We start from the raw sequence: 57,671 nt of genomic DNA on the forward strand, positions 1-57,671 counted from the left end.
AAAGCTGTGGGACGCCATCGACATACAGGGTAACGGCGGGGTTATAAAAGTCCTGGGCCGAAGAGATGCCGCGTAGCGAGATCGTTGAAAAAAGCATGTTGCCGCTATTTTCAATATTCAGCCCTGGCAACACTCTGGGGAGTTTGTCACTGGCGGTAACGCCCGCGTCGCTTAACTCCGTCGCGCTGATAACGGTAGAAGAGACATTATTGGCTGATGCCGAGCGGGAAGACTGTTTACTGGCGGTGACCACCAACGTGCTTTCGTCTTGCTGTGAGGTTTGGCTATGAGCAGCGGCCGGGAGTAAAAATCCCCCCAGAACCAGAGGATAAAACCGTGTCATTTTCATTGTTATGAATCCCTGAAAAACGGCGAGACGCCAAAATACCGATAATGGTGAATTGAAAATGATAACTATTTCTAATTGCGCTGCTACCCGAAACGGGTTTATTTCCACCTGTTTCGGGTAGCGGGGCGCTTATTGGGCTGAATGGCGATAACGCTCAATGGCGAGCGCCGTCAGGCGCTTTTTATCTACCTTGCCGACGGCGGTGAGCGGCCAGTGGGTCAGAAACTCAATTTGATCGGGAATCTTCCACGCGCTGATCCCCATTTGGACCAGCTTTTGACGCAGCTGTTGATAGTCAGAGGGAGTGCGTTGCGCGATGATAAACGCGCATATCCGCTCGCCAAGCAGCGTATCCGGCGCGGCGACCACGGCGCAATCCTTTACGTCTTCCAGACGCATCAGTACCGATTCCACTTCCGCAGCGGCTATTTTCTCTCCGGCGCGGTTGATCTGCTCTTTTATGCGCCCCTCAACGTGCAGATTTCCCGCCTCATCGAGCCTGACATTGTCGCCAGTACGGTAAAATCCTTGAGCAGTAAAGGCCCGCGCATTGTGCTCGGGAGCGCGATAATAGCCCGTAATAGTATAAGGACCGCGCGTTAATAACTGTCCCGTTTCGCCAGGCGCAACGTCGTTTTCCTCTTCGTCAACGACGCGAATTTCATCCAGGGGAGACATAGGGCGCCCCTGGCTGTGAAGAACGGTGGCCAGAGGATCGTCCAACCGGGTAAAGCAGAGCAGGCCTTCCGCCATACCGAATACCTGTTGCAGGGGACAATCAAACGTCGAGATAACCTGCTCAGCAAGCGTTGGGTCAAGCCGGGCGCCGCCCACCTGAATGACGCGTAGCGAAGAGAGATCGCTGTCTTCCCACTCTCTGGCCTGCACCCAGAGCTGCGCCAGCGCCGGTACCAGGGCGACATGTGTCACGCCTTGTTCAGCGATTAAAGGCATCACCTCATCGCAGCTGCCGCTGTCGGTTAATACCACCTTTCCGCCGCAGGCAAGGGTTCCCAGAATACCGGGACAGGCCAGCGGAAAGTTATGCGCCACGGGGAGGACGGCGAGATACACGCTCTGTGGATTAAGGCCGCACAGTTCGGCAGAGGCGCTGAAGTTATAGCTATAGTCAGCGTGCCGTCGCGGGATAAGCTTTGGCGTCCCGGTGGTGCCGCCTGAGAGCAGCAGCAGCGCGGTGGCGCCAGCATCGGGCTGCGGCCACGTCTGCCGTTCGCCGCGCAGCGAGAAGAGCGGCGTAAAATCGTCGCCTTCGGTCTCACTTGCGACCAGAACTTGCCGCAGGCAGGCGTGTTTGCGCGCCATCTGGCGGGCCAGGTCCGCGTGGCTTTCTCCGTGAATCACATAAGCGGCCGGTTGCGCCAGCGCCATCAGCGCGTCGATATCCAGCGCCCGCTGCGAGGGCATCGCCAGAACAGGGATAACGCCCAGTCTTAACAGCGCGAACAGCAGGATCACAAATGCGTTGCCGTTGGGGAGCTGGATAAGCACATGTTCTCCTGGATGTAAACCCAGCGATGATAACCCCGCAGCAAGCTCATCGACCTGAAGATCGAGCGCGCTGTAGGTCAGCGAGTCTTTGGCATCAACGACAGCAATTCGCGAGGGATAGCGAGCCGCCCAGTGGCGCAGCTGTTCAGCAATGGGGAAGGGATACTGTTTTATCAGAGAATCAAAGGAAGAGTGCATGCGTCACCTTTCTGAAGTGCAGGACCGATTTTGCAAAGCGGCCGTCGCAGAAAATACGTGGGGAAAATGGTGAATAATCTGCGTAAAAAAGACCCTGGATTGTTGCAGCAGATAAAAATGGTCGCCGTCAATCACCACCTCGCCTGCGATGTGGTTCAGCCACGGACGCCAGGCCTCCATCTCCGGCCAGGAGGCTTCACGATCGCGGCTGCCGCATACCAGCAGCGCAGGCGTGCGCAGCGGCGGGAAATCGTCGAGCGAGTCGTAGTGATAGTGCTCAGTAGCGTAAAAATCAGCGCGCAGAAGAGGAAGAAATAGCGACAGTAGCTCCTTGTTTTCCTGTAGTTCAGGCGAACATCCGCCGATATCGATCAGTTCAGCGATAAAGTCGGCATCCTCGCGGTCGCTGAGCCTGCGCCGGGAATGCAGATGAGGGGCATGGCAGCCGGAAATAATCAGCCCTTGTGGGGGAAGACCCCGTTGTTCCAGAAGCCGGCAGGTTTCAAACGCCACCTGCGCGCCCATGCTGTGCCCGGCAAGTAAAAGCGGGGCGTCAGGCAATACGCTTTCTTCCAGTTCGTCCGCCAGCAGCGACGCCAGTTGCGTAATGCTGCTGAGCGGCGCCAGATGGCGCAGGCGATCGCGTCCCGGCCAGGTCACCAGGGAAAGCGCGATCTCCGCCATGGGGTGGTCTCGCCAGCGGCGAAACGCGCTACTGCTGCCGCCCGCGAAGGGGCACATCACCAGATGCGCCGTACTGGCGTTGCGGGCGGGCCATAACGGAATACACATCGCAGATTGCATCACAGGGACTCCTCATCGTGGCGGTAGAAAGCCGGTAACCGGTCGTGACGCGGCGGCGTCAGATGTCGGATCTCCGCATGGCCGGTCTTACGTAAAATCTGCTGCCATAAATGTGATAACGCGAGCTGATGAGCGGAGTGGCAGGCCGCCGGCAGATTTCCGCCCGCCAGATAGCTGCGCAGCTGTTGTAGCAACCTGCCGACCCCCTCCGGTCCGGCGGTTTCACAGCAATCACGCCAGCTCAGGGGAGCCGCGCTGCGCGTCTGACCCGGCGGGTCGCGCAGGATCTCCGGCCTGCGGTAGAGACTACGAACATTCGCCTGATGTTCTGCGACAAACAGGCTGGATGACCAGACCACGGGGCCGTAGCTTGCCTCCAGCGAAAGATGACCTTCCGGCCAGCCCAGCAGCAAACGGTGCATAATCAGGCTGTGCATATCAGGATCGTCAGGATCGAGATAGCGCTGAAGCAGCAGACAGGCTTCTCCCGCCGGCCAGAAAAGTCTCAGACAATGAAAGTCGCTAAAGCTACCGACCACTTCACAAGCCACGCTGGCGGCATCAACCTCTAGCGCCAGCAACAACAAATCCAGCGTGGAGTAGAGCAACTGTCGGCTGGTGGTGGCGTGGACAACCGACGGCGCCTGACCCAGGCTGCGACGTAAGCGCTGCGCATCCCCGAGCCAGACGCGACCCGCACGCGCGTGCGGATAAAACGTGTTGACCCAATAGCAGCGGCCCCGTTCCTGCGCCAGCGCTTGTAAAGAACGGACGTCATCCGGATGGAGGGGATGCTCCTGAATCACGTGCACGCCGCGGGTCAAAAAGTGCCGGGCAAGCTGGGTTCCGCTCCCGCCGGCGACGGTTGAGCGCACGACGATACAGGCAATATCCGGCATCTCGGCGATCTGTTCCGGCGAGGTATACAGCGGGATTCCAAACGCATAGGCCAGTTCTCTCGATCGCGCGCTTCCCTGTGACAGAAGACCAACCAGTTCCAGCCCCTCCTGGGACTGCATAAAGGCGTTGAGGTACATTTCGCCAAATTTAGCGCCCACAATCAGTACGCGTAGCTTAGGGGCGGCGGACGACATCATAACGTGTTCTCCGGTTGCGTTGAGGTTGCGCCGAGCCAGCGCTTGATATGCTGCGCACAGGTCTGAACGTGGGGGGGCTCCAGCATGATTTGCCAATGGCTGGCTTTAATCGCATGGCTGTCGGCGCGGTCTATCCAGGTTTGCCACTCGGTTTCCGCTGGCGTCCAGCGCGCGGGTCTCATCGCGGCATGCACGATGAGACAGGGGAGCGGAACGGTTTCGTCCAGCGTATGCTCGGTCAGTAAGCGCAGCAGATGCGCGATGTTGTCGATCCACGCTTCCGCCGCCTGTAGCGTCAGGTTTTGCGCCATCATTCCGGCCGTTCTGGCAAGGTCGATAAAATCGGCAAGCTGGCGGTCGGGCGTCAGCCGATCGAAATGTTCCGGCAGCGCCAGCGGCGTATCGCCTTCGGCTAACAGCCGCAGCAATGCCGTCCGGTTTGCGCAACGAAAATCCTGTCGACACACGGGATCGATTAACGCGAGCCGTACCTGCTCGCCTTTAGCATCCAGGCGCTGCGCGGCGCCCGCCGCAAGAAAAGCGCCATACGACCAACCCGCCAGCGCATAAGGGCCGTGCGGCTGCTGGCGGCGGATACTCGCAACATACTCATCGATCATTCGATCAAGCGTGGCAAAACGCTGCGGCGATTTTGCCTGCAGGCCGAAAACGGGCATATTCAGCGCGCTGGCGAGCGGCAGCCAGGCGCTGATATCGCCGTCTGAAGCATGGAAAACAAACAACGTTTCGTCGCCACCGCCCTGGCAAATGGGCACAGGATTCTCCTCTCCCGACGAACAGGCCTGCAGATGGGCGCAGAAGTCGCTGAGCGTTGAATGGGTGAACAGATCCTGAAGGCTGGCGCTGGCAATCCCTCTGCGGTTCAACTGCGCGACCATCCTTGTCGCCATCAGGCTGTCGCCGCCCAGCGCGAAAAAGTCGTGATGTCTGGCCACGGGGCGAGACAGCAGCGTTTGCCAGAGTTCAGCGACCTGTTTTTCCAGCGCCGGATCGCCTCCGGCGATCGGTGTCGATTCAGCTGGCGCAATCTGCGCGTCAGGCGGGGCCGATAGCGGAGTAAATAACGCTTCTCTCTGCCGGATCTGCAACGCGGGCAGGGTGGCGCCAAAACGCTGCTGCAGATAGCGGCTCACGGCTGCTTTAGCCGGGCGATTCACCCCAGGCGAACGTGCGACCAACAGATGCTGGCGCAGCGGCGATGATTCCTGCTCCGGCCAGGCCAGCTCGTTGGCAAAACCGGCCTGCACAAGCACTTCCTGCCACGCCGAACGGGTGAGCATAGGTTTTTCATCCCGGCGGCGGAAATCGCGGTATCCGCTTAACCCTTCGATAAAACCGACGCTCGCCAGCTGGAATACGCTGTTTCGTTCCGTCGCTTCAACGATCAGCAAGCGTCCGCCGGCTTTCAGCAACCGCTTTAATCGGCGCAACGATTGTACGACATGGCTGGCGTCGTGAAGCACGTTGACGGCAATAATCAGGTCGTAACCCGCCTCCGGGTGGGCGGTAAAATCCAGCGGCTGGTTGATATCGAATAAGGCGTAAGACACCCGCGATTCATCATGGAAACGGGTTTGGGCGTCGTTGAGGAACTGCGCGGAGACATCCGTGAAGTGGTATGACAGCCGCGTGTTTCGCGTGGCCTTCAGCACCGGTTCCGCGGTGGCCGCGGTTCCGGCGCCCACCTCGAGGATCCGTTCTGCGCCGCAAAGAGCGGCAATCTGCGCGGTATAGCGATTCAGACAAGCGCTGGCGGGGTTTTCGCGATACAGCGCCTCGGTTACGCGCAACGACTCGTTGAACAGCAGTTCCAGCGGCGAACACTGCCCGGAGAAGAGGTCGTCGTGCCGGGCGATGCAGGCGTCCAGATACTGCGCCAGCGCCTGGCTCCAGTGGGTCTGCGGGCACGCTTCGTGAGGCTCGGGAATGTCGCTGAGCGGAATGCGGCAGCGCCAGCTATCCCCCTCGCGCACTAACCATTCCCTTTCCGCCAGACACTGCAGCCACTGGCGTAGCAGGCGCCGGTGTGACGCTTGCGCGCCCAGCGCCTCTACTATTTCGCCAAATGGGTGGGCAACCTCCGGCGTGGTGAACAGACGGTGGCGATGTAGCGTGGCGGCGATCCCCTGCAGCGCACGCGCCTCCAGCCAGCGCCAGGTCGCTTCCAGCTCGTCAAGTTGCGTCTGTTCAGGCAACGGCAGCGCCAGTGAGGCGAGATCGTGCTCATCATGTAACGGCGCTGAGGGCGGTGGATCCTCGGTCACAACAATATCCAGGGTTAACGCGCCATTTTCGCTAAGTTCCGCTCTGGCCTGTTGGATGCCGGGGTATTCCTGCGCCGCTTGCTCAATATCCCGCAGATCGTAGTCCGTCTGCGCGTTCAGCGGCCAGCGGCGGCGGGGAATGTGTTCGGCAATGCCGCTGTCAATGGTCTTCAGGCCTTCAGGGTTGGCAATGGCGGCCTGCAGGATGGCGCAGTAGTCATTAAACATCGCTTCAGCCGCGCCCGGTTCCAGCACGTTGTCCATGCAATACCAGCTAAACGTCAACGCGCCATCGCTCTCCATCACCTGATGATCCAGCCAGACCTGCGGCGTTTGCGTAAAGACATAGCAGGGTTCACCGAACAGATGACTCATTGCCCGGTCGATAGCCATTCCTTCCAGCGTCATCCCCAGCATGCTGGTAAACACCACCGGCATCAGCGGTTGACGCTGGGATCCGCGCTGGCGCCCCAGCTCGCGGATCGCCTCAACGCCGTTCACTTCGCTGTGCGCCATGTTTTGCCAGAGACGCTGCTGGGTCCGTTGCATCTGCTCCTGCAGCGTTAGCGGCGTTGAGAAGTTAAAATCAACCAGCGTGACGGAGGTAAAATCCCCGATCAACTGGTTGATTTGCGGGTGGATCGGTTGGCGATTAAAGAACGTCAGGTTCAGCGTAAATGCCGTGGTACGACTCCAACGCTCAAGGGTGGCGGCAAACAGCGTGAGCAGCGCGGCGGAGGGGGTGAGGCCCTGCTGCTGCCAGCGTTGTTTCACCGCCTGCCACTCTTGCTTATCAAGCGTCGAAGTAAACGTGGTGAAGTGCGGGGTTTCCGGCGGAGTCTCCACCACCGGCAGTTCCGGCGCTGAAGGCAGTTGCGGTAGTTTTTCCTGCCAGTAATCCCAGGCATCGTGCCATGCTGTTGTTTGTCGGCGCGCCTGTTCAGCCATCACGTAATCGCGGAAGGTGATATCGAGCGGTGGCAGCGTTTCTCCGCGCCAGACCTGGGCTAAATCGTCCATCATGACTTTGAAGCTCTGCACATCGAACTGCAGAAGATCGAGGTTCATGTGCAGGCGGTAGCGGCAATCATCGATTTCGCTGACCACCAGCTCAAAGAGCGGCCACTGGTCGGCAGGTAAAACGCGATAGCTCAGTTCATGGCGCCGTTTTTCCAGCGCCTGGCGCTGCTCTTGCGGGGAAAGCGCGCGCAGATCGTCGCGCGGGATACGATACGTCGGGGTTGTCGCCAGAACGCGCTGTTGTCCATCGGCATCCACCACCATCCGCAGCATATCGTGGCGGGCAATGAGCTGGTTCCATGCTTTCTCCAGTACGGCGAGATCGAACTCATCGTGGCGTTTATCCCATTCAAACAGCACGTGACAGGCAACGCCGCCATAGCCAATAAGATGGGTTCTGCCCAACCAGTAGGCATGCTGAATCGGCGTCAACGGGAAGGGCGCGTAACGCTCAGCGGCATCGTGCTGCAACGCTTCCGGCGGCGATACGGCAGGCGCCGTCTCTGCCTGAGAGCAGATAAGCTGCGTGAGCCCGTGCGGCGAGAGATCCTGCCACGCCCGTTCCGCGTTGATGCGTACACCCAGGTCATGTTGAATATCGCTGCTGAGTTCAAGAAAGAGCAGCGAGTCCATTCCCAGCTGTAACAGATCCTGATCTGCGTTCAGCGAAGCAGGATCGTTCAGTCTTAGCTGAACCGCAATGCGGTTTTTCAGCCATGTCATCACCGCCGCTTTATCGCTGATGCTACCGTGAAAAGCATACTTATCAGCGGGAGGCGCTGCCGTAGTCGCGGCGTGTTCTGTTACTGCGGCGTTAAACAGAGCCTGCTGCAGCGGGGGCATTTTGTCGGTGAAAACGCGCATGGCCAGTCGCCAGGCGGCGCCGCGCATCACCGCTTGTTCAAGGTGCCAGCGCCCCTCGGCATCGCTTAACGCGCCCATGCCGCGATCGGCAAGGGTCGTCAGCATCTCCGTCGTAGCCGCCCGGCCGCTTTCTCCCCATGCGCCCCAGGCGATGGAGAGCACTTTCGGCGTATCAAGTGAGGAGAACTGCTGGGCGAGTCCGTCAAGATAACCGCAGGCCAGCGCATGGGCGCTCTGGCCAGGCGCGCCGAGGGCGGCGGCAGCGGACGAGTAGAGAATCAGATAACGGGCGTCGTGGTTGCCCAGCGTCTGTAACAGCTGGCTTGCCGCCTGCGCTTTGACCGCGAAAACGGCGGCCAGCTGGTGGTCATCGAGTTCCTGCAAGGGCCCATCAGCCAATACGCCAGCGGTATGAATCGCTCCGGCAATGCCGCCGCTGGTCGCCAGCTCATCAAGAACACGGGCCAGCTCTCCGGCATCACCCACATCACAACGGCAGACGCGAATCTCCACGTCCGCTGTGTCGCCTGGCCATGACGCATCCACGCGCGGCGCCAGTAGCGCGATGCGGCGCGCCCCTTTTTCTCTGAGCCAGTTTACGGCAAGGCGGCCCAGTCCGCCAAACGCCCCGGTCACCAGATGCCAGCGGTTATCGCCGGCAAACACCTTCGCCGGTAATTCGGCGGCGTATCCCGCATTGGGCGCCAGCGAAGGGAGCCAGAAGCCGTTATTCCGGGCGGCAAGCCAGCGTTGTGACAATGAAACAACGCTCAATCCCTGACGCAGCGTTTCCCATGGCGTGTTTTCGGCCAGATCGATGGCGGCAATCAACCGTTCCGGCTGTTCATTGGCCGCGACGCGAAGCATAGCCCACAACGCGTGATGGGCCGCTGATAGCGCCTCATTTTCCTTGATTCGCCACGCGCGGCGGGTGACGACAATCAAGCCGCCTGGGCTGGCGGTGAGCGCCTCCTTCATCTGCGTCGCTAACGCCAGCGTCTCCTCGCTCTCATCGACAATCATCAGGACAGAAGGAGCTTGCGGATCGTGAAGAATGCCGTATTGCGCCAGCGCCTCTTCGCGCGCAAGGGTACCGGCGCTGAAGCGGAATGCCAGCGGGCGGCTATTGCAGTCAATACTGAGGGACCTCCAGCGCCAATGATAATGCGTCTGCGGCGCAGGAACAGGCGCGTCGGGCGCCAGCGGCAGCCACTTGCCGTCTGGATGACGGGCTTCCACGCGCATCTCGCCGCGGGAAAAGGCTGCGTTTCGCCAGCTTAAGCGCACCTCCCTCAGCCATTGCGGGGCGGTAACGAGGGGCGGTTTCATGGGGGAATCGTCGCCGTGCCGCGCGGAGAGCCGCCGCCAGGCCTCCTGCCAGCGGGCGGTAAACCGTTCCGGCTGACCTGCGCAATCGGACCAGTCGGCGAGATAATCAGGGTTATCCGGCAACGGCTGTTCCAGCGCGGGTTCTGATGACGCGGACGCCCCCTGGCCGGGCAGGGTGGCGAGAATGATATGTTCGCTCATAGCGGCGGTCGGGCTGCCGTCCTGCGGTAGCCACGCCACTTTGCTGAATCCGGCGCGGCGGCACTGCTGCTGCCACTGATGGGGGGTGAGGAAGAGCTCGCCTTCTCGGGCGTCGATATCCTGTAGCGGGAGGACCAGCGGGCCGAAAACGAAATCAAACAGACGCATTGGCTGGGTGATTTCTCGCATCAGCAGGCGCCCGCCTGGCTTGAGCAAGGGACGCAGATTATCAAGGGTTCGACCGATATGGCGCGTGGCATGGATCACGTTAGCCGCGACGATAAGATCGAAAGACTGCGCCGCAAAGCCCTGAGACTGCGCCTCTTGTTCGAGATCCAGCTCGTCGTAATGGACAAAGTCATAGTCGGCGAATTTCTGCTGCGCGCGGCGGGTGAACAGCGCGGAGATATCGGTGAAGTGGTACTCCAGCGCCGGTACGTTTTTGAGTTCCGGAAGCAGCCATGCGGTGGTGCCGCCGGTTCCGCCGCCGACTTCAAGAATGCGCAGCGGCTGATGGGGCTGACGCGCCTGGACGATACCCCGTAGTACCCCGGCGGCAATCTGGTTGAAATAGCGGCCAAAGCTGAATTCCTGATACAGCACCTCTACACCGTCGGAAGCGCCTTGTGGGAAGATAATTGCCACCGGCTCTTCCGCGCCGCTCATCATGTCGTATAACCGATCGCCGGCACGGGCGATGGTATCGGGGATAGCCTGATAACCTTCACAATAATCGGCGAGTTCCGTCAGCAGGATTTCCCGCTGCTGATGTTCAATGGGGCGGGCGCGGTAGTAGCGTCCCTCAGCGCAGCGGTAATCGCCGTCGACCACGCAGTTATTTAGCAGGCGCTGAAGCAGCTGCTGGTAGCGGGGCATCAGTCGTCCATGGCGCATAATGGTGATGGCGTCCACGCCGTTATCTATCGCATCGCCCGTACAGCGTTGTACCAGCCGATCGACATAGATGGCGTGCAGTCGCGTGGCGCACTGTTTAAGCGCCTCCAGACGGGGGAGTTCGAGCGCTGTCGCGGCGCTGCTGGCTACCTCGAGTCCAGCGGCAAACACAGCATCGGCTGGCTCGCAGGCGGAGGTGGCGGGTTCTTTCCAGTAACGCTCGGTCGCAAACGGATAGCATGGCGCGGAGATACGTTGCCCATCGCCTGCGAGAAGAGCGGCCCACGGTAAGGTGACGCCGGCCGCGTAAAGCTGGAGAAGCGCCTGATTCAGGACCGCGCTCGCCTCCTGGTTACGCCGGGCGCTGGCTATCCAGTAAGCGTCATCGCGGTATTCGCGCTGTCCGGAGGCAATCAGCTGGGCGTCGGGCCCCATTTCAACAAAAACGCGGGCGCCGAGCTTGCGCGCCGCCTGAATACTCTGAATAAAACGTACCGGCTGGCGCATATGGCGGCGCCAGTAATCCGCCTGGTTGAGCGTCGCCTCGTCAATGACTTCGGCGGTAAGCGTGGAAATCAGCGGTATTTGCCCCGGCTCGGCGAGCAGACCCGCGCAGGCCTCCTGGAAGCGATCGAGTATTGGTTCAAGTAAAGCGGAGTGCGCCGCGCCGGTTACGCGCAGGCGACGATAGTCGATCTCATGTTGCGAAAGCGCGGCGCAAAACTCCGCGATACGGGCTTCCGGCCCGGAAAAGACCGTATGCCGGGTGCCGTTGTTGGCGGCGAGATCCAGCTCGAACTGACGGGCCAACGGCATCAACGCCTCTTCTTGCGCAAATACCGCCACCATCGCGCCGCTTGCGCACAGCTGCATCAGCGCGCCGCGCCGACATACCAGCGGCATGACCTGCTCAATGGTATAGTGTCCGCAGACAACGGCAGCGGCAAATTCGCCGACGGAGTGACCCATGGCGAAGTCGGCCTTCAGTCCTTCAGCGCGCCAGTGGGCCGCCATCGCGATTTCGAACGCGACAATCGCCGGCTGGGCCCAGGCCATATTGTCAAGCTGCGCTGAATCGGGATTAAACATCGCTTCCCGTAGCGAAGGCGTGAGCATGTCGCGACAGGCGCTAAAACAGCGCTCCAGCGTATCGGCAAACGCCGTTGAGTGCAGGTACAGAGACTGACCCATAGTGCGCCAGTGCGAACCCTGCCCGGTAAACAGCCACACCTGTTTGCCGCTGGCGCCGTGGCCGCTATAGACCGGCGAATCCGATTTCGCGCCAGCCCAGGCGCTGAGCGCGGCTGCGGTGTCATGATTTAATGGCGCCGCCAGGCGGAAGGGAAGATCGAGACGGCGCGCGCGTAATGCCGTGAAGGCCAGATTGTTGGCATCCGCGTTCTCCCTCAGCGCCGCGGCATAGTCCGCTGCCAGCTGCCGCAACGCGGTGTCGCTGGCAGCGCTGAGCAACAGCGCGGAACTCTTGCTGCCGTCATCCGCGGCGGGGTAGCTTATGTTGAGTTCGTCGGGCAGCGAAGCGACGATCATATGGCAGTTGGTGCCGCCAATACCGAAGGAGGAGACGCCCGCGTAGCGCACTTCGTCCTGCCACTCCTGCGCCGTCACCGGCACGGTAAAGGGGCTTTCCTCGAGCTTAAGCGCCGGGTTTGGCGTGTGAAAATTCAGCATTGGCGGAATTTTTCCGCGACTGACCGCCAGAACGGTTTTCAGCAGTCCGGCAATGCCCGCCGCGGTATCCAGGTGACCAACGTTGCTCTTCACGGAACCCAGCGCGCAGCGCTGTTGCGGCGGGCGGGGAGCGTAGACGTTGCGCAGGGCTTCTATTTCAATCGCGTCTCCCAGCGGCGTGCCGGTTCCGTGGGTTTCAATGTAGCCGATCTGCCTGTCGTCGATGGCCGCCAGCATTAACGCCTCTTCGATGACCGCTTGCTGTCCTGCCACCGACGGCGCGGTATAACCCACTTTTCTGTTTCCGTCGTTGTTGACCGCGCTGGAGAGGATCACCGCGATAATCGGATCGCCTGACAGCAGCGCGTCCTTCAGGCGACGCAGCACCACGCAGCCGAGACCGTTGCCGGCCCAGGTGCCCTCTGCCGAGGCGTCAAAAGGGCGACAGTGGCCATCGGGAGAGAAAATCATCCCGGGCTGGTAGCGGTAACCCGCCTGCTGGGGGAAGGAGAGCGCCACGCCGCCGGCTACCGCCATATCGGATTCGCCTGCGCGCAGGCTTTCGCAGGCCAGATGGACCGCAACCAGCGAACTGGAGCAGGCGGTCTGTACCGATAACGCCGGGCCGTGCAGATTGAGTTTGTAGGCAGCTCGGGTGGCTATATAGTCCTTGTCATTGCCCATCAGAGACTGCAGGCCCTTGACCTGAGCGACCTCTGTCACGTTCAGGGCTTCGCGGCCGGGATAGGTGCTCATCCGCGAAGAGGCGAAAACCCCGGTCTTATGGGGGACGGCGCCCGGGGCGTAACCTGCATGCTCCAGCGCATGCCAGACCGCCTGTAAAAACAGGCGCTGCTGGGGATCTATCGACTCCGCTTCCTGCCGCGAATAGCCAAACAGGGTGGCATCGAAGCAGTCAGCGTTGTCTAAAACCGTTCCAATATTGACGTAACAAGGATCGTCAATAATGGCGCTATCCAGCCCGGCGGCCAGAAGCGCTTCGCGCGTAAAGCGTCGGCTGCATTCGCGGCCTTCCAGCAGGTTTCGCCAGAAGGTTTCGCCATCCGGCGCTTCAGGAAAATGGCAGGCGTAGCCGATGACTGCGACTGGTTCGCAGTCCGGGTAGCGTTGAGCGATCGATGCATCAATGGAATCTTCTGTTGGCGCAGAAGAGAAGCGCAAGTTATCCATAATCGGTCCCGTTTCCTAAAATTGACAAAGTCAGTGGCGCGCCATGCGTTGGCGATGGCGTCCGGGAAAAGTCAGTTTATTTCGCGTCAAATGCGCCGCTGACGACGGCGAACCGGCCGCACGCGTTTGGTTTTCTCCTCCAGGGCTACGCCGGCCAGATAATTGGCCAGCGCGACAGGAGAAGGGTGAGTGAACAGGTCAAGCAGCGTCAGGGCGGCAGATTCGTGACGTTGTAACAAAACGTGCAGCTGCACCAGATTCAGCGACGTGGCGCCCGCCTCAAAAAAGTTCTCAGTGGGTGCGACAGGTTCGCCAACCACCTCGCGAAAGGCGTCGCAAATCAGGCTGACGCTGCTCTCGTCCGCCGCGATCCGCGGCTGAGCGCGCTCAGGGCGCAGCCGGTGGGCGCATTGCTCCGTGACCTTAAGCGGGGGAACCAGCTCGGCGAGCGGCAGCTGCCAGCTGCTGTCATCCTCCGCCATTCGGTTAAGCAACGCGCAATACTGTGCAAACTGGCGCTCCACCTGCCCGTCAGGAAACAGGGCGGCGACAAAATCCCAGTTAAAGCGCAGTTCGCCTTCGGATTCATAAACCTGGTGATCGAGCCAGACCTGCGGCGTCTGGGATATCCCCCACACCGGTTTGAGCAGATTGCGCCGGGCAAGGAAGTTATCCTGCTCAAAGCCCAGCGCGCTGGTAAAGACGACGGGCATTGGGACAGCCGGTACGTTTTGCCGCCGCGCCAGTTGCCGCATCACGCGTATTGCCGACACATCGCGGTGGTTGAGGCTCTCGCTTAGTCGCTGCTGTAATAACCGCGCGCTTTGCAGCCAGCTCTCGCCGGGATGCCAGCTCAGCAGCATCAGCGAAGTAAAGTCGCCCAGGATCTGGTTGATTTGCGGGTGCAGCGGGCGTCTGTCGAAAAGCGTAAGGTTAAGCGTGAAATCGGGCTGTGCGCTCCATGCAGCAAGAACCGTTGACCACACGGATAACAGTACGGCCGACGGGGTGAGATGAGCGTCAGCCGCCCGCTGTTTCAGGCGACGCCAGCGCGCGCTGTCCATTGCCCCACTGAGCCGGGCGAAGCGCGGCGTCTCAACGTCCTGAGGCAAGCAGCGTAGCGGTAACGCAGGCGCCGGAGGAATATCATCAAGCTGCGTTTGCCACCATGTCAGAGAGTCGGGATTGGGCGTCCGCAGCGCGGGTTGCTGCAGGTAATCCCTGAAGGTAACGGGAAGCGGCGGCGGCAGCTGCTGCGGATAGCGATAGCCGTGTTCCAGCTCCGACAACAAGATCTGCATGCTCAACCCGTCAAGCAACAGGTTATCCAGACACAGCCACAGTCGGGCGGGCATCCCGTCGATGAACCCGACCTGGAGATCGAATACCGGCCAGACTCCAGGGTTGAGAACCTGATGCGCCAGTCTGTCGCGTACCTGTAGCGCCTCTTCGGGGTTGTGCAGAATGTGCGCGGGTATCACCCATGGGGGAGTCTGTTCGAGAACCCGCTGTTGTCCATCCCGCACCACGGCGCGCAGCATATCGTGGCGGGCGATTAACCGGTTCCAGACCTTCTCCAGCCGGTGAATATCCAGATCGGCAATTTCAAATTCAACAAAGAAGTGTGAGCCTACGCCGCCAAGGGCAAAGCCCGGCTGACGCCCGACCAGGTAAGCCTGCTGCACGTCAGTCAGCGCGAAAGGCCGGTAGCGTTCTTCAGGGGAGTGGACAAAGGGTTGTTCAACAGGGAGGTCGGTTTTACGCAGCGTGGCGGCAAAATCAGCCAGCCGGGGGTGATTAAACAGGTCGCTTAATCGTGCTGCATAACCCGCCTGGTGGAGCTGTCCGATCAGCCTGGTGGCTAGCAGGCTATCACCGCCATGCTGGAAGAAGTCGGTTTCTCTGCTGACGGCGCCCATCGACAAGAGCGGCTGCCAGATGACGGCAACCTGCATCTCTATATCGCCCAGGGGTAAATCCGCTTCAGTCCGGTTTTCAGCTTCCGGGGTATGACAGCGCTTTAGCGTCTGATAGTCAATTTTGCCGTTCGCCGTCAGCGGTAAGGCGTCAAGTAAGACGATCCGTTTCGGTACCATCCACCCCGGCAGACGTTCGGCGAGAGCGGACTGTAGCTGACGAGGATCGCGGCGTACCTGGCTAACCGGGCATTGTACGAGGAAGCGCTGCAATCCCTCGACTTCATCGCCGTGCTGGCAGTTGAAAGCGGCGGCGGTAAATATCGCCCCCCAGTCAGCGCTATTGTGAAGTAAGGCTTCGGGCTGACCATCGGTTAACAGAAGCGTGCTGAGCAGGGCGGAGGGCGTTAACTGACGAAACTCCAACACATAGAGCAGCGCGCCTGGAACAGCCAGCTGCTGTAATGCCGCGAGGAGCCCGGGCTCTTCCGGCAGCAGACGATGCAGGGCGTTATTCAGCCAGATAATGTCCGCCGAATGAGCATGCGCCGCCAGCGTGTCTGCACTCCAGAGGGCCAGACGGGCGTCAGACCACGGTGTAAGCCGCTGTCGGGCGCTCAGCAGCAGCTCCTGGCTGTGCTCGAGCCCGACATACTCAATCTCGTCAGCGCTAAGCCGGGTTAGCAGGCACTCTGCGGCGCGGGCGGTGCGGACACCCACCTCTAGCAGGCGTACCGGGCGCTGTAAACGCCGGGAAAGCTGTTGACAGATTTTCGCCAGTTCCTCGATATACAGGGCGCTGGCCGGATGGTCGAATGCCAGACTTTCCGGCGACCACCGCGCATCGTTCAGTAATGACAGTTCGTGGCGAGCGCCGCGAAGGATCTGCGTTAAGGTGAGGTCATGCCCGCTGAAAGAAGGAGGGTTATTCTCCGGCGCTTCCCCTGCGCAAACCTGATAATCCTCAGCGGCGGGCCGCAGCCGCTGTTGGGTCACGAGAAAGGCTAACCAGCGTTCCACCACGGCCCGCCAGCGAGGCTGGATAGCGAGAGCATTCATCAGGGGAAGAGGATCGGCGCCAGGCGTGTGACCCGGTTTCAGTTTTAACAGGCGATGCTGAAGAAAATCAGCGACCTGGCCGGCGGAGATTTCTGGGGGACAGACACAGCAGGGCAGCGTTCCGGCAAGCCCGCGCCACTCCTGGGGCAGCGCCGGATCCCGATGATGGGTAACGCAGAAAGCCGAACCCTGAGGCACAACCCAGGCCGCCAGGGTCTTTTCTTTTTCGCCGATCGCCACAACGGTTGACTGTTTCACTCCCGCCAGCTGGCTGAGCGCGCTTTCGATTTCACCCAGCTCGATGCGATATCCCCCGACTTTGACCTGCTTATCGCGACGACCGAGGAACTCTAACGTACCGTCTGGCCAGTAGCACCCGAGATCGCCGGTGCGATACCAGCGCGCGTTCGATTGCGTCACAAACTGCTGCTCGCTGCGTACAGGATCGTTAAAGTAGCCTTCCGCGACCCCGATACCGCCAATCCACAATTCGCCCGGTACCCAGTCCGGGCAGTCCCGGCCCAGTTCATCCACCACCCGGTAACGTTGGTTGGCCAGCGGAAAGCCATAAGGGATGGCGCGCCAGTGGTCAGGGACCCGGTTAATTTCACAGGCGTTAGACCAGATAGACGCCTCGGTGGCGCCGCCCATGGCGATAAACTGTCCCTGGGGGCGGAAGGCGTGATAGCGGGCAGGGAGATCGAGGCCGATCCAGTCGCCGGAAAGCATGACCGCCCGCAGTTTCTCCGGCGCGGCGTCGGCGAAACCTTCACACCAGGTCAACAGCATATCGAACAGCGCCGGGACGCTGTTCCAGAGCGTAACCTGATGACGCTGGATCAATTCGCACCATGCGTGAGGATCGCGCCGTTGATTTTCCATAACGATAACCAGCGCACCGCCGGCGCTCAGAACGCCAAAAATGTCGTAAACCGATAAATCAAAATGCAGGGCGGAGAGGGCCAGCACTCTGTCTCCGGGACCCACCTGGTAACGGGTATTGATATCGCAGCAGGTATTCAGCGCTGCACGGTGAGAAATGACCACGCCTTTCGGCGTGCCGGTCGAGCCGGAGGTATAGATAATGTAGGCCGGCTGCGTCGGCGCGCGCGCCGCCTGGTCGGCTAGCGGCTCCGCCTCAATGGCCTGCTGCCAGGTCAGTTGGGGAATATCGTCTGACCAGGCGCTGGCGTCGTGCTGGCAGGTGAGCACCAGCCGAACGTTGGCGTCGGCGTAGATTTTCCTGCGCCGCGCGGCGGGCTGGTCGAGCGAAACCGGAACGTACACCGCCCCGGACAGCAGAACGGCGAGGACCGCAACCAGCTGTCCCGCGCCTTTCGACATTGTAATAGCGACATTGTCGCCGGGCTGAACCCCGCACGCGATTAACCTGCCAGCGCAGCGGCGCGCATTCTCGGTCAGCTCACGATAATTCCACTGATAATGCGCGTCCGTTACCGCCAGCGCCTGCGGCTGCCGGAGGGCGATGCGGAAAATGCCTTCATGCAGCAAGCCCTGAGGAACGGGAGCGTCGGTTGCGTTAACCCGTTGACGTATCTCCCGCTGGCTTTGGGGCATCCTGTCCGCGAACGGCTTCTTCCAGGCGCTTTCATCATCGCAGAGTTGGTTAATCAGCTGGCAGTAGGCGTTGAACAACGTCTCGACCAGCGCCGGAGGGAACAACGCGTCATTGCTATCCCATTGTAGCCAGATCTCGCCCCGATGCTCGAACGCCAGATGATCTATCCAGACCTGCGGCGTCTGCGAGATGCCCCATTCCGGTTCGCCCAGCGGCGACTCGGCGCGGCTGCTGTACAGGGAGCGCCCCAGATTGCTGGTAAATACCACCGGGGCGCCGTGGGGATGGCTTTGCTGGCGTTTGAGTTCACGAAGGAGCTCGACGCCGGACCAGTGGCGATGCTCCCAGTCCTCAGTAAACGTGAGCTGGTTTTTACGCGCCAGGTTGCTGACGGTATCGCCATCACAGGCGGTATCCAGCAGAAGAATATTGGTGAAGTCGGCAAGCATTTCGTCAACCGCCGGGTGCAGCGGCTGGCGGTCAAATAACGTGATATTGAGCAGCAGCCGCGTCAGGCCGCCCCAGCGCCCCAGAACGGCAGCAAAACAGGTCGCCAGCGCCATTGTCGGCGTCACGCCATTCTCACCGGCCCGTTGGCTAAAGGCGTTCCAGCGTGTTGTCGGGACAATCATGCGGCGTCGGGTATTACGGACTTCACGCAGCGTGGCGGGTTCGCAGGCTAGCGGTAAAACCGGCGCGGGCGGCAGCATCGATGCTTTCGCCAGCCAGTAAACGCGCGCTTTGTCGAGCAGCAGCTGATTGATCTTCTGCTGGTGCAGCAAATAAGCGCGGAAATCATAGCGGGGGTCGCCGGGCGGCAGCGACTCTCCGGCCAGCAGGGCGTTAAGTTCATCGAAAAACAGCGTAAAGCTGGAAGCATCCATAATCAGCAGGTCGATATTGACATGGAGGCGGTGGCGATTGTCCGGCAAGAGTGTCAACTGGAAATCGAAGGTTTCGCCCATTTCCACGCGTAAAAGACGGTGGCTCAGGCGCTGGCGCAATGTTTCCAGATAGGCCTGGCGGCTTGCCTCGTCGGTCTGGCGTAAATCATGAACGGTGACGCCGTTCCAGTATGGCTGCGGTAGCCAGACCTGCTGCCCGTCGGCGCGAAAGGCGATATGCAGCATCGGGTGGCGTTGCAGTAAGATCGTGATGGCCTGCTCCAGCTGTGGCGCCGTGAGATAATGGCCGGCAAACTCCTGATACAGATGACAACCGACGCCGCCCAGCGTCTGTCCGGGCATTCGGCCCGTCAGATAGGCATGCTGTACCGGCGTCAGCGGGAAGGGGGTACCCTCGCTCATGACTGGCCACGCCGCGTCCGCCGGGGAGCTTGCATCATCCGGTTTTTCACCCGAACGGCTGCGCATCAGCTGGCGCCATGCTGCCAACGTGGGGGCGGCATACAGCTCGCGAAGGGTGAGGCGGTAGCCCTTTTTACGAAACCAGTGTAACCATCTCATTAATCTTATGGAGTCCAGGCCCGCCTGGATCAGATTGCTCTCTTCTTGTAACTGCTGCGGCGCTAAATTCAGTTCCTGTATTAACAGTTCGCGTAATTGTTGATAATCAGCCGCTTCGCCGTTGTCCGATAACAGCGGATCCTGAGAGGGTGCGCCAGAAATCATTCTTCCTCCTGATGGCACGTCATACCAAAAGCATTGCGTATATGAGAATAATTATTATTAACAATTGAGCGCTACCCGAATCGGGTTTATTTGTGCCCGTTTCGGTTTCACGGTCGGCAAAAAAAGGCCCGGATGGCGAATCCGGGCCTTGTTAACGGAGGGGTTTCTGGGGTAAGTCCAGGTTAGATCACACGTTTGAAGGTCGACGGGGTGACGCCAAACTGCTTCTGAAATGCGGCGGAGAAATGGCTGGCGTTGGCATAGCCTAGATCCGCCGCCACCGTCATAACGGAAGTATTGCCATTAGCCAGCCGTCTTCTTGCCTCCTGCATGCGTTCGGCCTGAAAAAGTCCATAGACGCTGTTGTTGAACAGAACGCGAAATCCCCGCTTAATTTTAAGCACGCTTAAACCGGACTCTCTGGCGAGTTCGGTGACCCCCGGCGCCTGCGTCAAATCGGCCAGCAGCAGATCCTTTGCCCGCAGCAGTTTCTGGCGTTCCATCGGATTGAAGTGGCAGGAGGAACAGCTGGCGTCCTCGCGATGTTCATCCAGCACCAGGCTGAGCATCACCAGACTTTGTCCCTGTAGCCATAACGTCGACGGTTTTTGTTCATGAGTGAAGCCGCCGTGCATCCGCATCAGCGCGTGACGCAGGGCCTGAGCCGTTAGGTGGGTTTCGGCGTTACAACGCTGCTGCTGGCAACAGCAGTGGGAGTCGATCTTATTTTTAATGACCGAGCTAATATCCGGCACCCACAGCGCGAGTGCTTCAGGGCTGAAAGAGAGCGTAATGCTCTCGAACCGGCCGCAGTAGGAGGCGCTGCCGCGGCAGTCTGGCGTATGAGTAATGTAATGACGATCGCGCGCGAGTTCCCAGTCGGTGTGGCGGCTGAGTCCCTGGATCGCAAAGCGCGATGTGCCTTCCAGAATGCAAGAGAAGTTAATCCTGCCCAGGTCGTCGTGCAGCTGCAACGTCTCGGGCTGAGCAAAGTGGCCCCGCCAGAGCAAAATATCCATACCTTCCTGCAACGAGCAGCGCAGCAGCTCACACTGGGCAGGAATAGCGCCGTCGTTGGCGGGTTTTCCAACCACTAGCTGGTGAATAGAGATGGCAGATTGCGTTTGTGGTGACTCCGTCATGACCGGGTTATCTCCCTGTGGCTTAGACCAATGCGGGTATAAATAGAACCGAATGGGGTAGATGAGTAATTGATAATGGTTATTATTCACATTAATTCCCGGAACGCCACCTTGAAATAGTGTTTTTGGCGTCCATAAAAATTCATCAGGAAAATCAGCCACTCCATGTCATCTCACTCATCCAACACTGAATCGCTGTCCCGATTTCCTCTTTGGCAGGTGATTACCCCGGTTCGCGGGAAGGTGCTCCTGGCTATGGCGCTGGCGGGGCTGGCGGCCTTCACCAGCCTGGGGGCGCTGCTTTTTCTGGCATGGTGCCTGCGCGATCTGCGCGGGGCACCTGACTTCATCCCCGTCTGGCCGCTGAGCGGCGTAGTTGGCTGCGTGATAGCGACCTTTATCCTGCGCCTGCAGGCGTTCAATACCTCTCATTATGCGGCTTTCCATCTGGAGAATATTCTGCGCAGCAGATTAGCCCACAAGACCCTACAGCTTGCGCCGGGCGCGTTACAGCAGATGGGCAGCGGATCGGTGGCGAAAGTGATGCTGGATGATGTGAAGTCGTTACATATTTTTGTTGCTGACAGTACGCCGCTTTATGCCCGCGCCATAATCATGCCGCTGGCGACTGTTGTTCTCGTATTCTGGCTGGACTGGCGACTGGCCATCGCGACGCTGGGGGTACTGGCGTTTGGTTCGGTGGTGCTGTTACTCGCCCGTCAGCGCTCGGAAAACATGGCTCAGCGTTATCATCAGGCGCGTGAACGGGTCAGCGCCGCGGTGATTGAGTTCGTACAGGCCATGCCGGTGGTGAGGACCTTTGATAGCGGCAGTACCAGCTTTTTGCGCTATCAACATGCCCTCGAAGAGTGGGTCGATGTGCTCAAAAGCTGGTATCGACAGGCCGGATTTTCAGCGCGTTTTTCATTCTCGATTCTGAACCCGCTGCCGACCTTATTCGTTCTTATCTGGTGCGGATACGGCCTGCTGCACGCTGGCAGTCTCGATTTTATCGCCTGGGTAGCCGTATTACTGATAGCCAGCGGAATGGCCGAAGCGGTAATGCCGATGATGATGCTTAATAACCTGGTCGCGCAAACGCGTTTAAGCGTGCAGCGTATCTATCAGGTTCTCGCGATGCCGGAACTTTCGCGCCCGCGAGCCGATCGACAGCCGAAAGAGGCGAGTATCACCTTTGAGCAGGTAAGCTTTCATTATCCGCAAGCGCGGACTGGCGCCGCGTTGCAGGAGGTGAGCTTTCACGTGCCTGTCGGGCAAATTGTGGCGCTGGTAGGGCCAAGCGGCGCCGGGAAAAGCACCGTGGCGCGGCTGCTGCTACGTTACGCCGATCCCGACAAAGGCCATATTCGTATTGGCGGCGTGGATCTGCGCGATATGCGGATAGAGACCCTGATGAAGCAAATCTCGTTTGTGTTTCAGGACAACTTTCTTTTTGCCGACACGATCGCCAATAACATCCGTTTGGGCGCGCCGGATACGCCGCTGGAATCCGTGATAGCGGCGGCCAGAGTGGCGCAGGCGCATGAGTTTATTAGCGCGTTGCCGGAGGGTTACAGCACGCGAGTCGGGGAACGAGGGGTATTCCTCTCCGGCGGGCAGCGGCAGCGCATCACCATCGCCCGGGCGCTTTTGCAGGATCGTCCCATTCTGGTGCTTGATGAAGCGACGGCGTTTGCCGATCCGGAAGGGGAAGCGGCGCTTATCAACGCCCTCGCGGCGGCCATGCGCGGCCGGACGGTCATCATGGTCGCGCATCGTCTCTCCATGGTGACTCAGGCCGATGTGATATTGCTGTTTTCCGACGGTCAGCTCCGGGAAATCGGGAGCCACGGGCAGCTGTTGGCGCAGGGTGGCCTGTATCAACGGCTATGGCAACGCTATCAGCAGGCGCAGCAGTGGGTGCCGGGTGGAACGAAGGAAGAGGCGGTGCAAAATGAAAGACACTAACCCGGCGGATAATCTGGCCTGGCGCGCGATCTGGCGCCAGCTTATCTCCAGCGTGGGCAGTCAGGCGGGAACGCTGCGGCGCAGTCTGGTTGCTCTGCTGCTGGCGGCATTGATGCAGGGGATCGCCTTCGCCTGCCTCTATCCGATCGTTGATGCGCTGCTACGGAATGAGGCATCGCGGCTTCTTCACTGGGCTTTGGCCTTCAGCATTGCGGCGTTGGTGACGCTGGCTCTCCGCTGGTATGGGCTGGGCTTTGAATACCGCGGTCATCTGGCGCAGGCCACCCATGAGCTGCGCCTGCGCCTGGGCGAACAATTACGCCGCGTGCCGCTGGAGAGGCTCCAGCGCGGCAGAGCGGGCGAAACGAACGCCTTGTTGCTGGGCTCCGTGGATGAAAACCTCAATTATGTGATTGCGATAGCCAATATTTTACTGCTGACCATCGTCACGCCGCTGACGGCATCGTTGGCGACATTGTGGATCGACTGGCGGCTGGGGCTGGTGATGCTGCTGATCTTCCCCTTGCTGGCGCCGTTTTATTACTGGCGCCGCCCGGCGATGCGGCGACAAATGCAGACCCTGGGCGAAGCGCACCAGCGGCTGAGCGGGGATATTGTTGAATTTGCGCAGGGGATGATGGTATTGCGTACCTGCGGTAGCGATACCGATAAAAGCCGGGCGCTGCGGGATCATTTTAACGCTCTGGAAAACTTACAGACCCGCACTCACCGCCAGAGCGCGGGCGCGACGATGCTGATCGCCGGCGTTGTGGAGCTGGGACTACAGGTGGTGGTGTTGTGCGGAATTATCTGGGTGGTCACGGGCACATTGAACCTCGCCTTTCTGATTGCCGCCGCCGCGATGATTATGCGTTTCGCTGAACCGATGGCCATGTTTATCAGCTACACCTCGGTGGTGGAACTGATTGCCAGCGCCTTACAGCGTATTGAGCAGTTTATGGCGATCGCGCCGCTTCCCGTTGCCGAACGCGGGGAGATGCCGGAACGTTACGATATCCGCTTTGACAATATTCATTACCGCTATGACGACAGCGGCGATCCCGCGCTCAATGACCTCTCTTTGACCTTTCCTGCGGCCAGTATGAGCGCGCTGGTGGGCGCTTCCGGCGCAGGTAAAACCACGGTCAGCAAACTGTTAATGCGCTATGCCGATCCGCAGCAAGGGCGGATTTCTATCGGCGGCGTCGATATTCGTCGCCTGACGGCGGAGCAGCTCAACAGCCTGATTTCCGTCGTATTCCAGGATGTCTGGCTGTTTGATGACACATTGCTGGCGAATATCCTGATTGCGCGCCCGCAGGCGACCCAGCAGGAAGTAGAAGAGGCCGCCCGCGCGGCGCAGTGTCTTGAATTCATTACCCGCCTTCCTCAAGGCTGGCTGACGCCAATGGGCGAGATGGGCGGACAGCTATCGGGCGGCGAGCGCCAGCGGATTTCCATTGCCAGGGCCTTATTGAAAGATGCGCCGATCGTCATTCTTGATGAGCCGACCGCCGCGCTGGATATTGATAGCGAGCTGGCGGTACAGAAAGCTATCGATAACCTGGTTCACAACCGGACGGTGATTATTATCGCCCATCGCCTGTCTACCATCGTCGGGGCCGGAAATATCCTGGTGATGGAGGAGGGCAAAGTGGTTGAACAGGGCACCCATGCGCAGTTGCTCTCTCTTCATGGGCGTTACCAGGCGCTGTGGCACGCGCAAATGGCCGCCCGCGTCTGGCGCGCCGAAGGGGTTTCCACGTCAGAGGAGGTGGCGCATGAGTGACGTTCCGTCGAATGTGAAACCGCTGACGTTAACCACCGGGCGGGTGATTTTCGCCATTGCCGGCATCTATGTGACACAGAGTCTGGTATCGGCGCTCTCGATGCAGTCCTTGCCAGCGCTGGTGCGCGCTGCCGGCGGATCGCTTGCGCTTGCCGGGGCCACAACCCTGTTCATGCTGCCCTGGGCGCTGAAGTTTATTTGGGCGCCGTGGGTCGAGCGCTGGCGGCTACCTCCTGGCAGCCCGCAGCGCCGTTCCCGCATGCTGATCCTGCGCGGGCAGGCTGCGCTCGCGGCGATCCTGGCGATTGCCGCCGCGATTGGCGGGACAGGGCGAGAAGGCGGATTGCCCGAAACGCTAGTCGCCGCGCTATTTGCGCTGTTTATGGTGGCGGGTACGGTCGCCTCCACTATTGATATCGCCAGCGACGGTTTTTGCGTCGATCAGCTGACCCGCGCAGGGTACGGTTGGGGAAACAGCGTGCAGGTCGGCGGCAGCTATCTGGGAATGATGTGCGGCGGTGGGGTGTTTCTGATGCTGTCGGCGACCGTCGGCTGGCCTGCGGCCATGCTGATGATGGCGGCTCTGATCCTGGTCTTATCCGTACCCCTGTGGCGCATTGCCGAACCAACGCGCACGGCATCTGTTCCGCATGTTCCGGCATTGGGTTATGCGCTTAGAAGGCGACAGGCTCGTCTGGGCTTAATGTTGGTATTGATGCTGAATTCCGGCATGCGGTTTGTGCTGCCTCTACTGGCGCCGCTGCTGTTGGATCATGGTCTGAGCATGTCAGCGCTCGGCGCGCTGTTCAGCGGCGGTAATATTGCGGCGGGCATAGCCGGAACGCTGGCGGGTGGATTGCTGATGAAATACCTCTCACCCGGCAGAGCGCTGTTTGCGGCTCATGGCGCGCAGGGCATCGCGCTGCTGGCGGTAGTGATGACGCTGAAGATAGCGCCGGGTCCTCTACTGCTGCCGATTCTCCAGGTATTGATCGTTGTTCAATCTGTTTCGCTGGCCTGCGCGTTGGTCTGTCTTTACGCCACGCTGATGGCGCTTTCTTCGCCTTTGCAGGCCGGTGTCGATTTTACGCTCTTTCAATGTACTGACGCCGCCATCGCCATTCTGGCCGGCGTAGTCGGCGGCGTTGTCGCGCAGCGCTTTGGCTATGCGGCCTGCTTCCTGTTTGCCGGCGTATTCACGTTACTGGCGGCGTGGATTGTTTCTATCCGACTGCGTTCGGCAAAAGAACTGATGACAAGCTCAATTGATTGATCCGGGAATAACATAGAGAGGTAAGGGATGAAAATCAGTGAATTTTTACACCTGGCGTTACCAGAGGAGCAATGGCTGCCGATGATTTCTGGCGTCTTACGTCAGTTCGGAGATGAAGAGTGCTATGTCTATGAGCGCCAACCTTGCTGGTACATAGGTAAAGGATGCCAGGCGCAACTGCAGATTAATGCCGACGGCACCCAGGCGATATTCATTGATGATGCCGGGGAACAAAAGTGGGCGGTAGATTCAATTACCTACTGCGCGCGTCGTTTTATGACGCATCCGCGGGTGAGAGGATGCCGGGTATATGGTCAGGTTGGGTTCAACTTTGCGGCCCATGCGCGGGGAATGGCCTTTGATGCCGGCGAGTGGCCGCTGCTAACCTTAACCGCTCCCCGTGAAGAACTTATTTTTGAGAAGGGAAATGTCACCGTTTACGCGGACTCCGCCGACGGATGCCGCCGTCTGTGCGAGTGGGTAAAAGAGGTCGATACGGCGACACCATGCGGGCCAATGGTTGTGGATACCGCCCTGGACGGTGAAGCCTATAAACAGCAGGTTGCGCGCGCCGTTTCGGCGATCCACCGCGGCGATTACGTTAAAGTCATCGTCTCACGCGCGATTCCTCTGCCTGCGCGAATTGATATGCCCGCTACGCTGCTATATGGACGGCAGGCCAACACGCCCACCCGTTCGTTTATGTTTCGCCAGCAAGGACGAGAAGCGCTGGGTTTTAGTCCGGAACTGGTGATGTCGGTGACGGGAAATAAAGTGGTCACTGAACCGCTGGCGGGCACCCGCGATCGCATGGGCGATACGGCGCATAATCAGGCAAATGAGAGGGAGCTGCTGCACGACGGTAAAGAGGTGCTTGAGCATATCCTCTCGGTCAAAGAGGCCATTGCCGAACTGGAGGCGGTTTGCCAGCCCGGCAGCGTAGTGGTCGAGGATTTGATGTCGGTTCGCCAGCGCGGCAGCGTCCAGCATCTGGGGTCTGGCGTCAGCGGCCAGCTCGCGGAAGATAAGGATGCCTGGGATGCATTTACCGTGCTGTTTCCGTCAATTACCGCGTCAGGTATCCCTAAAAAAGCGGCCCTCAACGCGATCATGCAAATTGAAAAAACGCCGCGGGAGCTCTATTCAGGCGCAATCCTGCTGCTGGAAGATACGCGCTTCGATGCGGCGTTAGTGCTGCGTTCCGTGTTTCAGGATAGCCAGCGCTGCTGGATACAGGCGGGGGCGGGTATCATCGCGCAATCTACGCCGGAACGAGAACTGACGGAAACCCGGGAGAAATTAGCGAGCATTGCGCCCTATCTAAAGGTGCCCGCGTGACGGTTATCGACCCTGTTTAAGGTTAAAAGTGCCAGCAAGCTGGCACTTTGTTTTCCCGGTTTCAGGCGCTTATCGTGCGTCGGCCAGCGCCAGCTCAGCCTCTTGCTGCTGGGTGTTCTTCCGCTGTTGCTCCAGCTCCAGCGCGCCGCGATGAGAAAGGTAGCAGAACAGAATGCAGCAGACGATCCCGCCCATCAGCAGATAGAACCCGCCGTGCCAGCCCATTTTATCTACCATCACGCCAAACAGGCTGGTGCCTAAGGATGCGCCAAAGATGTAGCTCATAAATCCGCGCAGGCCAACGGCTGAACCGACGGCAAAGCTGGGCACAATTTCCATAGTCTGGACGGAGGCCAGAAACTGCGGCACGTAAATCAGGCAGCCCACTATCGCCGCGAACACCGTCACCATCAGCAGAGATTCGCTTTTCCAGTAGCCGATCAGGCAGATGAAAATCAGCGCCATACAGATCATGGCTAACGGCATCCGACGTCCTTTGAACAGCTTGTCGGAGAGCCAACCGGCCAGCAGGGTGGACGGAATCGCCGCCCATTCAAAAAACAGAAACGCGACGCTCATCTGTTCTTTGGAAAAATGTTTCACCGTCAGCAGATAGATGGGCAGCCAGCTGATCATGCCGAAACGCACCATATAGACGAACACATCCACAAAGGAGACATACCAGGCGTTTTTATTGCGCAGAACGTAGGTGCAGAAGATCTGCAATGCGCTCATGTTTTCCGGCGCTTTTACCGCGTGTTTAGCGTTAAGCACCACCTTTTCTTCCGGCATCATCTCTTCCAGCGCAGGCAGGCCTTCTTCACGCGGCGAGCCTTTACCCAGCGCCAGTACGCTCAGAGCGAACACCACCGCCACGCAGGCCGGGACGATGTAGCTGGCGCTCTGCCAGTGCTCACTGCCGAGGATAGCGAACGCGGCGCCGACGATCGGGGCGACAATCCCGCCGCCGACATTGTGGGAAATGTTCCAGAACGCCCCCACGCGACCGCGCTCCCGGCGAGGGAACCAGTTAGCGATAGTGATAAAAGAGGGGCCGACGCCCATCCCCTGAAACAGACCGTTCAGAACGACCAGCGCAGCGAAGATCCAGAACGCGGTGCTGAACCCCAGGCCAACGTTGACGATCGCGCACAGCACCAGGCCGCAGGCCATAAAGACTTTCGGACTGGCTTTATCCGCCAGGCTGCTCATGATGCCTTTGCTTATCCCATACGCAATGAGCATACAGCTGCTAAGCAAACCGATTTGCGTGGCGCTAAGATCTAACTGTTCTTTCAGATAAGGCGTGGATAACGTGAAGTTGTTGCGCACAATATAGTACGCCAGATAGCCCAGAAATACGCTTAGCAGCGCCTGAATACGGTATCGGCCATAAGTTGCCTGCACTTTTTCAGCAGGCACTTTATTCGCCGACGGCCCTTTTTTTAATATTGATAACATGTCGTCACCTGTATTTTATATTGCTATGAAGATCAGGAGTGGTCGGCATGCAGAGTGAAATAAGCGGGTATAAAATTCAAATCATCAAAATGGGTCAAAACTGACTCAAATTGATGAATTAAGGCGTTATTTTTGACACGTTGAGCATTAATGAAATTGCGGGTAATTAATTTTACGCGGATTTTATGTCAGGCTTGTGCGGATATTAACAAATTCCACATTTATTATCTGGTAATCTTTCCTGAGGTTTCCGGTTGCCAAAACAACTATTTTTCCGCTGGCGATGATTAATCCGCCAGGCGTCATAAACGGGTAAGTTTTGTCTCAACGCTATTTTTTCGGTATTTCAATATTTATGAACGGGATCACAAACAGGTTTTTTCGTCGGGGCGGGATGCTCAGCAAAACGTGGGCGCTGTGGCTGCTGGCCGCCGGGTTTAGTCCCTGTACGGCGCAAAGCGAAGAACTGGTGATGGCGACAACGTTTTCTCCCGGCGCCACCGCGTGGATTATCGCGCGCTGGCAAACGGAGCCGGGGTCGGTGATGATTCGTACGCTCAACCGCACCAGCGCCTCGCTGGAACAGCTGCTTGATACGGCCAATGCGGAAAACGTTGATCTGGTTCTGACCTCATCACCGATGCTGCTGCAGCATCTTCAGGAACATCAAAAGCTGGCGCCGTTCAACGGCGCGCCGGCAGGCAGCCAACATCTGGTGCCAGAATCCATCCGTTCAACGTCCGTTGCCGTGGCGATGTCGGGGTTCGGTTTACTGATTAACCGCTCGGCGTTGACGACGCGGCATCTGCCCGCGCCAGCGGACTGGGACGATCTCACCGACCCTCGCTATCAGGGGGCGCTGCTGATGAGCAGCCCGTCGCGCTCGGACACCAATCATCTGATGGTAGAGTCGCTGTTGCAGCAACAAGGCTGGCTTAAAGGATGGCAGACGTTGTTGGCAAGCGCGGGAAATCTGGTCACGATTTCATCGCGCAGCTTTGGCGTGGCGGATAAAATTAAAAGCGGGCTGGGAGTGGCCGGTCCGGTAATTGATAACTATGCCAATCTGCTGTTGAACGATCCGCATCTGACCTTTACCTATTTTCCGCAGTCGGCCGTTTCGCCAACCTATGTCGCGGTGCTCAAAAACAGCCAGCACGCCAGCGAAGCGCGGCGCTTTATTCGCTATCTGCTCAGCCCGGAAGGGCAGCGGATCCTCGCCGATGCCAATACCGGAAAATACCCGGTGACGCCGCTGGCGGCAGGCAATCCGCGGTGGGCGCAGCAGGCGCGGCTGATGAATCAACCGCCGTTGAACTATCGCCTGATCCTCAAGCGTCAGCGTCTGGTTCAGCGGATGTTTGATACGGCCATCAGCTTTCGTCTCGCCCAGCTGAAAGACGCCTGGCGGGCGCTGCACAGCGCGGAAGCCCGTCTTAAGCGTCCGCTGCCCGAGATACGCGCGTTGCTAACCGGTGTCCCGGTCGACCCGGCGAGCAGTGAGGATGAAGCCTGGCTGGCGCAGTTCGACAATAAGAGCTTTGCCGAGCAGCAAATGATGGAGTGGCAGCTCTGGTTTCTCAATAACCAGCGTCAGGCGATCGCAAAACTGGAAGAACTCAAATGATGGGCCGGTCCATGCTGCAACGTTTGCGACAAATCAGCATCAGCACCAGCCTGCGCGGGGCTTTTCTGATGGGCGCGCTGCTGACGCTGATTGTCAGCGGCGTCAGCCTCTATTCATGGCATGAGCAAAGCTCGCAGATACGCTATTCGCTGGACGAGTATTTTCCCCGCATCCATTCTGCTTTTCTGATTGAAGGCAATCTCAATCTGGTGGTCGATCAGCTCAATGAATTTTTGCTGGCGCCGAATACCACGGTGCGCCTGCAGCTGCGTAACCAGATTATTCAGCATCTGGATAAAATAGAGCGGCTGAGCCAGGGCTTGTCACCCGCGGAACGCCAGCAGCTGGCGGTGATTTTACAGGACAGCCGCGCGCTGCTGTCGGAGCTGGATCGCGTGCTCTACAACATGTTTCTGGTACGCGAAAAGGTGGGGGAACTCTCGGCGCGTATCGACTGGCTGCACGATGATTTTACCACTGAGCTGAATTCACTGGTGCAGGACTTTACCTGGCAGCAGGGAACGCTGCTCGATCAGATAGAAGCCCGCCAGGGCGACGCGGCGCAGTACCTGAAGCGTTCCAGAGAAGTCCAGAACGAACAGCAGCAGGTCTATACGCTGGCCCGCATTGAGAATCAAATCGTTGACGACCTGCGCGACAGGCTTAATGAACTGAAATCCGGAAATGATGACGGCATGCTGGTGGAGACGCATATCCGCTATCTCGAAAACCTGAAGAAAACGTCGGATGAAAATATTCGCGCGCTGGACGACTGGCCGAGCACGATCACGCTGCGACAAACGATTGATGAGCTGCTGGAAATCGGCATGGTGAAAAATAAGATGCCGGATACCATGCGCGACTACGTTACGGCGCAAAAAGCGTTAGTGGACGCCAGTCGCGCCAGAGAAGCCACGCTGGGGCGCTTCAGGACGCTGCTTGAAGCCCAGCTTGGCAGCAGTCATCAGCAAATGCAGATGTTTAATCAGCGTATGGGGCAGATTGTCCGCGTCAGCGGCGGATTGATCCTGGTGGCGACGCTGCTGGCGCTGCTGCTGGCATGGGTATTGAACCATTATTTTATTCGCTCGCGGCTGGTGAAACGCTTTACCGCGCTGAATCAGGCGGTGGTGCAGATTGGGTTAGGCCGGACGGATGCCACCATTCCGGTTTATGGCCGGGATGAACTGGGGCGTATTGCCGGTTTGCTTCGCCATACGCTGGGTCAGCTTAACGCGCAAAAACAGCAGCTTGAACAGGAGATCGGCGAGCGAAAAACGATCGAGTCCGATCTCCGCGCTACCCAGGACGAGCTGATCCAGACCGCTAAACTGGCGGTGGTGGGGCAGACGATGACCACCCTGGCGCATGAGATCAACCAGCCGCTGAACGCGCTGTCGATGTATCTTTTTACGGCGGGACGGGCGATTGAGCAGGGACAGACGGCGCAGGCGCGGGCGACGTTAAGTAAAGCGGAAGGGTTGATTAACCGCATTGACGCGATTATCCGCTCGCTGCGCCAGTTCACCCGCCGCGCTGAACTGGAAACGCCGCTGCATCCGGTCGATCTGCGGCAGACGTTTATGGTGGCGTGGGAACTGCTGGCGATGCGCCATAGGCCGCAGCAGGGAACGCTGGTGGTACCGGATGAAACCGTCTGGATCCGCGGCGATGAAGTGCGGGTCCATCAGGTACTGGTGAACGTGCTGTCGAATGCGCTCGATGCCTGCCCGAACGCGGCGAAAATTACGGCGAGCTGGCAAATGCACGGTGACACGCTGAGCGTGTTGATTGCCGACAACGGCCCCGGCTGGCCTGCGACCTTGCTGCCGTCACTGCTGAAGCCGTTCACTACCAGTAAAGATGTGGGGCTGGGGATTGGGCTGTCGATTTGTGTTTCTCTGATGACGCAAATGGAAGGGACGCTGCACCTGGCGTCGACGTTAACGCGCAACGCCTGCGTGGTGCTGCAATTCAATTTAACGGATGCAAAAGATGTTGAGTAATGAGTGTTCGATTCTGCTGATTGATGATGATGCCGATGTGCTGGATGCCTATACACAGCTGCTTGAGCAGGCGGGTTATCACGTCCATGCCTGCGATAATCCCTTTGCGGCGCGGGAGTGGGTGCAGAAGGACTGGCCCGGTATTGTGCTGAGCGATGTCTGCATGCCCGGCTGCTCCGGCATCGACTTGATGACGCTGTTTCATCAGGATGATGAGCAGCTGCCGATTGTGCTTATCACCGGGCATGGCGACGTGCCGATGGCGGTGGACGCGGTGAAAAAAGGGGCCTGGGATTTTTTGCAAAAGCCGGTCGATCCGGGAAAGCTGCTCTCGCTGGTGGACGCCGCGTTACGTCAGCGGCAATCGGTGATCGCGCGTCGCCAGTATGGCCAGCAGACATTGCGGGTTGAGCTGGTTGGGCGCAGTCAGTGGCTGGAACAGTATCGCCAACGCTTACAGCAGTTGGCGGAGACGGATATTGCGGTCTGGCTTTACGGCGAACCGGGAACCGGCCGTATGACCGGCGCGCGCTATCTGCACCAGTTGGGGCACAACGCCGATGGTCCGTTTATCTACTGCGAACTGACCCCGGCCAATGCCCATAAGCTTAATGAACCGATCGCGCAAGCGCAGGGCGGGACCCTGGTATTAAGTCACCCGGAGCACCTGACCCACGAGCAGCAGCATCAACTGGTGCAGTCGCAGAGTCTTGAACGGCGGCCTTTTCGCCTGATTGGCATCGGCAACGCTTCGCTGGTGGAGCTGGCGGCCAGCGGCCGGATTGTGGCGGAGCTCTATTACTGCTTCGCGATGACGCAAATTGTCTGCCTGCCGCTGTCTAAGCGGCCTGATGATATCGAGCCGCTGTTCCATCACTATTTGCAGAAAACCTGCCAGCGGCTGAATCATCCTGTCCCGGAGGTGGATAGCCATCTGTTGAAAGGAATGATGCGCCGGGTGTGGCTAAACAACGTCCGTGAGTTGGCGAACGCAGCCGAACTGTTTGCAGTGGGGGTGTTACCGCTCGCGGACACGGTGAATCCGCAGATGCACGTTGGAGAGCCCACGCCGCTCGATCGCCGGGTCGAGGACGTTGAACGGCAGATCATTACCGAAGCGCTGAATATCCATCAGGGGCGGATTAATGAAGTGGCGGAGTATCTGCTCATCCCGCGTAAAAAACTGTATCTCAGAATGAAGAAATATGGCCTGAGTAAAGAGCACTACAAGGGGTTTTAGGGGCCACAGAGGAGGAGGGGAGTCATATTCGGTTACTTCCCCAACTTTGATTTTATTAATCGTATGACAAATAATGTTTGTTATCTCCGGGTTCGCCAGATATAAATATTCAGGAGATTAACCACCCGCATTAAAATAATAACGTATTAAAAATGATACTTTAAAAAATAATGAAATTTCAGTATTAATTTTGATGCGTTAAAAGTCACTGCTATCAGTCAGGTTATGTGATCGCTGTTAGCGAATTAGCATAGTCGCATTTAATAAAATAGCCAAATAAACACAGCGTTTTTATTACCTGCATCAGAGTCAATAAATTCTGACCCTATTTTTATTACTGAGGCCATATTATGGAAACCGTTCAAAATACCCTCGTCGCTCGCGAGAGCAGCGGCTGGAGAAAGAGTGATACCGTCTGGATGCTGGGCCTGTACGGTACCGCGATTGGCGCAGGGGTGCTTTTCCTGCCGATTAACGCCGGTGTTGGCGGCTTAATTCCATTAATCATCATGGCAATTCTTGCCTTTCCAATGACCTTTTTCGCCCACCGTGGTTTGACCCGTTTTGTGTTGTCAGGAAAAAATCCGGGGGAAGATATTACCGAAGTGGTTGAAGAGCATTTCGGTACCGGGGCAGGTAAACTCATTACGCTGCTCTATTTCTTTGCTATTTATCCGATTCTGCTGGTCTATAGCGTCGCCATTACCAACACGGTCGATAGCTTTATTACTCACCAGCTGGGTCTGGTGTCTCCGCCGCGCGCCATTTTATCGCTGATTTTAATTGTCGGTATGATGGGTATTGTCCGCTTTGGCGAAAAAATGATTGTTAAGGCCATGAGCGTGCTGGTATTTCCGTTTGTGTTTGCGTTGATGATACTGGCGCTGTATTTGATACCGCAATGGAATGGCGCGGTACTGGATACCCTGTCGCTGAGCGGCGCTTCGGCTACGGGAAATGGGCTGTGGATGACCCTGTGGCTGGCTATCCCGGTAATGGTTTTCTCCTTCAACCACTCGCCGATTATCTCCTCTTTTGCGGTGGCGAAGCGTGAAGAATACGGCGAGGACGCCGAGCGCAAATGCTCCCGTATCCTGGGCTTTGCCCACATCATGATGGTCCTTACCGTGATGTTCTTCGTCTTCAGCTGCGTGCTGAGCCTCTCCCCGGAAAACCTGGCGGAAGCGAAAGCGCAGAACATCTCCATTCTCTCTTATCTGGCGAACCACTTTAACGCGCCGGTGATTGCCTGGATGGCGCCGATCATCGCGATGATCGCCATCACCAAATCCTTCCTCGGCCACTACCTTGGTGCTCGCGAAGGCTTTAACGGCATGGTGATTAAGTCTCTGCGCGGTAAAGGCAAATCGATCGAAATCAACAAACTGAACAAGATCACCGCGCTGTTCATGCTGGTGACCACCTGGATTGTCGCGACCCTGAACCCGAGCATTCTGGGCATGATTGAAACGCTGGGTGGCCCGGTCATCGCGATGATCCTGTTCCTGATGCCGATGTATGCCATCAACAAAGTACCGGCTATGCGCAAATATAGCGGTCACATCAGCAACGCGTTTGTGGTTGTGATGGGACTGATTGCCATCTCCGCCATTTTCTTCTCGCTGTTCAGCTAAGTTTCAGCGCCGCCGCTCACCGGCGGCGCATCCGTTTTGCTATGTAACCGCATGGGTGCCACATGATTAGCGTTTTCGATATTTTCAAAATCAGCATCGGGCCGTCCAGTTCCCATACCGTTGGGCCGATGAAAGCAGGAAAACATTTTGTTGATACCCTGCAGGAAAAAGGCCTGCTGCATAAAGTGACCCGTCTGGTGGTGGACGTGTATGGTTCTCTTTCATTAACGGGTAAAGGCCACCATACCGATATCGCCATTATTCTTGGGCTGTCCGGGTATTTACCGGATACCGTTGATATCGACGCCATTCCCGACATCATTCGCGATGTCAACGTCATGCATCGTCTGTTTATTGAAGAAGGCCAGCGCGAAATTGAGTTCCCGGTGGCGGAATGCATGCGCTTTCACAATGAGTTTCTTCCCCTGCATGAAAACGGCATGAGCATTACCGCGTTTTGCGACGGCAAAATCGCCCATTTCCAGACTTATTATTCCATCGGCGGCGGTTTTATCGTGACCGAGGAAAACTTTGGCAAGAGTCAGGGCGCGGAGGTCGATATTCCGTTCCCGTTCTATTCCGCCCGCAACCTGTTGGCACACTGCCAGGACAACTGCCTGTCGATTTCCGCGGTGATGATGAAAAACGAGATCGCCCGCCACGGCAGGGAGAGCGTTGAGCAAAATATGGCGAAAATATGGGAGACCATGAGAAACGCCATTAACCGGGGGATGAATACGGAAGGTATTTTACCGGGGCCGCTGAAGGTGCCGCGCCGTGCTTCTGCGCTGCACCGTGTGCTGGCGCCGCAGAGCCAGTCGATTACGCCGCTGAGCGCGATGGATTGGGTCAATATGTTCGCCATGGCGGTCGGAGAAGAGAACGCGGCGGGTGGGCGAGTCGTGACCGCGCCGACCAACGGCGCCTGCGGTATTGTCCCGGCGGTACTGGCCTATTACGATCGGTTTATCAAAGAGGTGACGCCGGAAATCTCTATGCGCTATTTCCTGACGGCAGGCGCGATCGGCATTCTTTATAAGATGAACGCCTCCATTTCCGGGGCTGAGGTCGGTTGCCAGGGCGAAGTGGGTGTGGCCTGCTCGATGGCGTCCGCCGGTCTGGCCGAGCTATTGGGGGGTAGTCCGGAGAAGGTGTGCATCGCCGCGGAGATCGGTATGGAGCATAACCTTGGCCTGACCTGCGATCCGGTGGCCGGCCAGGTGCAGGTGCCGTGCATCGAGCGTAACGCGATTGCGGCGGTGAAGGCGATAAACTCGGCCAGTATGGCGATGTACCGTACCAGCGATCCGAAAGTCTCACTGGATAAAGTTATCGAAACGATGTTTGAGACGGGCAAAGACATGAACGCCAAATACCGTGAAACCGCCCGCGGCGGTCTGGCGATTAAAGTCGCGGTGTGTGAATCCTGAGTCCCATAAAAAACGCCTGTTTAACGACAGGCGTTTTTTCTTTCCCCGGCGGTGCAGGCCCTACAGTTTAGGGCTTTTTTTTCTCTCCGTCAGGCGGCTGGAAAGACCATACCACGCTGTTAGAAGCCGATGAGGTGTACCATTCGTTAATGGTGGCGTTTGACTCGCTGGTCTGCGTCGCGGCGGCCTGCTTCTCTTTTGGCTGATGCGTTTTTTTCCGAATGCGGATACGGGAAGGGGCCCCGGAATTGATCTGCGCTTTAAAGGTGCGCATATGTGAATCGAATAAAATCGACTCCAGTTGATGTAGTCGGTCGAGGCCGCGCAAAATACCAATCAGCGTACTGAGAGTGACGGACTCACCTAGTTCAACGCGTTTAATGGTTGCCGCGCCGACCTGCGCGCGTTCGGCAAGCTCAATCTGTGATAGCCCCAGTTGTATACGCGTTTCTTTAATTCTTCGGCACAGTTCAGAAATAATTTCACTGTCAGGCATAGTACTGAAACGCATCTTAATTCCTCTACTGCGTAATAAATCCTGACTAATTATTTAGCAAGCCAATTTATAAATAAAGCGAATAATTTCTCTTTTGCGATAGCGGCGACAATGTTTTTTGCCAATGCCATCAAAGAGTTGGGTAGACGCTCGTTCCTGAGAATCCCACGGTTTCAGGCGCCAAATAAAGAGACTTCGGATCAATCGCCTGGGGCGATGCTCCGTGGCGCAGGGATGAGTCTCCGTCTCTGCCATAATGCAATTACGGCGAATTATGGTTATATATATCCCTTTCTGCGGCCCGGTTTCGCCGCAGCCACTCTTACGGATGATAACGATACGCCATGAATCTTCGTGAAAATATTGTGAGCCAATTCAGCCTGCTGTCGCCCGAACTCCAGCGCGCGGCGGAATTTTCCCTGCAAAATGCCAACCAACTGGTGGTGCAATCAATGCGCGCCTTCGCCGCGGAAGCCGGCGTTAAGCCTGCCACGCTGCTACGCCTGGCGCAGCGTCTGGGCTATAACGGTTGGCGGGAGCTGAAAAGTGCATTTATCGACGATCTCGGCTTAGGAAATGATACATATGTATCTAAGGCTGAAAAATTGATCGCGAAAGGAACGCAGCCCGCGCTGTACGAAGAGGTGTTCCTCGCGCATCAGGCCAATCTGGCATTCACTCAGGCAGAGAATCAACACGCTATGCAGCAAGCGGTTAGGTTGCTGGATGAAGCGAAGCAGGTCTATATTTGCGGCTTCCGCGCCAGCTTTCCTATCGCCTGGTCGTTGTTTTATGTCTATCGATTGTTCAATCGCCAGGTGTCGCTGATTGACGGGCTGGCAAGCAATATCGAAGTCTTCACCCGTGAGATCAACGCGGAAGACTGCCTGCTATTGACCAGCTTTTCTCCCTATTCCCGCGAATCTCTCGACGTTCTCAATGCTGCCAGGCAGGCCGGGGCACGGATTATCGCCATCACCGACTCACCGGTTTCGCCGCTGGCGCAAACGGCGGACTGCACGCTGCTGTTTTCCCTCAGCAGCCCGTCTTTTTTCCCTTCGATAGTGTCCGGTATGGGCGTTGCCGAGTGTTTGCTGGCGATGCTGGTTGCCCGCCACGGTAGGGAGGCGGTGAATAAAATTGAGAGCGCAGAACGTTATCTGCAACGCTCCGGGGCGTATGTGATGCCCGATAAATCCTGATAAATGATTCATTTGCTTTTATCATAAGAAAATTAAATACATTTGAATCATTATTGAATTGACGAGATTCAAATGGATCCTGCATGATGCTTTCAACTTACGCGAAAGCGATTTCTAAAGCAGGATAAAAGCATGAGTCAAATCATTCACCGCAGCCTACGTACCACCCCGGCAGTGGCAGTCAGTGCCCAGGGCGCTTACATCACCGATGCCAGTGGTCAACGCTATCTGGACGCCTGCGGCGGGGCGGCGGTTTCTTGTCTGGGTCACGCCCATCCGGATGTGCTGGCGGCGATGCACCGGCAGATCGATCGGTTGGCCTATGCCCACACCAGTTTTTTCACCAGCGATACGGTGGAACAACTGGCAGAGCAGCTTGTCCGCACCGCGCCCGGTTCCCTGAACTATGCCTATTTCGTCTCCGGCGGATCGGAAGCGGTTGAAACGGCGCTGAAGCTGGCGCGCCAGTATTTTGTGGAGATCGGGCAGCCGGATCGCACGCTATTTATTGCCCGTAAACAAAGCTACCACGGCAATACGCTGGGTGCGCTGGCCGTTGGCGGTAACGAGTGGCGCCGCCGCCAGTTCGCGCCGCTGCTGATGGATGTGGTGCGCGTGTCGGCCTGTAATGAGTACCGCGACCGTGAGGCGGGTGAAAGCCAGCAGCAATATACCGAGCGCTTACTTGGCGAACTCGAAGCGGCAATTCTGGACGCCGGGCCGGAAAAAATTATCGGCTTTATCGCCGAAACGGTGGTTGGCGCAACCACCGGCGCAATGCCGCCTACGCCGGGTTATCTGCAAGGCGTTCGTCGGCTGTGTGATAAATACGGCATTCTGTATATCGCCGATGAGGTGATGTGCGGCATGGGCCGTACCGGCACGTTGCACGCCTTTGAACAGGATGGCGTTGTCCCTGACATCGTGACCATCGCAAAAGGTTTAGGCGGGGGTTATCAGCCTATTGGCGCAGTGCTGGCCAGTGAGCAAATCGTCGCCGCGCTGCAAGCCGGTAGCGGAATGTTCCAGCATGGTCACACCTACATCTGTCACCCGACCGCCGCAGCGGCTGCGCTGGCCGTACAGCAGGTTATCGAGCGAGATCGTTTGCTCGAGCAGGTGCAGCAGCAGGGCGCGTATTTGCAGCAGGCGCTGCATGATGTGCTGGGCGGATTACCGTATGTTGGTGATACGCGCGGCCGCGGTTTATTCGCCGGCGTGGAGCTGGTATGCGATAAAGAGCGCAAAACGGCATTCGATCCGCTGCTGAAGCTACATGCCGCTATTAAAGCGCAGTGCATGGGGCACGGGCTGCTGGTCTATCCGATGGGCGGAACCATTGATGGCCAGCGGGGCGATCATATCCTGATTGCGCCGCCGTTTATTGTCAGCCGGTCCGAACTCGATTTTGTAGTAGATACCCTGCACAAAGTCATCAGCGAAGAGACGCATAAACTGATGAGACATCAGCCATGAATCGTTTACCTGCGCTGACAGAACAGCAGTGGAGCGATGAACAACGCCAGCTTGCGGAGGAGATTATCAACGGGCCGCGCGGCGCGCTGCTGCCGCCGTTTGAACCGTTGTTGCGCAGCCCGGAACTGATGGCTCATGCGCAGCGAATGGGGGAGTATCTGCGCTACCGTAGCGCGCTGGGGCAGCGGTTGTCGGAACTGGCCATCCTGCTGACCGCGCGTCACTGGTCGCAGCCGGTTGAATGGGCCATTCATGCGCCAATAGCCAGGGAAAAAGGGATCCCGGCACAGGCGGTGCAGGCAATTAATGAACAGCGTCAACCAGAGTCGCTGGAGGCTGATGAATGGGTGGTTTACCATTTTTGCCAGCAGCTGCATCAGCATAAAAAAGTCAGCGATGATATCTGGCAACAGGCAATCGATCTCTGGGGGGAAAAGGGCGTTGTCGATCTGATAGGCATCAACGGTTATTACAGCTTTCTTTCAATGATTATGAACGGCGCGCAGACGCCAGTACCCGACACCAGGGATTTTATTCTTCCCGCATAAATAATTGGCACGCCTTGATTTTTATATTGCGTGCGAATGTAGGGATACTGTTTTTATTCTCAATGCCAATATCAGTTTTAGGGTATTGCGCGAAAACTTCTGTCTGCTGTCTTAATTACGCTGAGGATTATTATGTCTGCATTATTGAAAAAATTAAAGATTACCCTGGCACTGGTTGCCTGTTCGGCGAGTTTTGCCGTCATGGCACAAGATAAAATATTAGTCGGTGTGGATACCGCCTTCGTACCCTTTGAATTTAAGCAAGGCAATAAATATGTTGGTTTTGATATCGATTTATGGCAAGCCATTGCGAAGAAAATGAATGTCAGTTACGAATTACGTCCTATGGATTTCAGCGGTTTAATTCCTGGGCTGCAGTCGCGTAATTTAGATGTGGCAATGGCCGGGATCACCATTACCGATGCCCGCAAACAGGTCGTTGATTTCAGCGACGGTTACTACGATGCGGATCTCTTAATGGCGGTGAAAAGTGGTGATGATTCCATCACCAAATTCAGCGAGCTGGCCGGTAAAAAAGTGGGGCTGAAGCAGGGCACCGCCGCGGCCAGTTTTATGAAATCCAAATATAAAGCCAACTATGTCGAATTCCCTAATATTGATAACGCCTATCTCGACCTGCAGGCCGGCAACCTGGACGCGGTCGTTCACGACTCCCCAAACGTGCTCTACTATGTGAAAACCGCAGGTGGCGGTAAGGTAAAATCGACCGGGGAAACGGACAGCATTCTGCCGCAGAAATACGGTTTTGCCCTGCAGAAAAACAGCAGCCTGACGCCGAAGGTCGATGCCGCGTTAAACGCATTACGCGCGGATGGCACCTACGACAAGATTTATTTCAAATGGTTTAACAAGCAACCTAAATAACCCCCGCCGGGCCGGGTAGCCCCGGCCAGAACCGAGAGTAATAGACCGCATTATGAATTTCGAAACGAAATATATATGGGAATCGCTGCCGCTATTATTACAGGGGCTGCAGCTGACAATATTGATCTCTATGGTCGGTTTGGCGGGCGGCTTTATCATCGGTCTGCTGGCGGGAGTTTGTCGTGCACTGGGAGGCGGCATCGCGAAAACGTTATCATTAATTTTTGTCGAACTTATTCGCGGTACGCCAATTATGGTACAGGTGATGTTTATCTATTTTGCCTTGCCAATGATTCTGCCTGTTCGTATCGACCCCATCACGGCCGCGATGGTCACCATTATTATTAACTCCGGCGCGTATATTGCGGAAATTACGCGCGGCGCAATTTTGTCCATCAATAGAGGATTTAAAGAAGCCAGTCTGGCGATGGGATTATCGCAGCGCGCAACGCTATGGCACGTGATTATGCCGCTGGCCCTGCGCCGCATGATCCCGGCGTTGGGCAACCAGTGGATTATCAGCATTAAAGACACCTCGCTGTTCATTGTTATCGGCGTCGCGGAATTAACGCGCCAGGGGCAGGAGATCATCGCCGGGAACTTCCGTGCCCTTGAGGTCTGGACAGCGGTTGCCCTGATTTATCTTGCCGTCACCCTGTGCCTGAGCTTCCTGCTGAAGCAACTGGAGAAAAGGATCCATATTTTATGAGCATGGTTGAATTTAGCGCGGTCGCTAAACATTTCGGCACCACCCAGGTGCTGCACGATATCAATCTGAAAATTGATGCCGGTGAAGTGGTCGTGATTATCGGTCCTTCAGGTTCAGGTAAATCGACGCTGCTGCGTTGTATCAACAAGCTGGAAGCGATCTCCTCCGGCACCTTGCTGGTTGCCGGGATGCACTTGACCGATCCCCACGTCAACGAGTGCGAAATCCGCCGCGAAGCGGGGATGGTATTCCAGCAATTTCATCTGTTTCCGCATCTGACGGCGCTGGAAAATGTGATGTTTGGGCCTATTCGCGTACGCAAAATGAGTCAAGCGGCAGCCCGCGAACAGGCGCTGGCGCTGCTGGAACGTGTCGGCCTACGCGAACGGGCCGAGCACTATCCGTCGGAGCTTTCTGGCGGCCAGCAGCAGCGCGTGGCTATCGCCCGCGCGCTGGCGGTGAAACCGAAAATGATGCTGTTTGATGAGCCAACCTCTGCGCTCGATCCGGAGTTGCGCCATGAAGTATTAAAAGTGATGCGTTCACTGGCGGATGAAGGGATGACCATGATTATAGTGACGCACGAGATTGGCTTTGCACGCGATGTGGCCTCTCGATTGATTTTTATCGATGGTGGAACCATTGCTGAAGATGGCCCACCTGATATCCTGCTGAATGCCAGTAGCAATCCGCGCCTGAAAGAATTTTTACAGCACGTTTCCTGAACATAAGTGAATCCATCACATGAAGAAAATCGACATCAGTGGTTCCCCGTTTGAGATTGGCCTGCGCCTTGGCGAGCTTGGCCGTGAAGCATGGCATCAGAAACTGAGGCTCACGTCATTGTGGCAAACGGTGATGGCCCTGCAGGCATCCCCTGAGACCCGGTTAATGCGCGCCGAGGTGCAGCGGCATTACCCGCACATCTGGCAGGAGTTGGAGGGGTTGGCGCAGGGGCTGGAGGCCACTGTTGATCAGGTCTTTGCCTGGAACTGCCGTGGCGATCTGGTGCGCTCAACGTCGGATGGCTGTACGACGGTGGCCGGGGTAAACGCCGCAGGCGAGCGGATTATCGCGCACAATGAAGACGGTTTTCCTCAGTTACGGGATGAATGCTTGCTGGCTACCATTACTCCGAGTCGCGGACTGAGCTTTACGAGTTTTGCCTATCCGGGGTCGATTTGCGGCCACACCTTTGCGGTGAATGAAAAAGGTATCGTTAACACGGTGAATAACATCCGTGCAGTGCATCGTCCGCAGGGATTACCGCGTCAGATCCTGGCTCGCGCCTCTCTGAATGCGAACACCCTCGACGAGGCAATCACTATACTTACCGGCCAGCCGCGATTCGGGGCGTTTCACCATACGCTCGGGCAACTGGGCGATGCGCGGCTGTTCAGCGTTGAGGCCACCGGTCAAGGCTGTTCCGTTCTACCCCTGACGACGGTAACCGGGCATGCCAACCATCTGGTGCATGCGGCACTGGCTGGCGTTGAGCAGATCGTTACCGACAGCTCAGCGTCGCGGCAGTTACGCCTCGTGCAGTGGCGGGAAACACAACCTCCGTTTGACGCCGCGGCGGCAAAAGCCATTCTCTCAGATACCCATGACGCCAAACTGCCAATTTACCGGCTGGCTGCCGACGATCCGGATGAGGAGAACACCCTCGCCACGGCAGTCTTCACCCTCGATGCCAACCACGTCAGGTGGCAAATTTTCGACATTAACCGCGACGATGTTAAATTTCAGGGAGAAGTGCGTGGGTGAGATAGCCGGTCGTCAGTCATAAAGGGCAGGGTAGTACCGTTGCCCCGGCGTTCAATAGTACCGTCCGGATACTGCCCGCTATCGGCGTCTTGAGCGATGTCCTGAAGCGCGGTGTCCGGAGTATTCAGGTTTGCGTCTCTATACGATTCGGGCCATCGCCGTTTCTCATCTGCCTCGTGCGCGCCGATGCATACTCTCGCGGACATACTTTCCGAGGCCTTAAATGTTGCATGACATTCCTCGATGTCATTATCAAACATATATTTTATGGCCGATTTTTTTAATGTTTCCCAGTTACTATAATAATGATAGATGTGGCTCCTGGAAATATTAAGCTTTTGTGTAAGATCGCGGGTGGAGACATTGTTGAATCCTTTTTCTCTAAAAAGCTGCAGAGCGGCTATCTTTATTAATTCCGAAAAATTTGATGCTTTCAAAATTTAACCTTCATAGTGCGTAAAATTATCGTGTCGCAGAAAACGCTCTATCATTGCTCTGCACCTAATCAACAGCCAAATTTACTACACAGTCATGGCCAGATGCAATGACTGGGTTTTACACAGGACGGTGAACGTTACTATCATGGCGTGGCGGTTTCTTACATCTGCGATTGTTCCCTGAACGATTTCCGAGAGGCGTTCGTAGGTAGAGCAGGGAAGCCAGCATGGTCAATAGCGCGTCGAAAGAAGGGATATTCGCCGCCGTGACCAGCCTGAAGCGGGTTGCATAATCTTTGGCCGCTTCGTAGTCGAGGAACATGGCATCGAGCGTGCCAATAAATTTTTAGCTTGATAGGATTCTGATGTTATGCTATGGAAAAGAATTATTTACAGGTCTGGAGGTAATTTATATGACGCCAAAAGAAATACTTTGCCAATGGGTTGACGCATTTAATAATGCAGATGTAGAAATTATTTCAGAATTATATGATGATAATGCAATAAACCATCAGGTAGCCAATGAGCCAGTTATTGGGAAAGAGGCTATAAAGAAAATGTTTGAACAAGATTTTTCTATTCCAGAAATGGTTTGTATCGTTGAAAACATTTTCGAAGATGGACAATGGGCAATTTTAGAGTGGCGTGCCCCATCAGGTTTAAGAGGTTGCGGTTTTTTTCAAATAGTAAATAATAAAATTATATTTCAAAGAGGCTATTGGGATAAGCTATCTTTCTTAAAACTGCACAATTTACCTATTGAATAAAATTCATATATATTTTTATGAGTAGTTTGCAAATTGCTTAAAGTGTGCATTAAGGGAAGCATAATAACTTCCCTTAACCAATCTGTGGAATCTTTACGCCATCGTATAATGTGATACTGCTTTTCCAGGTAGCCCCGGATGGCCTCAAAATAGGTGAATGTCGATTCCGATTTTACAAATCGAAGCTGCATCAGGTGGCTCGTCGCGTTGTCGACGTAGACCAGTGCGATACAGGCGGGTGCACGGTTCTCGAACCAGTGATGGTCGCAGCCACCAATCTGGATCAACTCGCCACAACAGGCAAGACGATAGCGTGGCTGCTTAATTTTCGGCGCACGTTGTTTGCGAGGGATACAGAGACCGGCTTTGACAATGAGTGAACGGACAGTTTCTTGGGACAGGTGAACATCGTGCAGTTCTGCGAGTTTCACGCATGTAAGCGTCGGCACAAAGTCGGTATGGCGATCTCGGATGTAATGTGCAAGACCATCAGGCAGTTGGTTATTGCTGGGGTTCCCTCGACGGCGGTCAGCCATACCAGGCGGGCCAGATTCGCGGTAACGCGACAGAAGATGTCGGCACTGACGAGCGAAGATACCCAGGCGCTGCGCGGCCATCTGCGTTGTCAGGTGCCGGTCGACAACATGGGTTAATTTCATCCAAAGTAAAAAACTGCGCTGAATGGGCCATGAGCAGAATCCCGGGATGGTTAACTGAGTTCTGATCAAAATCGCGTAATCTTGCTTCCTCTATCTTTGTCTGGGCTGTTTTTGAAGGTCCGCTTTCTGGCTAAATTGAGATGTCCGCATGTGGGTTATGTTTCAGCTTTTGCCGAAGATTTCCTGGCTCCTTGCCTGGAGTTGCTGCAGGGCTTCCAGCATGTCGTTCTGATTCAGGCTTCTTTGTGATTTCTTTCCGGGCTGTTTCTTTCTGCGTGAGGTCTGGCCGTCCAGTGATGGCAGGGCCTGTGAGCGGGTGTTGTCCCGTTTGTCCTGAACCAGTTTTATCATCTCCAGAGCACGTCCCAGGCGCTTGTTGTCAACGATGGCGCCCTGGTCCAGTTCTCCCAGCCGGTCGTAGGTTATGAAGGGCAGGGAAGTACCGTTAGCCCGGAGCTCGATGGTACCGTCCGGATACTGCCAGACATCAATGTACTTCCCCTGAAAACGCCGGTTTTCTTCATTATCTTCAAGCAGATAAAGCTTCTTATCGTACTGTAATGTCAGGTTTTTTGATACCTTACGTTGTTCACGCCAGGTGAATGTTGCTGCCAGATTTTCATTATTCTCGAGCGGACGGTGAACGTCGAAATCGTGACGTGGCGGCTTCGCAAATCGGCGGTTGTAGTCAACCATGAACTCTTCGGCAAAGGCGTTTGCAGCCTCGGGTGTACTGATACCGCGGAGCCGCAGCTCCTTGACGAGGCGATCCTGCAACGTAAGGTGAGCCCGCTCAACACGACCCTTGGCAGAACTGGTATTGGCACAGATACCGGTGATGTTCAGCTCGTTCATGGCACGACCAAACTAAGTCTGGCCATCTCCGCCGATGGCCTGCTTGTTGTTGACCCTGAAGACACTGGCCTTGTCGCTGTAGAATGCCAGAGGCTTACCGTAACGCTCCAGGTAGCCCCGGGTGGCTTCAAAATAGGTGAAAGTGGACTCAGAACTGACGAACAGAAGCTGCATCAACCTACTGGTCGCATCATCAACGTAAACAAGCAGCGTGCAGGCCGGACCACGATCCTCGAACCAGCGATGCTCACAGCCATCAATCTGGATGAGTTCTCCGGTGCAGGCCCGACGCGGTCGTGGCTGATGCACACGAGGCGGCCGTAACTTGCGGGGGATCCATAAGCCAGCCTGTGTCATCAGCTTGCGTACTGTCTCTTTGGCCAGATACAGCCCATGAACCTCGGCGAGCTTCTCACAGGCTAAAGTTGGGCCAAAATCAGCGTAGCGTTCGCGGATAATACGTAGTGCTCGTTCAGCGAGGCCCGGCATGAGTTGCCGGTTGCCAGGCTGGCCACGACGACGGTTAACAAGTGAAAGCGGCCCATGTTCACGATAGCGCTCCAGCAACCGTCGGCAGTGTCTGTCAGATATATCAAGCCGGGTTGCTGCAAGACGTGTGGTAAGACGGCGGTCGATAACGTCCTGAAGGATCCTGAGTCGGTTTACATCGTTCATTGAGAAAAACTCCGTTCCGTATGCCGTCATGAGTCTCATCCTTTGAAAGCAGTGATCGCTGTGGTGAGACTGTAGCGCGGACATGTCTATTTGGTCAGAGACGGACATCTCAATTTAGCCACCACAATATTGGTGCGCATAATGTATATTATGTTAAATATGGTGGGTTTGTTCTTAAGTTCATGAGTTCCTCTCTTTCAGGAACTTACCGATGAATCAGTCAGTTGCCAAAGTTTAGTTGTGGACTTACGATGACTTCATAACGCAAAAATTACGGGGCATCCGCTAAGTTCATGGCATATTCCATCTTACATTTATCGAGGAACAACCAGAGAACTCATCTCATAGTTGATGATGTGACTACCCTACCGGTCATGTTCGCCACAATTTATGGAATGAATGAACTGAGCAAGAAACATCTGGGGACTCAAGAAAACATTCTGTGTTCGCTGCGTTTCTTTTACGTCTATTACTTTAAGAAGCACAAACGAACATTTGACTACGATTTCTATCGGTCTGGCTACAATATCTCCTGTTTTATCAGGGAGCTTGATGGCTTCTTTACTTACCTGCTCGGGAAGCAGCACCTGAGTGACGAGACCGACATAATCTCTACCGGGTTTTTACATTCTGCACTCTCCAGAACCAACAAGTCCACCTATGGTAACCACGTCAGAAACGTTGGCCGATTCCTTAAGTATCTCAACTATAGATATATGAATCTGGCATACCAGGATATGTCACCTGTTGAAGCTCACCAGATTAACCAGGCGAACCACAGAGATCTCGCTGACAGAATTAGGGTCTTCAACAGAGTTGAAGTATCCAGGAACGAACCCGCACACCGATACAAAAGTATCACCAGTCAGCAAAGTGTCGAACTAACGAACATGCTAATCCCCTCCACTCCTGAATTTTCAGATATCGAGACCGGCGAATTATTCACGGCCGTGGTTAATCCCCAAAACCCATTCGATTCAGGATTTCAACAATACCGTAACTACCTTATCCACCGGTTAATGTTTAACTATGGCTTACGTGTTGGTGAAGTTCAATTGTTGTTGAAGGATTGCGTGGGGCCAACCCTTCCAGACTCACGAGGTAACATTCGTTTCATCCTGATTGTACAAAATCTACCAGATGATGTAGTTGATCCAAGGAAACAACAACCTTCACTCAAGACTGAGCATTCACAGCGACAAATCGAACTGACCGAAGATGACTTCATTATGTTTACCATTTATATGGAGCAATATCGGTCCCCATTATTTGAAGAGAAAAAAATTGATGACCATGAATTTGTTTTTATTAAAGGCTCAGGTAGGTTAACTCCATTAACTTACGATGCAATTAGAACATTTTATAAGGAAAAAATTGATCCGGCATTCATTGCCCTATTCCCTCATTATCGTGCGAAAAGTAATAAGATTATTAATAATATGGTTAATATAACACCACACGTTGGGCGACATACTTGGGCTAACATCACTCTTGAGTTTATTTACAATAGTCTCCTGAGTGAATCACTAATACTGGCGCAAGACTATGGTATTCGAGCAAGGATGAATGGAGTACTCGAACCAGCTATTGAACAACTTCGTGCTTTAGGCGGCTGGTCACTGACCAGTAAAGTTCCATTAAGATATGCCAAGCGGTTTATTGAAGTGGTGAGTAACCAGAGCAACTATAAGCGTACGAAACATTCAGATATGCATTTAGCTTCCCCAGGAACAAACATTTCGCAAACAAAAACCTACAACTTGCTAGAAGATAATGTTTATGACGAAGACTTCACATTCAAAGATCTATTCAACTGAGAGCGATATCACCGGGGGCGATTTATTTAAAATCTCTCCCCTTCACTTTGAAAAAGAACAACTTGAATGGATTGAAAATATTCAGCTCCCTACACGATTGTTTTTAATAAATGCAACAGAATTTGATGACCGATATTTATATCTACATGATGATTGGCGATACAGATTCTCAGGTAATAATGTGGCTATATTATTCTCAACTGGTAAATACTTTTGTGATTTATCACCAGTTTCACTCAAGCTCTTGAAATACTTAACGATCGCGTACATTAATGAGAACTCGGCAAGTGTTGCTGATAAATTTGCTCAGTTTGTCGCAACAACTTTCAAACAAATTGAGGTTATCACTCGCGAAAGCCTTATTGAAAAAATGCAAATGCTGGTTGCGAAGACTGAGCGAAATCACTCAGGCAGCAGTCAGTTCTATTACACCCTCTATGCGTTACGAAAACTTGATCGTAGTGGATTCTTCGAAAGTAAGGATGACAGTAATGAGCTGGAAGATCTATTGCTGGAAGTGCCACGCCCTAGGAACAATAACTGGGCTCGCTACCAAAACCTAGACCTCGTTATACCAGAAGAAGTATGCCTAATGATAGAAAATGGCATTCAACGTTGGGCATCTAAACTATGTCCAAAAATTGATGTTGAAGAAAATAAAAACATTCATCTGGAAACTGTAAATAAAACCATTAAAATTGATACATTACGGGACTGCATTATTATTGGCATTGTATATTACATTGGGGCCAGACCTGTACAGATCGGTAAACTTTCCGGAGGCGATTTTATCGTTGATACCGAGAATAAGTACGGGATGCGTTATTCAGTACTTGTGCCATATGCCAAAAAGTCAAAACTAACTATCGATCGAGTTCGAGTTGCAATTCCGGAAGAACTTGGAAAGTTAATCTTACTGTATAAGTACCTAGTTGGAATTGGTGATACCGACCCAATGTTTTCCATCATAGTATCTTCAATGAAGATGGTGGAAGCGTCATTAAAGAAAATGCTTTTCAGATTTTCACCACAGGAGATTCAGGAGGCAGTAAAAAACGATGATTATCAACTACCTGTATATACCGCAAGCCTCTTTCGTCACAATGTTGGTCACTCAATGGCAATGAGTGGTGCCAGTGCTCCTGAGATAGCTTATATATTGGGTCAATCCTCTTATGTTGTTGCAGATCGATACATTGCAGCCACCCCTGAGATGGCTGATATTCGTGAGGCAGCTTTGGGTCGTAACCCTGTGTTTAAGAACATGATGGCACTCATGTTGACTGGGAATTTGGTTCACAGCAGCGAATGGGAAGGCCGCAATGTTGCAGGGTCAATTGGTGGGCAACTTCATTTCCATCTCGGTGGATGTAATTATGAAGAAGACATGTGCCCCTTTGCACAGGGTCGTGGATGTTACGGTTGCCTGTATTTCAAACCATTTATAGATGGAAACCATAAAAAAGTATTTCTTTCGCTGAATGATGAAATCCAAAATGTCCGTGATATTGCCGATGATGCTGGCGTTTTAAATCATCCACTTCTCAAGGAATTAGTGCGGCTGAAACAGCATGTAAATCAGGTTATGGCTCGCATTGAAATGGCAAACGTCCGGAGGGCTATTTAAACGATGACTACGCAAATAGCAATACTTAATAAACAGGCGGATAATCTTCTTATTTATATAGAGAAATATAAAGCAAAATTTGAAGAGCGTCTTGTTGCCTACAATGCTGTTGGGCAATTGGAGTGGAATGCCGGTTCCTGGCATTTTGGTGAGAAAGGTGTTGCATGGCTTAAAGAAACAAAAGATCGCGGCTTTAAGTGGGACGAAGTTTCTAGTCGTGTTAAGGGGCTCTCACAAATGAATATTTCTTCGGAGTTTCAGGATTTTATGCGAGCTTATCACATGCATCTGGTGTGTATCACTGGCGGATTACCATCAGGTTCTACACTAGACAAACCATTACAGGTGATGAAGCGCTGGTATTGGGAAATGGTAAAAAAAACAAGTCAAACGCACCCAATGTATCTGACTTCCGATATTATTCATGCAGCGATGGAGCGGCATCATGAGAATTCTGACAGTCCTGATAATGTCAGTGACTATTGCGATATTGCAGTAAAGGCCATTGCTTTACTACGTCAAATGCACTGATAAATCATCATAAAAAATGATCATTAACAGCACGTACCACTATATGCTAGTCCGTAATAAATACAATCCCAGCCGACCCCATTTGCAACCTTTCAATCTGCACTGCTACTCATTAAACAACGAGTTCATCATTACACCTTATAAGCTGTAAAGTAAAAAAACTCCCTACGGGCTGTTTTTTTTACAAGTATTGAACATATTTTAAACTAATCAACATGGTCACCTACTTATGGATACTGCTTTTCCAGTTAAACTTCTTAGCCAGTTACGCCCGCTTTTAATTGGTTTTCGTAAATCGAAAGGATTAACTCAAAGAGAATTATCTGCCAGATTGGGTGTGACTCAGCAGACTTACGCTCGTCTTGAGGCAAATCCTTCAAAGGCAAGTTTTCAGCGACTATACAAAGTGTTAAATATTTTAGGAGTCGAGATGTCGCTTAATTCTGCGCCTATTTTAACGGATGCGAGATCTGCAAAATTTGTAGAAAAAGAGTTTGATTTACCGGCAAGGAAGGAAGATTGGTGATAGTTGCCCGTATGCAAAACGATGGGTGAAGAAGCTTTAGGACCTCATCTAAACGTTTCTTCAATCAAACCTTCATACCTTTTGCATCACATTTAAATCAGAAAGTGTGTGTCATAATTCCTGTAATTTCGATGTAAATGCAACTTTCGTGAATTTCGAAGGAACGCCACATGGCTGTTATCCGCCACGTCAGTATTCAGAATTCTCGGTCCATTGGGCTGCCCCCACGCCCGTAGATAAATTATGTCTTCACGACGAGGCCTATTCGAAGGCCTCAGGACTGACACCGCCGAGATGACTGTGGCGTCGGGCCCAGTTGTAGAACATTTCAATGTAATCGAAGATATACGCCCGGGCCATATCCCAGGTTATATAGATGTGTTTCCTGATCCGTTCTTTTTTCAGCGAACTGAAGAACGATTCGGCCACCGCATTATCCCAGCAGTTGCCGCAAAATGGCAAGATAGCGCGGCTATGGGTGGCGTGGTTTAAAATTTAAATCCTAACATGTTTGAACATATGGTGAAAACCGTGCTCTACCACAGGGATCCCCAGCTAATTCCTTTATAGCAGTCTATCTTAATGTGGCTTCGCAACTACCCACAAATCATCAGGGCCGAGATAGCTCAGATTGATCTGGCCGTTATTCATAGCGACCGTCGCTCGCACAAGACCTCGCCGATTAAGGTTAAGAGGGTGTTGTAGCAGACCAATCGCGTGCCCATCTGGTGCAAGCACTAGCGGTTGTCCGTTCCAATGAAAGAGACCGACTGGAGTTCCGGAAGGCGCCGGAACATCGAACCAATTGACGTTTCCAAGATAATCTCGCCGCGCCCAAGAAAGGTTGTCTGACGGAGCAAATTCCTGGATGAATTCGAGCCATATAGTCCGAGCTTCGGCCGTTGGCCAGTTTGGTTGTGCCGAATAGACAGCGAGACCAGGTGAACGCAACCAATCGCGCAATTCCACCCCGTTCGTGAAGTTAGCAGCCGTATCGGTGACGGCTTTGATGGCCGCCAGTCGTGAATTAAAACCCGCCTGGATCAGTATTGAGGCTGAGCAGTTCATCGTCCCCGTTTCGACAGCTGGAACAGCAAGGCCGAGTTCATAGTCTTCCAACGCTAGTGCAGGCATGCCAACGGTATCACCGTTGGCGGCGGCACGTACCCGCAACGCCTCCATAGCCCAAGGAAGACGATAGCCCAGACCGCCCTCAATAAATTGCAATGCGTCTACCTCCTCTCCGGCGATCATCATTGCCAAGGGATGCCCAAGCAGCCAACCTCTGAGGATTTCACGCCAATTCGCCGGGAGTGTGTCTGGTTCAAACGGATAAAAGGTGAACACGCGTTCGGCGATATCTGTGATCGCAGTGATTGCAGCCTCATGATCTGATACAACCAAGGCTGCATTAGCTTGCATGAGAAGATTGTTCGCCTCCGGTGCAATTACATCCAGCGCACGTCCAGCTTCAAGACCAAGCCCAGCCAGAAAATAGCCACGCCGTGTGACGGCAGTCGAATTCGCCCAGATATAACGGCTCCGAGTAAACAGCGCGGTGCGATAGGCAGCCCGTGATTCGTCGTTAACACGCAGCAGGCGGCGTTGCCAGAGTGAAGATTGGAGAATACTGTCGAGAGCGGTCTCGATCTGATCATCGGGTACATCGGCCTCACCAATGAGACTGAGAATGGCGGTATCTAGTGTCGCCATATGGCGATCCCACTCTTTCAGCGCCTGCTCTCGCTCATCAACCTTTTCACCGGCAACCTCTGGGAAGACCCATGCAGCAGCATTATTGACAACATAGTCGATCAAATGGTCGAGATTACCGCCAATGTGGGAGTGCATGCGGCTCAGCAGCGAGAAGATGAGCTGGATGAGCCCGCTTTCCATCTCACGAGCACCGTGGTCTTCTATCAGATTGACCCATTTGTTGTGCTTCCTATTATTCACATCTTCAAAGATGGGATAGAGAACAAGGCCTTCTACATCAATATAAGCACGGCCTGCGCGGCCGATGACATTCTTGAATTCCGAAACCTTGATCATTTCACCGTGCCGGTAGAGCGAATGCATGACGACCGCTGTCGCCGAGAGATTGAGTCCCTGCGCCAGAGTCGGCGATGAGATCGTGACCTTGAGTATACCTTCTCGCAGAAGGCGCTCGATTTCCTTGCGATAAGCTGTCGGCAAGGCACCATGGTGAAGAGCCACACCAAGCCGAAGGCATTTCAGAATATAGCTGTCTGTCCCAAGCCATTCCTCACCGAGTGCAATAGCGATCTGCAAAGTGGTCAATTCGACTGTTAGCAAAGACTCGAGTGCACCGCGCGAATGTAAGTCAACGATGACCTTGGCAAATGGTTCGACGCTGCGGCGCTCTGGGCAATAGATCAACACTGTCTGACCATCTCTGACTAGACGCCATGCGGTTGCAAGGCTCAACTCCTGCTGATTGTCCGGAAAGAGTCGATTGCGACGCTTCTTCGGTGGTACGAACAGCGGCGGTGCCGCACCAGTGAGAAATCTGGGCACAAATGGCCTTTCCTCACCAACGCGAAGATTCAGGCGCGCTGTCGGCGAATTCCAGGTGACCTCGCCGAACCGCAAACGCGTCGGGCGCCAATCGTTCTTAATGGGACCTCCCGGTTGATCGCGCCGTAGCCACGCCGAGAAGTCTTCCATTTGATCTCCGTCCGGAAGAATTGCCGATAGACAGACTATGCGGCGTTGATCTGCGTCCTGACGACGTAAGAGGCGCTGAATCTGAACCTCGTAACGAACTTCGCGCTCACCTGAACCAATCATATGGCCCTCATCGAAAACGAGCAAGCCCACATCGTCGAGCAGTGACGGATCGTTCCTCAAGGCGAAATCGAGCTTCTCTGGGGTTGCGACAACAATATCACGCCCGCGGATGGCATCTTCGTCGAAGCCGGACACCCCGATGCTGCCATAAAGGGCAGAAATGGTCTTGCCGAGAGGCCCGAAGGTACGCTGAAGTGTGGCTTCGGTTTGCGCTGATAGAGCGCGAAGCGGGGTCACGACAATGGCACGCCGCCCACCGGCTAAACATCTCAGAATAGACAATTCAGCGATGCGGGTCTTACCTGCGCTGGTCGGCAACGAAACAACGAGGTTGTCGGTCTGGTTGACAGCTCGCGATGCCGCTTCAATCTGCGACGGCCACAAGTCGACCTCTGCCCTTGGGCGTCGAGCGAGCAAGCCAATGAAGAGTTCACGAAGGACAGGCCACGAAGGGGCAACGCCGCCAGCGGGAAGCAGCGGAACTTTTTCGTGGAAGGTGTTCGACCAGAAATCGTTAAGCAGATGGATAGCAATTCGGTGCACCCACCATTGCGGTATAAGGTTCAGCTCCCCGCAGATGTCGAGGTTTTCACGAAGCTGGGCGATCGCTCTTTCGAGAAGAATATATTCACCGCGATCTAGGGCGAGCAGGAACATCGAAAAGGCACCGAAGAAAACATCTGTCAGTGCGAGATTCAGGCCTTCGAAAAGAAAGTCCTTTCCATCTCGTTCCGCCGCATCGGCAACGATGGACTCAGTAAGATGCTGCTGTAAGAATGTCGTAATGGTCGCATCAGATCCACGACCATCGAGACGAAAGGTATATACGCGTGTACGCAGCGAATTGATATCTCGGCGTATCAACAGAGTGAGCGCATGCTCGATCGGCGAGAAATTTGCTTCATCGGCCACAATTGCGAGGAGGGAATAGGCCCGGGCAGAAAGGTGCGCGAGGTGATAACTGGCAGCAGCAAGGAGGAAATGGAAATCGCGATCAGCTTCTTCGCGATTGCCGTTGGCCATGACCGACTCAAGCGCTGTCGCCGCCTGTTCGAATGCGATCCGTGCTTGATTCGGATCGCCATCTGACTCTAAAAGGCGCAGACCTAGTCCAAGCAAACCATACGCGTAACTGTGAAGATCGAAGCTGAGTTGAGCCGAGAAATCCGGCGCACCAGGAGGAAGAACACCGTCACGCCAGATCATTGCACGTGCCTGGCCTCGTGCAATGAGCCTGCCGCGAAAGCCGACCGTCGCCGCGTCCGTTATAGCAGCAATGATAGCATCAGGGGTTGTTGGCATCGGCAATTACTCGATCGTAGACGGCTCCGACAAAAGCAGCATGGTTGTCGATATGTAAACCGACACCCCATTGCCCAATCGGGCCAGGATAGGCCTGTAGCGCCTGCGTTAGCAGCGTCTGTGGTGGGTTACCTGAAAACGTGAAGAGTAGATGTTTAACGCTCTCGGGCGGGATACCGTGCCGGTAGAGCGCCTCGTCGATTGCGTCTACGAGCGGTGCATCGGTGCCTATCTCCATAAGTCTGGCCGAGATAAAAGATAACGCATGCGACGAGGGAAGGCCGCTATCCTTATCTAAGCCGCTCCGAGCCTCCTCAAGCGTTTGAGCGCGCAGGTTAATACGGCTTTTAGCTTCTGTTTTCAGGAAGCTGAGTCGCTGTGTTTCAGCGTCGAGAAGCATACCGATGACATCATCGCCGCGCATTGCCATATTGCGATGATCCTTCCAGCGCAGTCTTTTGATAGGCGCGCGATAACCGCTGTACGCATCAATCCATTCTGTTGCATAGATCTCGCCAAGGTCACCCGACCTAATCTGCGCAGTTTGCGGAAGGAGATCGTTGAGCATATGAGCAGCTGCTGTCTTACCCAACTTCGCAAGCGCGGCGGCAATCCGCTCCTCTGTAGTGTAGTGGGCGGGGATAGCCCTAGCTGTCATCTGAATGCCAGTGGCAATATCTCCTGGCCGGCCCGTCATGACACGAACATGGTGATTACCTAATGGCATGTCAGCCGAGTCGCACCAATCATAGAACGGGACCATACCCTACTCCTTAATTCGAAAAAGGTTAGACTTCATGCGGTGACCCTTTTTTCACTAACAACCATTCGTAGAGCGATTGCACCCTGGAGTTGGGTGTAACATTTCTGCAAATGTAGGTTTTAGTCGTATGCTGAGACCCGGGTATAACCGTCTGTTAATTCGTCCGCTGCCCCAGTCAATGAAAAATTGATGGGAATTTTAACAGTTTGTAAGCCTAATAGGCAGTGATCTCCCACTACTTTTATGATTGTCAAAAAAAATTATTGTCTTATACGTTTTTTGCTCCTCCCTCTGTTTTACGTACCCCCGTGTCCGTAGATGAAACTAGCTGAAACTTGTACAAGATACACTTTCATCGTAAGGAAATCCTATACATATAGAATCGGTGACGTGAATTAAGCTGTGCCATACATTGGACTGGCTGTTGAGCTACACAAAATCAGGGATGAATATCTCTCAGGCCCCTATCAATCCTTGCTGCGATTTAACTGGTAGGAGATACTCCTGAAACTAAGAAGTGTCGATTCAGATTATGGTGCCTTTCGACAATTGAGATATCTTATAAAATGGGGGGCATGCCAATCAATTTTGTGATAATAAAGCCAGTACAAAGCGGTTCCAAAATCCTTTAAGAACTTGGAACCATAATGAAAATCACTTCAGATCCAAAATTTCTGCAAAACTATTAATTGAATAATCCGGTTTAACTCTTGAAAATGATTCCTTCAGTTGCTCTTCTCTTTCAACATCTTTATCAGTCCAGTGTGTTATTTTCACTAAGATTTCCCATAGCTCGGGAGCAAACTGACGACCATAGCAAGCCCAAACAGCTTTCATTCCAATAGACTTTGCCATTGATATATCTTTAGTAATAGAGTCACCAACATATATCGCATCTTTGATATCTACATTTTCAGTGAGACAGATGTGCTCCAGGAGTTTTGGGTTAGGCTTAGATTCAGCACTAGATAATCTTATAATAAAATCATCTTTTACTGGAATAACTTTTGCGTTTTTAGGATTGGGGTGGAGATTGTGATTGTCTTCAATTGTGTAAAGGTGATCAAAAAAATCAATCACATCAAGCTTATAAAGGCGATACAAAGAATTATATTCTAAAGATTCAGTATGACCGACAATCTTAACACCACGCTCCCTTAATATATTTAAAGTATCCCTGACAGTAGGGTATAATTTCAATGTTTGATTACGCTTTGAGCTAAAAGCCGAAAATACTCGCGTGAGTTTTTTTTGTAATAAAATCTTATCACTAGTCCCAAAATAAGAAATAACAG

The 57,671-nt window shown here is 55.0% G+C and carries 34 protein-coding genes and 4 pseudogenes (2 of these 38 running past the window's edge); 21 read left to right on the top strand and 17 right to left on the bottom strand.

Annotated elements, in window-relative coordinates; translation table 11 throughout:
* The 7 genes from fyuA to ybtA form a co-directional block, all read right to left on the bottom strand.
* Nucleotides 1-349, bottom strand: partial view of a siderophore yersiniabactin receptor FyuA gene (gene fyuA / locus GUC22_RS12990; RefSeq protein ID WP_160183555.1) — the beginning only. The gene continues 1,673 nt to the left of window position 1, outside the view; only the first 349 of its 2,022 coding nucleotides appear in the window; the start codon lies at nucleotides 347-349; the stop codon falls past the left edge of the window.
* A gap of 129 nt (nucleotides 350-478) precedes the next feature.
* Nucleotides 479-2,056 (bottom strand): yersiniabactin biosynthesis salycil-AMP ligase YbtE, encoded by a 1,578-nt coding sequence (ybtE, locus tag GUC22_RS12995; protein ID WP_049085282.1) that lies wholly within the window; start codon nucleotides 2,054-2,056, stop codon nucleotides 479-481.
* A 3-nt stretch (nucleotides 2,057-2,059) separates the two neighbouring features.
* Complete coding sequence (locus GUC22_RS13000; RefSeq protein WP_049085281.1) at nucleotides 2,060-2,863, bottom strand: thioesterase II family protein; 804 nt, start codon at nucleotides 2,861-2,863, stop codon at nucleotides 2,060-2,062.
* On the bottom strand, nucleotides 2,860-3,957 hold the full coding sequence (locus tag GUC22_RS13005) for a thiazolinyl imide reductase (protein ID WP_004136996.1): 1,098 nt from the start codon (nucleotides 3,955-3,957) through the stop codon (nucleotides 2,860-2,862). The genes GUC22_RS13000 and GUC22_RS13005 overlap by 4 nt, the downstream gene beginning before the upstream one ends.
* Nucleotides 3,954-13,430 (bottom strand): yersiniabactin polyketide synthase HMWP1, encoded by a 9,477-nt coding sequence (gene irp1 / locus GUC22_RS13010; protein WP_160183556.1) that lies wholly within the window; start codon nucleotides 13,428-13,430, stop codon nucleotides 3,954-3,956. The genes GUC22_RS13005 and irp1 overlap by 4 nt, the downstream gene beginning before the upstream one ends.
* An 86-nt stretch (nucleotides 13,431-13,516) precedes the next feature.
* Nucleotides 13,517-19,615, bottom strand: coding sequence for a non-ribosomal peptide synthetase (locus GUC22_RS13015; protein WP_160183557.1), 6,099 nt, complete (start codon nucleotides 19,613-19,615; stop codon nucleotides 13,517-13,519).
* Nucleotides 19,616-19,797: 182 nt separating this feature from the next.
* Nucleotides 19,798-20,757: a yersiniabactin transcriptional regulator YbtA gene (ybtA, locus tag GUC22_RS13020; protein WP_004137009.1), complete on the bottom strand. Its 960-nt coding sequence runs from the start codon at nucleotides 20,755-20,757 to the stop codon at nucleotides 19,798-19,800.
* Nucleotides 20,758-21,012: 255 nt separating this feature from the next.
* Here ybtA and ybtP point away from each other — a divergent pair, with 255 nt between their 5' ends.
* The 4 genes from ybtP to GUC22_RS13040 are packed head-to-tail and all read left to right on the top strand — an operon-like array spanning nucleotide 21,013 to nucleotide 27,125.
* The gene (gene ybtP, locus GUC22_RS13025) at nucleotides 21,013-22,725 is read left to right on the top strand and encodes a yersiniabactin ABC transporter ATP-binding/permease protein YbtP (protein ID WP_192833098.1); all 1,713 of its coding nucleotides are present in this window, start codon (nucleotides 21,013-21,015) and stop codon (nucleotides 22,723-22,725) included.
* Nucleotides 22,712-24,514, top strand: coding sequence for a yersiniabactin ABC transporter ATP-binding/permease protein YbtQ (gene ybtQ, locus GUC22_RS13030; RefSeq protein WP_004137013.1), 1,803 nt, complete (start codon nucleotides 22,712-22,714; stop codon nucleotides 24,512-24,514). The genes ybtP and ybtQ overlap by 14 nt, the downstream gene beginning before the upstream one ends.
* A complete protein-coding gene (gene ybtX, locus GUC22_RS13035; RefSeq protein ID WP_160183558.1) occupies nucleotides 24,507-25,787 on the top strand; it encodes a yersiniabactin-associated zinc MFS transporter YbtX in 1,281 nt (426 codons plus the stop codon). The genes ybtQ and ybtX overlap by 8 nt, the downstream gene beginning before the upstream one ends.
* Nucleotides 25,788-25,814: 27 nt before the next feature.
* Nucleotides 25,815-27,125 (top strand): salicylate synthase, encoded by a 1,311-nt coding sequence (locus GUC22_RS13040; protein WP_160183559.1) that lies wholly within the window; start codon nucleotides 25,815-25,817, stop codon nucleotides 27,123-27,125.
* A gap of 69 nt (nucleotides 27,126-27,194) precedes the next feature.
* Here the strand turns inward: GUC22_RS13040 and pgtP are convergent, their stop codons facing one another.
* Entirely contained in the window at nucleotides 27,195-28,586 is a 1,392-nt protein-coding gene (pgtP, locus tag GUC22_RS13045; RefSeq protein ID WP_024358154.1) for a phosphoglycerate transporter PgtP, read from the bottom strand.
* Nucleotides 28,587-28,980: 394 nt separating this feature from the next.
* Between pgtP and pgtC the strand changes: the two genes are divergently transcribed.
* From pgtC to GUC22_RS13070, 5 genes are all read left to right on the top strand, one after another.
* The gene (pgtC, locus tag GUC22_RS13050) at nucleotides 28,981-30,213 is read left to right on the top strand and encodes a phosphoglycerate transport regulator PgtC (RefSeq protein ID WP_180971292.1); all 1,233 of its coding nucleotides are present in this window, start codon (nucleotides 28,981-28,983) and stop codon (nucleotides 30,211-30,213) included.
* Complete coding sequence (gene pgtB / locus GUC22_RS13055; RefSeq protein ID WP_160183560.1) at nucleotides 30,210-32,219, top strand: two-component system sensor histidine kinase PgtB; 2,010 nt, start codon at nucleotides 30,210-30,212, stop codon at nucleotides 32,217-32,219. The genes pgtC and pgtB overlap by 4 nt, the downstream gene beginning before the upstream one ends.
* Nucleotides 32,209-33,459 carry a two-component system response regulator PgtA gene (gene pgtA, locus GUC22_RS13060; protein ID WP_154948142.1) on the top strand — a complete coding sequence of 417 codons (1,251 nt, stop codon included), beginning with the start codon at nucleotides 32,209-32,211 and terminating at the stop codon, nucleotides 33,457-33,459. The genes pgtB and pgtA overlap by 11 nt, the downstream gene beginning before the upstream one ends.
* A gap of 350 nt (nucleotides 33,460-33,809) precedes the next feature.
* Complete coding sequence (locus tag GUC22_RS13065) at nucleotides 33,810-35,093, top strand: HAAAP family serine/threonine permease (protein ID WP_004120369.1); 1,284 nt, start codon at nucleotides 33,810-33,812, stop codon at nucleotides 35,091-35,093.
* Nucleotides 35,094-35,155: 62 nt separating this feature from the next.
* Nucleotides 35,156-36,523: an L-serine ammonia-lyase gene (locus GUC22_RS13070; protein WP_004137026.1), complete on the top strand. Its 1,368-nt coding sequence runs from the start codon at nucleotides 35,156-35,158 to the stop codon at nucleotides 36,521-36,523.
* Between the two features lie 67 nt (nucleotides 36,524-36,590).
* Here the strand turns inward: GUC22_RS13070 and GUC22_RS13075 are convergent, their stop codons facing one another.
* Nucleotides 36,591-37,034, bottom strand: coding sequence for a helix-turn-helix domain-containing protein (locus GUC22_RS13075; protein WP_004137028.1), 444 nt, complete (start codon nucleotides 37,032-37,034; stop codon nucleotides 36,591-36,593).
* A 329-nt stretch (nucleotides 37,035-37,363) separates the two neighbouring features.
* Here GUC22_RS13075 and GUC22_RS13080 point away from each other — a divergent pair, with 329 nt between their 5' ends.
* The 7 genes from GUC22_RS13080 to GUC22_RS13110 all read left to right on the top strand — a co-directional run bounded on the left by GUC22_RS13080 (nucleotide 37,364) and on the right by GUC22_RS13110 (nucleotide 43,606).
* Nucleotides 37,364-38,221, top strand: a complete 858-nt coding sequence (locus GUC22_RS13080; RefSeq protein WP_004137030.1) for a MurR/RpiR family transcriptional regulator — start codon at nucleotides 37,364-37,366, stop codon at nucleotides 38,219-38,221.
* Nucleotides 38,222-38,353: 132 nt separating this feature from the next.
* Nucleotides 38,354-39,697: an aspartate aminotransferase family protein gene (locus GUC22_RS13085; protein ID WP_004137032.1), complete on the top strand. Its 1,344-nt coding sequence runs from the start codon at nucleotides 38,354-38,356 to the stop codon at nucleotides 39,695-39,697.
* Entirely contained in the window at nucleotides 39,694-40,245 is a 552-nt protein-coding gene (locus tag GUC22_RS13090; RefSeq protein WP_024358157.1) for a carboxymuconolactone decarboxylase family protein, read from the top strand. The genes GUC22_RS13085 and GUC22_RS13090 overlap by 4 nt, the downstream gene beginning before the upstream one ends.
* Nucleotides 40,246-40,377: 132 nt before the next feature.
* Nucleotides 40,378-41,130: a glutamine ABC transporter substrate-binding protein GlnH gene (gene glnH, locus GUC22_RS13095; protein ID WP_024358158.1), complete on the top strand. Its 753-nt coding sequence runs from the start codon at nucleotides 40,378-40,380 to the stop codon at nucleotides 41,128-41,130.
* A 52-nt stretch (nucleotides 41,131-41,182) separates the two neighbouring features.
* The gene (gene glnP / locus GUC22_RS13100) at nucleotides 41,183-41,839 is read left to right on the top strand and encodes a glutamine ABC transporter permease GlnP (RefSeq protein ID WP_004137039.1); all 657 of its coding nucleotides are present in this window, start codon (nucleotides 41,183-41,185) and stop codon (nucleotides 41,837-41,839) included.
* 2 nt (nucleotides 41,840-41,841) lie between these two features.
* Nucleotides 41,842-42,564 (top strand): glutamine ABC transporter ATP-binding protein GlnQ, encoded by a 723-nt coding sequence (gene glnQ / locus GUC22_RS13105; RefSeq protein WP_024358159.1) that lies wholly within the window; start codon nucleotides 41,842-41,844, stop codon nucleotides 42,562-42,564.
* Nucleotides 42,565-42,583: 19 nt separating this feature from the next.
* Complete coding sequence (locus GUC22_RS13110; protein WP_160183561.1) at nucleotides 42,584-43,606, top strand: C45 family autoproteolytic acyltransferase/hydolase; 1,023 nt, start codon at nucleotides 42,584-42,586, stop codon at nucleotides 43,604-43,606.
* Here the strand turns inward: GUC22_RS13110 and GUC22_RS13115 are convergent.
* Together GUC22_RS13115 and GUC22_RS27540 are read right to left on the bottom strand one after the other, a co-directional pair.
* Nucleotides 43,585-44,043 (bottom strand): TetR/AcrR family transcriptional regulator, encoded by a 459-nt coding sequence (locus tag GUC22_RS13115; protein ID WP_077258689.1) that lies wholly within the window; start codon nucleotides 44,041-44,043, stop codon nucleotides 43,585-43,587. The two genes, GUC22_RS13110 and GUC22_RS13115, sit on opposite strands and share 22 nt — an antisense overlap.
* Before the next feature lie 238 nt (nucleotides 44,044-44,281).
* A pseudogene (locus tag GUC22_RS27540) lies at nucleotides 44,282-44,380 on the bottom strand (amino acid ABC transporter substrate-binding protein); the annotation flags it as partial.
* 76 nt (nucleotides 44,381-44,456) lie between these two features.
* Between GUC22_RS27540 and GUC22_RS13120 the strand changes: the two are divergent.
* Nucleotides 44,457-44,810: a nuclear transport factor 2 family protein gene (locus tag GUC22_RS13120; protein WP_004137050.1), complete on the top strand. Its 354-nt coding sequence runs from the start codon at nucleotides 44,457-44,459 to the stop codon at nucleotides 44,808-44,810.
* A gap of 119 nt (nucleotides 44,811-44,929) precedes the next feature.
* On the opposite strand, the pseudogene GUC22_RS13125 reads toward GUC22_RS13120, so the two are convergent.
* Nucleotides 44,930-45,500 (bottom strand): annotated as a pseudogene (locus tag GUC22_RS13125) (ISNCY family transposase); the annotation flags it as partial.
* Nucleotides 45,501-45,631: 131 nt separating this feature from the next.
* A pseudogene (locus GUC22_RS13130) lies at nucleotides 45,632-47,029 on the bottom strand (ISNCY family transposase).
* 365 nt (nucleotides 47,030-47,394) lie between these two features.
* Here GUC22_RS13130 and GUC22_RS13135 point away from each other — a divergent pair.
* The 4 genes from GUC22_RS13135 (at nucleotide 47,395) to GUC22_RS13150 (ending at nucleotide 51,500) form a co-directional block, all read left to right on the top strand.
* On the top strand, nucleotides 47,395-48,816 hold the full coding sequence (locus GUC22_RS13135; RefSeq protein ID WP_227673672.1) for a site-specific integrase: 1,422 nt from the start codon (nucleotides 47,395-47,397) through the stop codon (nucleotides 48,814-48,816).
* Complete coding sequence (locus GUC22_RS13140; RefSeq protein WP_160183563.1) at nucleotides 48,779-50,443, top strand: site-specific integrase; 1,665 nt, start codon at nucleotides 48,779-48,781, stop codon at nucleotides 50,441-50,443. Before GUC22_RS13135 ends, GUC22_RS13140 begins: the two co-directional genes overlap by 38 nt.
* 3 nt (nucleotides 50,444-50,446) lie before the next feature.
* Nucleotides 50,447-50,974, top strand: coding sequence for a hypothetical protein (locus GUC22_RS13145; RefSeq protein WP_227673673.1), 528 nt, complete (start codon nucleotides 50,447-50,449; stop codon nucleotides 50,972-50,974).
* A gap of 229 nt (nucleotides 50,975-51,203) precedes the next feature.
* Nucleotides 51,204-51,500 (top strand): helix-turn-helix domain-containing protein, encoded by a 297-nt coding sequence (locus GUC22_RS13150; protein WP_160183564.1) that lies wholly within the window; start codon nucleotides 51,204-51,206, stop codon nucleotides 51,498-51,500.
* A gap of 261 nt (nucleotides 51,501-51,761) precedes the next feature.
* On the opposite strand, the pseudogene GUC22_RS13155 reads toward GUC22_RS13150, so the two are convergent.
* The 4 genes and pseudogenes from GUC22_RS13155 to GUC22_RS13170 all read right to left on the bottom strand — a co-directional run.
* Nucleotides 51,762-51,950, bottom strand: a pseudogene (locus GUC22_RS13155) (IS3 family transposase); the annotation flags it as partial.
* A gap of 129 nt (nucleotides 51,951-52,079) precedes the next feature.
* The gene (locus GUC22_RS13160; protein WP_160183565.1) at nucleotides 52,080-55,613 is read right to left on the bottom strand and encodes a DEAD/DEAH box helicase; all 3,534 of its coding nucleotides are present in this window, start codon (nucleotides 55,611-55,613) and stop codon (nucleotides 52,080-52,082) included.
* Nucleotides 55,597-56,376: a Hachiman antiphage defense system protein HamA gene (locus GUC22_RS13165; protein WP_160183566.1), complete on the bottom strand. Its 780-nt coding sequence runs from the start codon at nucleotides 56,374-56,376 to the stop codon at nucleotides 55,597-55,599. The genes GUC22_RS13160 and GUC22_RS13165 overlap by 17 nt, the downstream gene beginning before the upstream one ends.
* Nucleotides 56,377-57,030: 654 nt before the next feature.
* Nucleotides 57,031-57,671, bottom strand: partial view of an HAD family hydrolase gene (locus tag GUC22_RS13170; protein WP_008813515.1) — the 3' portion only. Its footprint extends 196 nt past the window's final position; the window shows 641 of its 837 coding nt (coding positions 197-837); its start codon lies off the right edge, out of view; it ends in the stop codon at nucleotides 57,031-57,033.

Source organism: Klebsiella sp. MPUS7 (assembly GCF_009905335.1).
GTDB lineage: Bacteria > Pseudomonadota > Gammaproteobacteria > Enterobacterales > Enterobacteriaceae > Klebsiella > Klebsiella grimontii.

Coding starts and splice junctions, on each gene's coding strand:
- ybtX (WP_160183558.1), top strand. CDS start 24,507: ATGAGTGACGTTCCGTCGAATGTGAAACCGCTGACGTTAACCACCGGG.
- irp1 (WP_160183556.1), bottom strand. CDS start 13,430: ATGGATAACTTGCGCTTCTCTTCTGCGCCAACAGAAGATTCCATTGAT.
- glnQ (WP_024358159.1), top strand. CDS start 41,842: ATGGTTGAATTTAGCGCGGTCGCTAAACATTTCGGCACCACCCAGGTG.
- pgtA (WP_154948142.1), top strand. CDS start 32,209: ATGTTGAGTAATGAGTGTTCGATTCTGCTGATTGATGATGATGCCGAT.
- GUC22_RS13135 (WP_227673672.1), top strand. CDS start 47,395: ATGAATGAACTGAGCAAGAAACATCTGGGGACTCAAGAAAACATTCTG.
- GUC22_RS13085 (WP_004137032.1), top strand. CDS start 38,354: ATGAGTCAAATCATTCACCGCAGCCTACGTACCACCCCGGCAGTGGCA.
- ybtA (WP_004137009.1), bottom strand. CDS start 20,757: ATGACGGAGTCACCACAAACGCAATCTGCCATCTCTATTCACCAGCTA.
- GUC22_RS13005 (WP_004136996.1), bottom strand. CDS start 3,957: ATGATGTCGTCCGCCGCCCCTAAGCTACGCGTACTGATTGTGGGCGCT.
- pgtP (WP_024358154.1), bottom strand. CDS start 28,586: ATGTTATCAATATTAAAAAAAGGGCCGTCGGCGAATAAAGTGCCTGCT.
- pgtC (WP_180971292.1), top strand. CDS start 28,981: ATGCTCAGCAAAACGTGGGCGCTGTGGCTGCTGGCCGCCGGGTTTAGT.
- GUC22_RS13040 (WP_160183559.1), top strand. CDS start 25,815: ATGAAAATCAGTGAATTTTTACACCTGGCGTTACCAGAGGAGCAATGG.
- ybtE (WP_049085282.1), bottom strand. CDS start 2,056: ATGCACTCTTCCTTTGATTCTCTGATAAAACAGTATCCCTTCCCCATT.
- GUC22_RS13090 (WP_024358157.1), top strand. CDS start 39,694: ATGAATCGTTTACCTGCGCTGACAGAACAGCAGTGGAGCGATGAACAA.
- glnH (WP_024358158.1), top strand. CDS start 40,378: ATGTCTGCATTATTGAAAAAATTAAAGATTACCCTGGCACTGGTTGCC.
- pgtB (WP_160183560.1), top strand. CDS start 30,210: ATGATGGGCCGGTCCATGCTGCAACGTTTGCGACAAATCAGCATCAGC.
- GUC22_RS13145 (WP_227673673.1), top strand. CDS start 50,447: ATGACTACGCAAATAGCAATACTTAATAAACAGGCGGATAATCTTCTT.
- GUC22_RS13080 (WP_004137030.1), top strand. CDS start 37,364: ATGAATCTTCGTGAAAATATTGTGAGCCAATTCAGCCTGCTGTCGCCC.
- GUC22_RS13120 (WP_004137050.1), top strand. CDS start 44,457: ATGACGCCAAAAGAAATACTTTGCCAATGGGTTGACGCATTTAATAAT.
- GUC22_RS13110 (WP_160183561.1), top strand. CDS start 42,584: ATGAAGAAAATCGACATCAGTGGTTCCCCGTTTGAGATTGGCCTGCGC.
- glnP (WP_004137039.1), top strand. CDS start 41,183: ATGAATTTCGAAACGAAATATATATGGGAATCGCTGCCGCTATTATTA.
- GUC22_RS13070 (WP_004137026.1), top strand. CDS start 35,156: ATGATTAGCGTTTTCGATATTTTCAAAATCAGCATCGGGCCGTCCAGT.
- ybtQ (WP_004137013.1), top strand. CDS start 22,712: ATGAAAGACACTAACCCGGCGGATAATCTGGCCTGGCGCGCGATCTGG.
- ybtP (WP_192833098.1), top strand. CDS start 21,013: ATGGCGCTGGCGGGGCTGGCGGCCTTCACCAGCCTGGGGGCGCTGCTT.
- GUC22_RS13065 (WP_004120369.1), top strand. CDS start 33,810: ATGGAAACCGTTCAAAATACCCTCGTCGCTCGCGAGAGCAGCGGCTGG.
- GUC22_RS13160 (WP_160183565.1), bottom strand. CDS start 55,613: ATGCCAACAACCCCTGATGCTATCATTGCTGCTATAACGGACGCGGCG.
- GUC22_RS13165 (WP_160183566.1), bottom strand. CDS start 56,376: ATGGTCCCGTTCTATGATTGGTGCGACTCGGCTGACATGCCATTAGGT.
- GUC22_RS13140 (WP_160183563.1), top strand. CDS start 48,779: ATGACGAAGACTTCACATTCAAAGATCTATTCAACTGAGAGCGATATC.
- GUC22_RS13150 (WP_160183564.1), top strand. CDS start 51,204: ATGGATACTGCTTTTCCAGTTAAACTTCTTAGCCAGTTACGCCCGCTT.
- GUC22_RS13015 (WP_160183557.1), bottom strand. CDS start 19,615: ATGATTTCTGGCGCACCCTCTCAGGATCCGCTGTTATCGGACAACGGC.
- GUC22_RS13075 (WP_004137028.1), bottom strand. CDS start 37,034: ATGCGTTTCAGTACTATGCCTGACAGTGAAATTATTTCTGAACTGTGC.